The sequence below is a fragment of the Halovibrio variabilis genome, assembly GCF_007991175.1.
GTDB lineage: Bacteria > Pseudomonadota > Gammaproteobacteria > Pseudomonadales > Halomonadaceae > Vreelandella > Vreelandella variabilis.
Genome location: NZ_BJXV01000001.1, coordinates 287,600 through 344,446 on the forward strand (window position 1 = coordinate 287,600; position 56,847 = coordinate 344,446).

A 56,847-nucleotide genomic window follows, 5' to 3' on the forward strand; every position below is an offset into this window, starting at 1 on the left:
TCGATTACCGCACGCCCGAAGGCACCGATATCCTTGAGACCCAGCGCCGCGTTAGCGAGCTGGAAGACAGCGTGATGGCGATGGACGGCGTGCGTCACCTGACTACCACGGTGGGCGGCGGCGCGCAGCGCTTTACCCTCACTTATTCGCCGGAAGACCGCTACGCCAGCTACGCGCAGCTAATTGTCGAAACCGACGATAAAGCCACCCAGCAAGCGCGCATGGCCGACGTTGAAGCCGAACTTAAGCGCAACCACAGCGATATCGACTATAAAATTGCCCCCTTGGAAGTCGGCCCTTCACCCAAGGCCAAACTGGAGGCACGCTTTTACGGCAGCGACCCGGAAGTGCTGCGTCAGCTGGGCGATCAGGCCGAAGCCATGTTCCGCGATACACCGCATATGACCAGCGTGCGCACCAGCTGGCGTAACCGCGTGCACGCGATTGAACCGGTCTTTATGGAAGATACTGCCCGGCGGCTGGGGGTTACCCGTGAAGATCTAGCCAGTACCCTGGCGCTGAGTACCAGCGGTAGCCAAGTGGGTATTTATCGCGACGGTAGCGACCTGATTCCCATGGTGGCACGGGCGATTCCCAGCCAGCGCCACGATGTGGATAACCTGGGTTCGCTCAACGTATGGAGCGCAGAGCAAGGCCGCTATATCACCGCCGATCAGGTGATTAGCGATATCACCACACGCGTCGCGGACCCGCTGATAATGCGCCGCAACCGGGAGCGCATGCTGGCGGTTTACGGCGAGCCGGACCCGCTAAGCGGGGTAACCGCGGCCAGCGTACTAGCCAATGTTCGCCCCCAGGTGGCGGCGCTGGAATTGCCATCTGGCTATCGTCTCGAGTGGGGCGGCGAGTACGAAACGGCCGGTGAGGCGCAAAGCGGGCTGTTTTCCTCACTGCCCCTGGGGCTGGTGATGATGTTTATTATCACCGTGGTGCTGTTTAACAACTTCCGCCAGCCGCTGGCCATTTGGTCGCTGGTGCCGCTGACGATTATCGGCGTAGTGGGCGCGCTGCTGCTCACCGGCATGCCGTTTTCGTTTATGGCGCTGCTGGGTACGCTCAGCCTGATCGGTATGGTAATTAAAAACGCCATTGTGCTGGTGGAGGAAATCAACGTACAGCTGCCGCTGCATCAGGACCGCTACCACGCGGTCGTCCGGGCGGCCGTTAGCCGCGTTAGGCCGGTGGCGATGGCCGCGCTGACCACCATGTTGGGGATGATTCCGCTGATTAGCGATGCCTTCTTCGCCAGCATGGCGGTGGCGCTAATCGGTGGCCTTGGGGTTGCCACCTTGCTAACCCTGGTGGTACTGCCGGTGGTTTATTGTGTGCTGTACCGGATTCGTATTCACGCTGATCAATAATCCCTGATACTGGGATATTCCCTTTTCATCACACCGCCGTGGCTACGTTTGGATTTGCCAAGCCACGGCGGTGTGATGACTGAACGTAAATTTTAAATCACTCTCTATGGCGCGCTATTTTTAACAATAACCTATGTTAAATTTGAGCGGTTTTTGTGTACTGTATTTGTAGTTTTTTACCCGCTTGCTGTTTCGTTATGGTGCTTTCTCTCGTTTTTCAAGATAAAAATAAATTATAATTAATTTATATGCGTTAGACTAAAGTAATGGGTCTCTAAGCCGATATCTGTTTTCCCTGAAAGAATATTGGTTGATCTAATGGTTTGTTGCTGATTTTTACTAGCTAAATTAGATAATAAAAATGCCAATAGTTAACGGAACTAACCTAAAGGTACTTTGCATTATGAACCGTGTACTTAGTAACATCTCCATAAAAATGAGCTTGACGCTTGTTTTAGCTATCTTTTCGTTGTTGATTGTGGTTATTGCATTGCTTGGCTACCAGGCAGGTGAAGAGGGCAGTACTTCGTTGAAAGAGCTTGACTTGTCAGGTGATCGCACCCTGGCGCTCAGCCGTAGTCAACGATCTTTAGCTTATGCACAGCTTTTTTACATGAATAGTTTTGATGCGGTTGAAAAGGGTGATGATCGTTCAGCCCGTGATTACCTGGAACGGGCGAAAAACTCTCGGCAGGTTGCACAAGATTATTATGCTGAATTTGAAGCCACCGACCCTGAATCAGCGCTTGCTGGCTCAGTGATGACTGCTTACGACCGCCTAATGCAGCAGGGGCTTACTCCGTTAGAGGAGTCGTTAGAGGTGGGTAATGAAGCCGAAGTTAGCGATTTAAGAGAGACGGTTAGTGATTTAAACCAGCAATTAATAGAATCAATTAGCGCCTACAATGATCTTCGGGCTGAGCAAAACAAGCTAATGATTGCTGATTACGAAAGCGATATGCAGCTCCTCACCTATATTGATATCGCCGTTCTCTTCGTTGCTGCGTTAATCGTTCTGTTTGTGCGCATTGCCATGGTGGGGTCGATTGTAAAACCGCTGAATGAAGCGGTGGCGCACTTTGAGCGCATTGCCCAAAACGACTTATCGGGCAAGGTAAGTGACCGAGGCCGTAATGAGATCGGTAAGCTATTTAGCGCCATGCAGCATATGCAGAGCGGTTTAGCTAAAACCGTGTCTGATGTACGCAACAGCAGTGGCTCGATCCATGTTGGTGCAAGGGAAATTGCTAGCGGCAATGCGGACCTGTCCTCGCGTACTGAGCAGCAGGCCGCTTCGCTGCAAGAAACTGCCGCTAGCATGGAGCAGTTAACCGCTACCGTTAAACAGAATGCCGATAATGCCCGTCAGGCGAGCCAGTTGGCAAACGATGCCTCTAGCACTGCCAGCAACGGTGGCGAAGTAGTTGAGCAGGTGATTACCACCATGCACGGTATTTCCAGCAGTTCGCAAAAAGTGTCGGATATTATTACTGTTATCGATTCTATTGCGTTTCAAACCAATATTCTGGCGCTTAATGCCTCGGTGGAGGCTGCGCGCGCCGGCGAACAGGGGCGTGGTTTTGCGGTTGTGGCCAGCGAAGTGCGTAATTTAGCGGGTCGCAGTGCCGATGCAGCCAAAGAGATCAAGGTGTTGATCGAAGCGTCGTCTACCCAGGTGAAAGAGGGCTCTGTACTAGTCGAAAGCGCCGGGGAAACCATGCGTGAGGTAGTGTCGTCGGTGCGCCGCGTGACCGATATTATGGATGAAATTTCGGCGGCGTCTCAGGAACAGAGTTCTGGCATTGAGCAAGTTAACCAGGCGGTTGCCCAGATGGATGAGGTGACTCAGCAGAACGCGGCGCTGGTTCAACAGGCATCGTCAGCGGCAAGCTCGTTGGAAGAGCAGGCGGCCCGGCTGGAAAGCGTAGTGTCTTCATTTCGTTTAGCGGAAGGTGAGAGCCGCACGCAGCATGCCCCGCTAACCTCACCGCAGCACTCGCAACGACACTCATCTCAGCAACAGGTAGCGCTTGTGCGGCCCGCGGCGCGTAGCCAAACCAGCCATAGCGTCGATCAAGAGTGGGAAGAATTCTAACCCACCGTATCGATTAGCAAAAACGGCACCCCATTGCGATGGGGTGCCGTTTTTTTGGGTAGTGGCCCGGCGCTTGGTTCAACGACTTAGAACACATACTCTGCGCTAATACCAACGTTACGTCCTGGCTGGGTATAACGATCAATACCGGCACTACTTGCCGAAACGCCTCGGACGTCATCCCACACCCAATATTGCTTGTCCAGCAGGTTGAAAACGCCGCCGCGCACGGTCAGGTGGTCGCCTAAGGTCATGTGTCCGGTCAGGTCGTAGAGCTGATAGGCGGAGGGGGCATACGCATCCTCTGCGTCGTAGGCGCTGACATGGTTGACGAAGGTGCCCGCAAGCTCGCTGCCCCAGCGGTGGTCAGGTGCTTCGTAGCCGAGCGCCGCGACGGCCTGGATGGGGGGTATGGATTCAATGGTGCCGCCATCGTCGAGATTTTTGCCTTCAATATAGGCCGCCGCGGTACGGGCGTACCAGCCGTCATTGACGCCGAAGGCTTGGTGCAAGTTCAGCTGACCTTTGAATTCGGCGCCCCGAATGATGGCGCGGTCAACATTATCGGTGGTGAATTCCCCGATGGGGTAGTTAGTGGGATCGATACTTACCGAAACCGAGCTTTCGATAAAATCACGGTAGTCGGTATAGAAACCGGTGAATTCGGCGCTGCCGAGGGCGCCCTGTTTACGTATCCCGAACTCGGCGAAGTGACTGTGTTCATCATCGAGGTCTGGGTTGGCGACGATGCGATAGCCTCTTCCCGCGTTGTGGTCGTAGTAAAGCTCTTCATAGGAGGGGGCACGGAAGCCGATGCCGGTTTTGCCGAATAGCTCGGTGCCCGACGTAATATTCCAAGTGCCTCCAACCTGGCCGGTCAATGCCTGGCCTTCGGCGCCATCATAGGGTTGCGAGGTAAGGTTATCGTTGTCGAGATCGTATTCATAATGGTCGAATCGCAGGGCGGGTGTCAGGCTGCCGCGTTCGTCGGCCAGTGAAAGCCGGTCCTGCAGATAAAGCCCAAAGCGTGTTGCGGTGCCTGGCGGCGAAAAGCGTGATTCATCCAGCGTGTTGGCGTCCAGGTTGTAATCTTGGCTCAGGCTCGTGTAATCATCGCGTTTGAGGGTCAGCCCATAGGCCACCTGCTGGGGCATACCGGTATCGATCTGGTTGCTGAAGTCGGTTTTAAGTTGCCAGGTTGTCTGGTCAAAATCACGCTCGACCACGCGGTTGTAGCCGTTGTAGACCATTGATGTGGCGTTGACCGTCTCGCTGCGTTGCCAGTCAATCTGCCAGTGAAAGGCGTCAAACAAGGCGCTCTGGTATTCACCATCCTGATAGAGCCCCAACCGAGCGCGCGTTAGCGTATCATCGCTACTATAGTCGCCGTATCGGGCGTTTTCTAACGAGAAAAGCCTCAGTTCAGACGACGAACGGTACTTCTGGGCCACTATGCCGACCTGGCCCAGGTCGTTGAGTTTTTGAATTTTAACCAACACGTCATAGCTATCCACATCACCCGGGTCGGGGGTGGTGCGCCCATCGCCACTGGTTGAATCGCTCTCACCGCTGCCATGATAGTTCTCGGTCGCGTTGCCATCGCGGTGGGTAGCAACTAATAAGGACTCATAATCGCCCTGGCGGGCGGCGAGTTTTATGTTTTGGAAGAAACCTTCGCTGTCGCTCCGGTAGCCCCCCTGAACACTGGCATAGGTATCGTCACCGCTTGGGTTGAGGAAGTCTTGCGGCGCGTGTAAGCGCAATGCTACCGAACTGAAGCCTGACCCTTGCTGGGCATTTCCCCCTTTGACCACCGACGCGCTGGAGAGCGAGGCAATATCGGCGCTTAAGCGCCCAGCGTCGAGATAGCTTGAGGACGGGCCATAATTTTCGGCCATCTCGACACCGTCGAGCTGAATCGAGATCCGGTTGTCGTCGAGCCCGCGAACGTTAAAACCGGCGAGGCCAAAACGCCCATTGCTGGTCGTCAATATGCTGGGATCGTAGCGAAAAAGATCTTTGGCCGAATAAGCCACGGTGTTGTTTAGCTGCTGAGCGTCAACCACGCTGACCGAGCCTGTTTCTTTAGCGGTCTTTTCGGTGGCAGACACGAACGGCTCTGCCGTCACCTGAACATTGGGGAGGCTAAACGCTGCCTTATCGTCGGCCTGTGCCGGCGATATCACGAAGAGCGAGGCGATGGTTAAGGGAAGCAGCGCGTAACCGGGTCGCTTGGTGGAAGTCGGGAGGTGCGGTTGCATATAATATTCGCCAATAATATTGATTTTGATTAGTATAAGCGAATGATAACAATTTACAACAGTACCCTTGTGTCAATACCCGGTTTTGCAATATAAAAGGGCAAGCTGGCACAGACAGGGTGATGGGAAGCCGGAGGTGGGTCTTTGCGGGGTAGGCCACCATGGGGGAAATACGCTGCTAAAAGCGTTATTGGCCCGCATGGTGGCCCTAATGCTGCTTATTGAGCGGCTTGTGACCGGTAACGAGTTACTTGACGACTAGTTACCTGACGAGCGCCGCAGCCACTTCTTTAATCTGTAGCGCCAAGCTTTGCAAGCCGCCGCCGGAGAGGTACCACAGCGCAGGCGTTAGCATCACCACCTGGGCGTTGTCGGCACCGGCGTCATTTAGGGTTTTGCGCAAGCTATCGGCATCGGCAGGCTCATCGCCAATCGCGGCGCTGCGGTCCATCACCAACACAACGTCTGGATTAATCTCGGCGATGGCATCGGCGGACAGCGGGGTAAAGGTACGTGTGCCGCGGGTTTCGCTGGTCACGCTAGCGGGCATTTCGAGTGCGTCTACGCCCAGCACATCGTGGACGACGGGGTGTTGATTGAGCATCAGGTGGCCGCCGTTATGGGTCACTACCAGCGTGCTGGGAGCATCACTCAGGGCTTCGCGCTGGGATTCAATCTCGGCGTGCAGGATTTCAAGCGCTTCTTCTGCTTGGGCTTCGGCATCCAGACGGCTGGCCAGCTCGCGCACGTTGGCATCAAAAGCGGCGAGATAGTCGTCACCCCGCAGGCTGGTGTTGAGCAGCGGCGCAATGTCGCCCAGCTCGTCTTCCCAATCGCCCTGGCGACCGGTGTAAAGAATCAGGCTAGGCTCACTTGCGCTGATGGCGTCCATGTCCGGCGAGCGCAGGCCGCCGATATCGGTGTAGGCCTCTTCTGTGTACTGCTCAAGGTAGGCGGGCAGGCTCTGTTTCGGGACGCCCACCACCTGCTCGCTTAACCCCAGCGCGTCCAGGGTATCCAAACTGCCTAAATCGAAGCTGGCGATACGCTGGTCAGCCGCAGCGCTGACGGCCGAAAACAGTAAGGTAACAGCGGCGGTAGTGGCAACAGTGGCAGCGATTGTCTTAGACGTCATTGGGCTTCCTTTTATGAGAAAAAATTTTATATGCGACAGTTTCTCATTCTGTCAATAAAGTGGTCTCTTGTCGCTGCTCGGTGAAGGAACGGCTTGTTGCAGGAAATGCGACCGCCCTCAACCTGAGAGGGCGGTGGGTTAAAAAAGGCGGTTAAATTAAGACGCCACGCGAAAAGGGTTGCGCGGGTCGTTATCCCAGGCCAGGAAAGGTTGGCCGGTTTCCTGCGGCACCATGGTGATGCAGTTTTCCACCGGGCAGGTGATCTGGCAAAGATTACAGCCCACGCACTCCTCTTCGATCACTTCGTAGCGCCGCGCGCCGTCCTGCTCGGTGAGCTTGGCAATCGACTGGTGAGACGTGTCCTCGCAGGCAATGTAGCAGCGGCCGCACTCGATGCACAGGTCCTGATCGATCTTGGCGATGGTCTTGAAGTTGATATCCAGATGTTTCCAGTCGGTGGTCTGGGGTATCGCCTTACGCGAAAACGCCTCTATCGAGTCGTAGCCTTTTTCCGCCATCCAGCGCGAAAGGCCGTCTTTCATCTCCTCCACAATCCGAAAACCGTTGAGCATCGCGGCGGTGCATACCTGCACGCTGCCCGCGCCGAGAGCGATAAATTCCGCCGCATCGCGCCAGGTGGAAATACCGCCAATACCGGAAATGGGCAGCGTTGGCGTGGCCGGGTCGCGGGCGATTTCCGCCACCATATTCATCGCAATGGGCTTAACGGCGCTGCCGCAGTAGCCGCCGTGGGTGCTCTGGTGGCCGACTGTGGGTTTGGCGACCATATTGTCCAAGTCGATGCTGGTGATCGAGTTGATAGTGTTGATCAGCGATACCGCATCGGCCCCGCCGCGCAACGCTGCCTGTGCGCCCACGCGAATATCGGTGATGTTGGGGGTGAGTTTGACAATCACCGGCTTCGAGTAGTGTTTCTTGCACCAGTAGGTAACTTTCTCGATCAGGTCCGGGTTTTGGCCCACCGCCGCACCCATGCCGCGTTCGGGCATGCCGTGGGGGCAGCCCAGGTTGAGCTCGATGCCGTCCGCGCCGGTGGCTTCCACCAGCGGCAGAATATACGCCCAGGCTTCCTCGTTGCAGGGCACCATGATGGAGACGATCAGCGCCCGGTCGGGCCAATCCTTCTTCACCTGGGTGATTTCTTTCAGGTTGATCTCCAGCGAGCGGTCGGTAATCAGCTCGATATTGTTAAAGCCGATCACCTCGCGGTTCTTGCCGTAGTGGGCCGAATACCGCGAGGAGACGTTCACCGCTGGGGGTTCTTCGCCGAGGGTTTTCCACACCACGCCGCCCCAGCCCGCTTCATAGGCGCGCACCACGTTATAGGCTTTGTCGGTGGGCGGTGCGGAGGCCAGCCAGAACGGGTTGGGAGCCTTGATGCCGGCAAAATTCACCGACAGATCAACGCCATTGACCACGCTGGCACCCCTATCTTTTTTGCCCGGGGGTGTAAAAGAAAGCGGAGTAACGTTGAGGGTATTCATGCGGCCTCCTGCTTGGCGGTCAGCGCTTGATGAATGGCGTGGGCGGCCAGTTTGCCGTGCTGCACGGCTTGTACGGTAAGATCCTGGCCGGGCTTGATGCAGTCACCGCCGGCGTAAACGTTAGGTAGCGACGTTTGGAGCATCTCATTAACGTGAATGCGCTCACCATCGCGAGCGAGTTCAGCGGCAGTGGCGTCGCTGAGGCTTGCGCTGTCAAAGCCCTGGCCAATTGCCTTGAAGATGGCGTCGGCGGCAATCTCGAAGGTTTCCCCGGTGGCTGTTAATTGGCCCGCTTGTTCATGGGTCTTGGCAAAACGCATGCCAGCCACCCGGCCTTGGCTGTCCAGCAGAATGTCGTCGGGCTGCGCCCAGGTGATCATGCGCACGCCGTTGGCTTTGGCGATCTTTTGCTCATGATCGGTGGCCGACATGGCTTCCACGCCGCGGCGATAAACCAGCGTCACTTCGATGGCGCCCAGGCGGGCCATTTGGGTGGCCATATCGATGGCGGTATTACCCGCGCCGATGACAATGCAGCGTTTGGCCACCGTTAGGCTTCCCAGGTCGTCGGTTTGGCGCAGGGTTTTGATATAGTCCACGGCAGGCATCAAACCGGGGGCATCTTCCCCAGTGAGTCCCAAGGCGCGGCTGGCACCCAGGCCTAAACCGAGAAACACGCTGTCGTACTGTTGATGCAGGGTGGCCAGTTCCAGGTTGTCGCCTAACCGCTTCCCGTACTGAATGTCGATGCCACCGATTTCGAGCAGAAACTCGACTTCCTTGCAGGCAAAGTCGTCGGTCATCTTGTAGCGGGCAATACCGTATTCGTTCAGCCCGCCGGGCTTCTGTTCGGCTTCAAAAAGGGTCACCTGATGGCCCAGCATCGCCAGGCGATGCGCGCAGGAGAGCCCCGCTGGCCCGGCACCTACCACCGCAATATGACGGCCGGTGGAAGCGGCGCGTTTAAACGGGTGGCCTTCAAACTGCATGTTGTCGGTGGCGTGGCGCTGCAACAGGCCGATCAGCACCGGCTGGCACTCAGCGTCGTGGTTACGCACGCAGCTGCGCTCGCAGAGAATTTCCGTCGGGCATACCCGAGCGCAGCTACCGCCGAGGATATTGGCTTCCAGAATGGTTTCCGCCGCACCGTTGATGTTGTCTTCGCTGATCTGACGAATAAAGCTCGGGATGTCGATCTCTGACGGGCAGGCCTCCACGCAGGGCGCGTCATAACAGTAGAGACAGCGCTGGCTTTCGATCATCGCCTGACGGTGGGTCAGCGGTGGGTGCAGATCGCTAAAGTTGTTTGCCAGCGTTGGCGGGTCGTAGGTGCCGACCTCTTTTGCGCTGGGTAGGTGATTCAGTGAATGGGTCACGGTCATTTCTCCCTCGAATGGTGTTAGCGCTTCACCGCCACGGGCGCGTTGAGCTCGGCGCGCTTGGCCAGCAGCTCAAACATGCCGGGGTAGGCGGGGCGTTCCAAATACCGGCCTGCGCCGCGCTCGGCGCGCAGATCACCGTCGCGCCATACCCACTTACCCTGGCTGATGGTGTGGCGGGGGATGCCGCGCACCGTCTTGCCTTCGAAGATGTTGAAGTCGACGTTCTGATGGTGCGTCTTGGCGGAAATCGTCCGTGTACCGTTGGGGTCCCAGACCACGATATCGGCATCGGCACCCACCTGAATCGCGCCTTTGCGGGGGTAAAGGTTGAAAATCTTGGCGGTGTTGGTCGACGTCAGGGCGACAAACTCCTGGGGCGATAGCTTGCCGGTGTTGACGCCTTCGTCCCACAGCACGGCCAAGCGGTCTTCGACCCCGGCGGTACCGTTGGGAATCTTGGTGAAGTCGTCTTTGCCCGCGGCTTTTTGATCGGCGCAGAAGCAGCAGTGGTCGGTAGCGGTGGTCTGCAAGTTGCCTGACTGAAGGCCGTGCCAGAGGGCTTCCTGATGGCCCTTGGGACGGAAGGGCGGGCTCATTACATGAGCGGCGGCGCGGCCCCAGTCGGTGTCCTGGTAGACGCTGTCGTCAATCATTAGATGGCCAGCGAGGCACTCGCCATAAACTTGGTGGCCCTGGTCGCGGGCGTAGGCAATCTCATCCACCGCGTCCTTGGTCGAAACGTGCACCAAATAGATCGGTGCGCCCAGGGTGCTGGCGATACGAATCGCCCGGCTGGCGGCTTCGCCTTCCACCTGGGGCGGGCGTGAAAGCGGGTGGGCTTCCGGGCCGGTAATACCCTGGGCGAGCAGTTTCTGCTGCATGTGGTAGACCAGCTCGCCATTTTCCGCGTGGACGGTAGGCACCGCGCCCAGCTCCAGGCAGCGCGAAAAGCTTTCTACCAGGATGTCGTCGGTGGCCATGATGGCACCCTTGTAGGCCATAAAGTGCTTGAAGCTGTTAACCCCGTGCTCGCGCACCAGCGTGCCCATTTCCTCCCGTACGCTGTCGTCCCACCAAGTGATGGCAACGTGGAAGGCGAAGTCGGTGGCGGCTTTTTCGGCCCAGCCCTGCCAGGTCTCGAAAGCCTCCAGCAGCGATTGCCCCGGCTGGGGAATGACGAAGTCGATAATCGAGGTGGTGCCCCCTGCCAGCGCAGCGGCGGTGCCGGTGTAGAAATCCTCGCTGGCCACGGTGCCCATAAACGGCAGCTGCATATGGGTATGGGGGTCGATGCCGCCCGGCATGACCAGCTGGTCGCTGGCATCGACAACCTCGCAATCAGCGGGAATGTCTAAATCGGTGCCGATGGCATGGATTTTACCCTCCACACACAGCACGTCGGCTCGGTAGGTATCGGTATTGGTGACGACAGTGCCGCCCTTGATCAATAGGCTCATGGTTTGCTCCTTGTATTATCCGCTAGCCGGGTTATTCGCCGTCGGTCAGGCGGGTGTAGGTTTCCGGGCGGCGGTCGCGGAAGAACTGCCAGTTGTTGCGTACCTCGCGCACCATGTCCAAATCGATCTCGTGCACCAGCAGTTCGTCTTCGGTTTCGCTGGCTTGGGCCTCGATCTTGCCCCGGGGGTTAACGATATAGCTGGAGCCATAAAAATCGCCGATGTTCCACGGTGCTTCCGTACCCACCCGGTTGATGGCGGCGATAAAGCAGCCGTTGGCGGCGGCAGAGGCGGGCTGCTCTAGCTCCCACAAGTACTGGGAAAGCCCGGCGACGGTAGCGGAAGGGTTGAAGATCACCTCGGCGCCGTTGAGTGCCAGTGCTCGCCAGCCTTCGGGGAAGTGGCGGTCGTAGCAGATATACACGCCGATTTTGCCGTAGGCGGTATCGAATACCGGCCAGTTGGATTGGCCCGGTTTGAAGAAGAATTTCTCCCAAAATCCGGCCACTTGGGGAATATGCGTTTTGTGGTACTTGCCCAGGTAGCTGCCGTCGGCGTCGAACACGGCGGCGGTGTTGTAGTAAACGCCGGTGTCAGTTTCTTCAAAGACGGGAACGATGATCACCATCTGGTGCTCGGCGGCGAGTTTTTGCATCATTTGGCAGGTGGGGCCTTCCGGCACCCGCTCGGCGGCGGCGTACCATTTGCCGTCCTGGCTGGGGCAAAAGTAGGGTTGATTAAACACTTCCTGGAAACACAGCACCTGCACGCCTTGCTCGGCTGCCTGCTTGATCATCGGCAGGTGGGCTTCGTTCATAACATCGCGGATGGCCGCTGGTTCCTGGTCGGTGGTGGTCTTCAAGGCCATTTGAATTAAACCGATTTTCATCTTCTGCATGAACGTTTCTCCCTCTGATGATTGGTTCTGATGCTTGGTTCTGATGATTGGTTCTGATGATTGGTGTAGGCGCATTGTTGTAAGGCGTGGAGTATGAGTTTTGTAAAGCTGACAAAAGAGACAGCTTTTATTCAAAGTATCGCTGGGTGGGTGGTTTTAGCAAGTTGTGAGAAGGCGTTTTTGCAATTATCTTTAACTCTTTGAGTTCATTTGGTTTTATTCTCTGGCTAAGCGTTATTCACTGTTTTGGTGAGTGGGTGCACTGTTTTGGATATTTGATTTAACTTTTTTAAATCAATAACTTGTTATTGTTATGCCAGTTATTTTTTAACGGATGCCGTTTAAAATTGGTGCAAATATATTTTTGATCTAGATTTGTTTAATTGATTTGGGTTTGGATGAGGTCAACTGCAAAGATTAAAGGAAAATATTAATATTGTTGTCGAGCAAGGCAGCTTTTTAATCAATGGGTTAATAGGCGCACTTTGAAGGTTAGGCACGCTTATTGCTTTGCTTCTAAGAACGAGGGTTAAGAACGACGGTTTAAGAGCGATAATTTAAGAGCAATAGCCGCTAACAGCCATGATTTCTAAGCGATTTAATTAAGCACTCCCGAGACCGTGGGGAAACGCAATGCAGAGGAGACGCAACATGACCGAGACAACCTCTCAGATGGTCGACCGAGACGGACTAATAGAGCTTGATAAAGGCGACGATGTCCGCAATAGTCCGCGCTTTAACCAGGATATTGCGCCGACTCAGGCCAGCGAGCGTACCTGGAGTAAGTGGAACATTGCGGCGCTATGGGTAGGCATGTCGATCTGCGTGCCCACCTATACCCTGGGCGGTGTGTTAACCGCCTACTTTGGTTTAAGCGTGGGGGAAGCGCTGTTTGCAATTTTATTGGCGAACGTGATTGTACTGATCCCGCTCACCCTAAACGCCTTTCCAGGCACAAAATTTGGCATTCCCTTTCCGGTGGTGCTGCGCTCGTCTTTCGGTATTTTAGGCTCTAACGTGCCCTGCTTGGTGCGCGCTTTGGTGGGCTGCGGCTGGTTTGGGATCCAAACCATGTTCGGTGGGCTGGCGATTCACCTGCTGCTTTCAGAGCTGGTGCCTGCTTGGGCAGCCCTTGGCGGCGTGGGCGAAGTGATCGGCTTTTTTGTCTTCGCCGCGATGAACCTTTACGTGGTGATTCGTGGCGCCGAATCGATCAAGTGGCTGGAAACCTTGGCAGCACCGCTGCTGTTAGCCGTCGGCGTTGGCTTGATGGTGTGGGCATGGCCGCATATGTCGATGACCGAACTACTGGCACAGCCGCCTTCGCGCCCTGAAGGCGCTTCGGTGTATGGCTACTTCTTTGCCGGGTTAACCGCTATGGTGGGCTTTTGGGCAACGCTATCGCTAAATATTCCCGACTTCAGCCGCTTTGCCAAAAGTCAGAAGGATCAAATTGTTGGTCAGGTGATTGGCTTGCCGCTAACGATGTTCTTCTTTGCCGCCCTCGGCGTGGTGTTAACCGCTGCTTCCGAGTCGCTGGTAGGGCAAACGATTGCCGATCCGGTCAATCTGATTGGCATGATCGATAGCCCGTTTTGGGTAGTATTGGCGATGTTGTTGATTATCGTCGCAACCCTGTCGACTAATACGGCGGCGAACATTGTTTCACCCACCAACGACTTCCAGAACATTGCGCCCAAGTTGATCAACCAGACCCGAGGGGTTCTTCTCACCGGCGCGGTAGGCGTGCTGCTGATGGGCTACGATCTGCTACAAAAAGCAGGGATCATTCCACCAGGGGTTTCCCTTGAGCAGATGTACTCCAACTGGCTGTTGGGCTATTCGAGCCTGCTGGGCCCCATCGCGGGCATTATGGCGGTGGATTACTTCCTGATTAAAAAGCAGCGCCTGGATGTGCCCAGCCTGTATATGGATAACCATGCGTATCCTGCCGTGAATATTGCCGGTTTTATCGCCTTTGGCGTGCCGGTGGGGCTCACTCTGATTTCGCTGTTAACCGGCACCATGAACTGGTTCTATGACTACGGCTGGTTCACCGGCTCGGCGCTGGGGGCAATTGTTTACTTTGGGGCTAGCCTAGTATTGGTATCGTCGCCTCAAGTGGGGCCTGCGCCCATTATGGCCAGCGAGATAGCAGAACAGCCCTAGGCCGAGCACCGGCGCTGTTTGGCTCAGTCACTCAGCGCTTTTAACAAAGCTTAAAAACGCATCGACTACCCGGTTGGGGCGACGGTCGTGGCGGGTAATCAGTACAAACGGAATGCGGTAGTGCTGTGTGGCAACATGCAGGGCTCGCATCTTACCCGCCGCGACCCATTGCGCGGCGACGTGTTCAGGCAAAAAGCCGATAAAGCGTCCGGTCAGGATCAAAAAGGCGGCGCCTTCGCGGTCAGACGCCGAGGCCCGCAGGCTTAGCGCATCGTGGGCTTGGCGTGCCTCAACGGGTAGCGGATAGCGCGGCGAAATAGCCGCGTGTTGGGCGATATCCGCAACGCTAAGTGTGTCATCTTCCTCACTAAAAAGCGGATGGCCTGCCGCGCAATAAAGGTAAGAGGGCTCATCGTAGAGGTGGCGGGTGTCTAAGCTGGTGGGTAGGTTCACCGCGGGTACAACGCCAACGTGTAAATGGCCATCCATCACGCCGCGGATGACGGCGTCGGAAGGTTCCATATGAATATGCAGTGTCACGTCATGTTCAGGCGCGCTAAGTTCGGCCAGTGCATTGGTTACGTGCATGGCGGGTAGCGTGACCAGATTGTCGGTAATGCCGATATTCAGCTCGCCTTTAATCGTCTGATGCAGGGCGTTAACGTCACTTTTGAAAGTTTCAAGTGCGGTTAGCAGCGTCATGCCAGCCTGATAAATCTCTTTACCTTCTTCGGTTAAACTAAACCCACCACGCCCGCGCTGGCAGAGTGAAAAGCCCAGCCGTCCCTCCAAATCGTTCATGTGCTGGCTAATCGCCGAGCGACTAATACCCAGCATCGTTTCCGCTGCAGTAAAGCCACCACACTCAACCACGGTCTTAAATATACGGATAAGGCGTATTTCGTAGTCGCTCATTTGGCCCAGCGATGCCATAACAACTCCTTGGTATCTAGACGCTCAATACAAAGCGTCACGCTTTTTTGCGCCTTAGCGGTGATAAAACCTGATATACATCACCAATGTACTCCGGCACTATCTAGTACATCCATATTTTCAGGTAAATCCATATTTTCCTGATAAATCTATATTTCCTGGTAAATCTAAGTTTCTTGGTAGATCGTAAGTTTCGGCCAGACAAATCCATGTTGCGGCGTTTGTGGTGTAGCGTTTCTGGCCCCTTTTATACACTGTGCCAGGCCTCTTGTTAGGCACCTAAATAAGGCCTCTGTGCGATGCCGCTCACTCCTGTTGATGTCAACGATGCTGCGTTAAAAGCAACTCATCATTACCGCCAGCAGCGGCGCAATGTCGTTACGCTCTACACGCTAGCGCTATTGGCTATGGTGGTGCTGTTCGGTTGGCAGCTCCATGAACAGTACCAACAAGAAATACAGGCCGCCGAATCGCGTACCACGGCGCGTGCCAATGTGGTCACTGAATGGGCTAAAGGGGTGTTTGCCCAAAGTGGCCAAGCCTTGTTTGGGCTGAGTGAACTGATGGCAATAGACGCGATGGCCGAGGTGCGTAACCCTCTACTACTGCCGCAAGCGTTAAACAACCTGATTGCTTACGTGCCCATGATCAATGAGATCGGCGTATTGGATCGCGAAGGGCGTGTGCTGGCAAGCGGTAGCGGTCAGTGGATGGCCCAGGGTGATGTCAGTGATACCCCGTTTTTTAACGCCTTTCAACACAGTGACGAGCAAGAGCTGGTCACTCCCTTATATGGGTCTGAAAGCGAGCAAACGTATTATCTTTACCATGGTCGGCGATTACATGTGCCGACAGACGAGTTGGCAGAGTGGGTAGTCGCCCGCATTGCACCCACCGTATTTATCGACTCGCTTGAAGAAATAAACGGTTATGACGGTGAGAGCATTGCGTTGGTCGATGCTAATTTAAAATTGATTGCGCGGCACCCGAGTGTCAGCGAGTCATTTAGCATTGGTAGGCAAATTGACAGCCCTGAAACCGATGAGTGGCTGGCGCGTGGTGAACCGATGTGGTCTACCACGATGCGTTCGCCCATTGATGGCCGCGAGCGGTTGTTTCGTGTTCAGCGAGTGGGTGAATACCCGATGCTGGCGGTGGTGGGCATCGACCTGCATGGATTGCTGGCGGGTTGGCGACAGCGCGCCCTGATCTTATTGGCGGTGATGGTAGTTATTGCGCTACTAGGTGCCTGGGGCACGCGGCACTACCTCAGCCGCTTGGCGTTAACCGATCAGTTACGCCAGCGGATCGAAGAGCGCGAACAGGCACGTGCCGAAGCGCAAATTGCTGCAGCGGCCTTTCAAACCCATTTGGGTATTTTGATTACCGATGCCCATGGGGAAATTCTCAAAGCCAATCAAACTTTTACCCGTATTACCGGCTATAGCGAAGCCGAGGTGGTGGGCAAGAACCCCCGCCTGTTTAGTGCTGGCCACCACAACGCCGCGTTTTATCGCCAGCTATGGAAAAGTCTCGTTAAGACAGGGAACTGGGAAGGCGAGATATGGAATCAACGCAAGAACGGCGAACTGTTTCCTGAGTGGTTAACGGTTAGCGCGATACATAGTTCTTCAGGCGAGCTGACCCACTATGTAGCCACCATGAATGATATTAGCGAGCGCAAAGCCGCTGAGCAGGAAATACATCAACTGGCGTTTTATGACCCGTTAACGGGGCTGGCTAACCGGCAACTATTCATGGATCGCATGGAAGCCGCGCTCAAAGAGCTTAGGCGCCATCAGCGGTGCGGCGCGCTACTGTTGATCGACATCGATAACTTCAAACAAATCAATGACACCTTAGGCCACGTCAGCGGTGACCGGCTATTACAAACCATCGCACGGCGGCTTGGCCAAATGCTACGCGATACAGACACCTTGGCGCGTTTAGGCAGCGATGAGTTTGCGATATTAATTGAAGGGGAGGCTAGCAGCCCGATGCAAACTTCTCAGCTGGCCGAGCGTGTTGCGCATAAATTACAGGCGACGTTATGCACGCCTATCATGCTGGGCGAGGAAAGTGTCACGGTGACTGGCAGTGTCGGTATTGCCCTGATGACGAACAGCGAGTACGGCGCGGATGACTACTTACAGCAAGTCGATATGGCGCTCTTTCAGGCTAAAAGAAGCGGTCGCCATCATGTGTGCTTTTTTGACCCTGCCATGCAGGCCTCGCTGTTAGCCCATGTGAAACTAGAGACGGACTTATACCAAGCGCAGGCAAAGCAGCAGTGGCTGCTCTATTACCAGCCCCAAGTCGACCACCACGGCAAGGTTTTCGGTGTGGAAGCGCTGTTACGTTGGGAGCATCCCGAGCGTGGCCTGGTGTCGCCCGATGCGTTTATTCCATTGCTGGAAAGCACCGGGCTGATAAACGCTGTGGGCGAGTGGGTATTGGAGACGGCTTGCCATCAATTAGTGCATTGGGCGCAGCACCCTCAGTTTCGCGAATTGACCTTATCGGTCAATATAAGCCCGGCTCAGTTCCGCGATGAGGGGTTTTTGCGTCGTGTCGAGGCAGTGTTTGCGCGCACCCAGGTGCCGCTTCAACGGTTAAAGTTGGAAGTGACGGAGTCGCTGTTTGTCGAAGCCCGTGATGATGCCCGCGATAAAATGCTCGCCTTAAAAGCGCAAGGGGTGCGCTTTTCGCTGGATGATTTTGGAACCGGTTACTCGTCGCTTGCCTATTTAGCCCAGCTGCCGCTGGATCAACTGAAAATCGACCAGTCGTTTGTCCAGCAAATACTCGTCAGCCAAGCCAATGCCGCGATTGTCGAAAGTACCATCGCGCTGGCGGAGAGTCTGGATCTCGAGGTCATTGCTGAAGGCGTAGAAACCCAAGCGCAGCAGGCGTGGCTATTAGCGCACGACTGTCGCGCTTACCAAGGCTTTCTGTATGGACGCCCGGTGGCAGCCAGCGTCTTTGAAACCCAGCTATTGGGCGGGATCGCTAGCTGACATGAGCTTAGCTTCAAGGTCCGCGCCGGGGCTTGCGACTGAATCGGGGAGGATAATTTCCAAGCGGGAGTCCTGCCGCCATGCGCTGCTTTCGATGCTCAGCGTGCCGTCAGCGCGGTTAAGGCGCTTCCAGCCGCTGTGGGTATGGAACACGCCTTTAATGCGCGCTTCCCGGGGCAGTTCTGCCAAGTGGGCCGCAAGGCGATCCAGGTCGAAGCGCTCGCTAGGATGCCAACGTAACCCGGTGCTGGTGTAGCCCAGCGCGGTGCCGGTTTCTCGCTGCGGTTTGCCGGGTGCGGGAGGGAAGTCAAAAAACGAGCCTTCCAGGCTGGGCGCTGCGTTCAGCTGTTGGTGGCTGGCGGGCATCTCTTTGTCAGCCCCATTGGCGTTGCCGCTGTGCAGCAGCAACGCCAGCGGCAACTCACCGTCAGGGCTTTCTTGGACCCATTTGCGCGGCGGCCAGCGCTGCGCCACAAAGGCATGAGCGGCGCTGAGCTGCTCGGGGGTGCTCTGGTCGAGCATGGTCAGCGCGACGGCATCGGCCATGTCCAGCTGGTCGCGAAAGGTGTCGTGCTCCCGCGCTCGCGGGTCATCCAAGCGGCGGGGATCAAGGGTGGAAATAATATCGCGCACGTCAAGCACCTCATGGAAGGCTTCCCCGCGGAGTAGGTCCAGCAGGCCCGCCGGGTGGCCAAGGCCGGAAGGCTCGATAATGACTCGGTCAGGCTTGCTGCGCGCGAGCAGGTTAACCAGCGCCGCCTGTAGTACAAAGGCAAGCTGGCAGCATAGGCACCCGCCGGGCAGCCCCTTCACCACAACGTCATCGCGGGCGTCGAACATGGTTTGGTCGATACCGATCTGCCCAAACTCGTTGACCAGAATGGCCCATTTCTCATCCACAGGCTTTTGTTCAATCAGGCTGTGGATAAGCGTGGTTTTACCGCTGCCTAAAAAGCCGGTGACGATATGCACGGGTACCTGGGTCAACGCTGCCAAGGTCTAGCCCCCCGTCATATTCATAAAGCGCACCACTTGGACATCGCCATCGGTGGTGAAGTGGTGGCGTTCCGGCTTGAGCGGCAGGGCGTTAATAATCGTTTCTTTGAGTACCTGCATATCGCCGGGGTGGCGGCGCAGCACGTCGCGCAGATCCACCGAGTGTTCGTTGCCTAAACATAGCAGCAGGCGGCCTTCGACCGTCACGCGCACCCGGTTGCAGGTATCGCAGAAGTTGTGGCTATGGGGCGAGATAAACCCCACGCGGCTGTCACTATCGGCCATTTTGAAGTAGCGCGACGGCCCCGGCGTTGTTTCGCTGGTGGGTATTAACGGATAGCGGGTTTCGATCAGTGCCTGTACGTCGTCACTGGAATAGAAAGTTTCCGCCCGTGAGTGATCGGAGACATCGCCCAGCGGCATCTCCTCGATAAAACTGATATCGATGCCTTCCTGGCGGGCAAAATCCACCAGGTCGATGACTTCATCATCGTTGCGGCCTTTTAAGATCACCGCGTTAAGCTTGATGCGCGTAAAGCCCGCTTCTTTTGCGGCGTGTATTCCGTCGATCACTTTGGCTAAATCGCCGGTGCGGGTGAGTTGCTTGAAACGCTCGGGGTCCAGCGAATCCAGGCTGATATTAAGCCTGCGCATGCCCCCCGCGTAGAGCTGCTTGGCGTGCTTGCGCAGGCTGGCACCGTTGGTGGTCATGGTGAAGTCGTCAAGCCCGGGCATGGCGCCGATTTCATCGACCAGTTGGTCAATGCCGCGGCGTACCAGCGGCTCGCCGCCGGTGAGGCGAATTTTCTCTACCCCCAGCTCGGTAAAGGCGCGCGCCACCATGGCGATCTCTTCCAGAGAGAGCACCTGGGCGCGGGGCAGAAACGTCATCTCTTCGCTCATGCAGTACACGCAGCGGAAATCGCAGCGGTCGGTCACCGAAATACGCACGTAGCTGATACGCCGGCCAAAGTCGTCAATCAGTTGCTGGTCCTGTTCTGGGTAGGCCGCTGGTGACTGGACAGGTTTTTGCTGGACAGGTCTTTGCTGAACAGACGCTTGTTGGGAAGTTGGTTGCTCGGTCATAGCCATCCCGTTAGTGGTTGTATGCTAACTGCCTCGCCTGGTTGGGCGCCGTCTTGGTCGTCGGCAAGCTCAATCAAGCAGTTGGCCGTCACCATCGAGGTTAAAATACCCGACCCCTGGGCGCCGGTGCTATGTACGTGTAACTGTCCTTTAGCATCAGTATGGTAGACGCCGCGAATAAAGTCAGTGCGCTTAAAGCGGCTCTTCAGGGCAGTGTCGGTGATCGCATAAAGGCGGTGGGGCGAGGTAACCGGCTGCCCGTGAAGTCGGTCCAGCAGCGGCCTGACAAACTGCAGAAAGGTTACCATGACCGCCACCGGATTGCCGGGCAAGCCGACGAAAGGCGTATGGGTGTCGCCCAGCCAGCCACAGGCCATGGGGCGACCTGGGCGCAGCGCCACGCGCCAGAAGGCCAAGCGGCCCAGCTGCTCCAGTGCGTCGCGGGTAAAATCGGCTTGACCGACGGAAACGCCGCCGCTGGTGATCACCAGGTCGCTCTGCTTGGCGGCCTGTTCAAGCGCCGTTTTGGTTGCCGTTAAGTCATCCGGCAGAATGCCCAGGTCAACGACATCTGCGCCATACTCGGTGAGCAAGCCGGTCAGCGTAAAGCGATTGGCGTCGTAAATCCCCGCCTTGGCCAGTGGCTCGCCGGGGTTGGTGACCTCGTTGCCGGTAGAAAAAATGGCCACTTTGGGGCGCTGATACACCATGACGTCGGCGCAGCCTAACGAAGCTAACAGCCCCAGCGAAGCGGCATCAAGCCGCGCGCCGGCCGGCAGCGCTGTCTCGCCAAGGGCAATATCCTCTCCGGCCTGACGAACATGTTGGCCGTGTTTGAGCAGCTCAGGAGACTCAATGATCACATGCTCAGGCTGCTCACCGATTGGTTCGCGTAGTTGTTCACTCATTACCACCGTATCGGTGCCCGGTGGCAATGGGGCGCCGGTGGTGATGCGCACACAGTGACCGGCAGGCACCAATTCGCTGCGATACTGCCCTGCCAGCACCTCACCGGCCAGCGGCCAATTGGTTTGCTTGGCCCCAACACCTTCTCTAGCCAAGGCTAGCGCTACGCCATCCATGGCTGCATTGGTGTTTTGCGGCACGTTAATCGGCGCCTGCACGGCTGCCGCCAAGCGGCGGCCATGTGCCTGGTTCAGCGGGATCGATTCACTGCCCAGTGAGCGTTCAACCAGAGTGGCGAGCGCTTGGCGCGCTTCGTCGACGCTGAGCATTTTCTCGCCAAGATCAAAGCAGGAGAGCGTCATTTCGCCACCTTTTCTGAAGCGGCGGCCAACACGCTTTCCAGGCGCAGCTTCTCTTCTTCGGTATTAAGGTTGGCAAAAGCGTCGGGGCAGTCCGACATATCGACCTTGCACCAGTCGTGGCGGGCGTACCAGCGGTCGATTTTGCGCTCGCCCTCGGCAAGCGTCGCGGCTAAATCATCGGCCAGTGAGGTGCGCAGCAGTGCCACCACGGGGTGCAGCCGTTCACCGTCATAGGCCACGGCGATATCATGGTTGCCGTTGTCTGAGGCGATACCTGCCACCATTCGCGCTACTAAATCAGCGGGCAACGCGGGGGAGTCGCAGGGAGCGACCAGTAACCACGGCGTGTTTGCCGCGCGTAGGCCGCTATAGATCCCCATCAGCGGACCTTTAAAGCCGTCTTCAGCATCAGCAATTACCCGGTCAGCGAAAAAGCCATAGGCGTCGGCATTGCGATTGGCGTTAATGAGTAGCTCGGCCACCTGGCCCTCAAGGCGTTTCACCACGTGGCCGACTAACGGCAGGCCCGCGAAAGGCTCAAGGCCTTTGTCGCGACCGCCCATCCGGCGTCCTTCACCGCCCGCGAGAATCATGCCGGTGAGTTCGTCAGTAGGAATCATGCGCTTGCCTCTTTGGATGAACGGGCATGAGACGGCCGCGTCGGGATAGCATCCAACGCTAGGCGACCATGGGTATTAATGGCTTGGAAATGACGTCCTTTGGCGCGGGCGATCAGCATGACACCGAAGCGCTCGGCCAATTCGACACCTTTTTGGGTCACGCCGGAGCGCGATACCAGCACGCTAATGCCCATCTGCGCCACTTTGAGTACCATTTCAGACGTTAGCCGCCCGGTGGTGTAAAAAATATCTGCATTGGCGCTGTTTGCCTGCTGAAGCCACTGGTGCCCCGCCAAGGTGTCTACCGCGTTGTGCCGCCCGACGTCTTCAACAAAATCAAGCACCTCGGTTTGATGGCACAGCGCGCAGCCATGCACCGCGCCGGCGCTGCGGTAGGTTTCGTTGTAGGCATTGAGGTTTTGCAGCAGTTGATAAAGGGTTGACTGGGCTAACGGCGTTTCGGGCAGCGCCGTGAGCGCGGTTTGATCGAGCAACTTACCAAATACCGTGCCCTGGCCGCAGCCGGTAGTGACCGTGCGGGTACTCAAGCGGGCTTCCAGATCTTCGGGCAGGTGGCGGGTAACGATGACCGCGGCTTCTACTTCCCAGTCTACCTGCACGACCTGGAGATCGGCGGCCGCGCGCAGTAACCCTTGATTACGCAAATAGCCAACCACCAGCGCTTCGGGATCGTCCCCTAAGGTCATTAAGGTGACGATCTCGCGTTTGTTTAGGTACACGGTCAATGCGCGCTCAGCGGCAATCGCCTGCTGGCGCGTATCACCATACTCATCGACAATGCTGATTTCGGTGGTGGCCGGTAAGCGGGCTCGGCTTAGCTGAAGGGCAGCCATTTGCGATCCTCATAAGACTGAAGTAAACACACAACCACTTAATATACGCGAGTAAATACCTGAGTAAAAAAGTCGGAGTTGACGATGATGGCGCTGTGAGGGCTTACTTGTCTACCCATTCAAGCAGGGGCTAACGTGATGAATGATAATCTACGCGCCATTAGTATTACCTTGGTCGCCGAAACCAAGCAGGTGAACCGTTTTAGCCTGACCCAATGGCGCATTGCGGAACTTGCCCTGGGTGAGCAGGGACCCGTGGTGCTTCAACTGCAGCTTTCGATGACTGAGCGTGCTGCCTATCGTTTCAATCTAACCGCCACGACGCCGCGGTTATTTGTGCGCGCGGGCTTTAGCAGCCAGACGCCAAAGCCGGATGCCATCACCGCTAGCCAGGATGTCGCGGCGGGCTGGATGGATGGCGAACAGCAGGTACTCGAAGCACCGATGCCCATGGCCCTTCAGGTCTGGATTGAGAGTTACCTGGCGCGCCACGGCGAAGCGCCGATGGAAATGCGCAAAAAGAAACGCAAAGGGGCCGGGCGCGCTAAAGACACGCCCACCAAGGAGCAGCCGCAATGAGTCGCTTAGAGCGCTGGTCACGTCGTAAACGCAATGTTCAGAGTGAAGAAGAGACGCCGCCAACCGCTGTGGCTAACGCAGCCGTTGAGGAAACGTCAGCGGCGCCGTCGGCGCTGCAAAACGAAGCCGAGCAGCCCGGCCAGCCGGAAGGCGCAGCAGGTGCCACGGACGCCGCACCGGTCCAGGCGCCCGAGCCGGGCAGCCTTGACCACACCTTGCCGGACCCCGATCACCTCGCGGCGGGCAGCGACTTCAGTGCCTTTATGGCGCCAGGTGTCAGTGGCGCACTGCGGCGGCGTGCTTTAAAACGGCTATGGGCCACCGGCAACTACAACGTGCGCGATGGTTTGGATGACTATGATGCCGACTATCACCAGCAGCTAAAGCCTATGGCGTCGGAACTCGCCAGCAAGCTGCGCCGCTGGACTCACAAAGTGGAAGAGGCGGTGGATAAGCAGCTGGATGACACTCAGGACAATCCTCAGCCTGAGATAGCGTCCCAGCAAGAAGCACCGTCAAGCGAACAGATAAACGAACCAGCGTCATCATTAACACAAGAAACCACCGGGTCTGAGACAACCGCCGATAACGCAGACCACAAGCGCGGATAGACGACCAGTCTGATTTTATAAGCCTCTAAGACGAAAATATGAAGCCGCTATTAATGCTTTTAAAAACAAAGTGTTGTGATGAAAGTGGTGGCTAGCGTTGGTAGCGCAATTGGCAAAAAAAACGCCCACGCCGTAGTCTGAATGTAGTACCAATGAAACGTTATGCCCTATAGTAGTTAGACAGCCGTTATAAAATATAACTCAAAAATATAATAAGAATTATTCACCTGACCGTGAGAGCGCATGAACCAACGAATCCAACTGGCGTCGCTAGACGACCAGCGCAATGCCGACGCTCGGGAGGCGGTACGCCAGCGTATCTCCTGGCCGGCTAACTTAACGCCCGCCAATGTGACCTATCACAGCCGCGGTCATGCGCTGTTGATAGGCACTCAGGCCGATATTCACCCCGCCGCGCGTGCCTTGCAGGGGCGTGGCTTGGCGTCGCTCACGCTGCTGGTGATTGATCCTGACGCTAACAGCCTGGATAGTGACCCTGTTGATCCACACGGCGCGAATGAGCCGTTAATTATCCAAACGCTGAGCCGCGAACAGCTCGGCCAGCTGCGTATTAACGGCTATCTGGGCGCGTTTAGCGTCCAGCTTGACGACGGCGAGGCTCCGCTGGAGCTGGCCCGCGCGTTGATTGAGCGTGACGGATTTGACCTCATCCTTGATCTTGCCGCGACTACCCACACCCAGCGCTGGGAATTGCCGCCTCCCGGCTATGTCGTCATGCAGTGGCAGAACGTTGAGCAACGCAGCGACACCCTCGACGATTTTGTGGGGCTAGTGGGCGAATTTGATAAGCCGCGTTACTTTCAAGTTAATAGCGACATATGCGCCCACTCCACTAGTGGCAACATCGGCTGCACCCGCTGTTTGGACGTTTGCCCCGCGGATGCCATCTCCAGCATTCAAGGGCGCATAGAATCCCATATAGAGATTGACCCCTTCCTGTGCCAAGGCGTGGGCAGCTGCACCAGCGCCTGCCCAACGGGCGCTATCGAATTTCGGCTACCCGAAACGCGCCGCCAGCAGGATACGCTCTCTGCTTGGCTGGGTGCCTACCGCGAAGCCGGTGGTCAGGTGCCGGTGCTGCGCTTTATTACTCACGATTCGCAAGACGCCGAGCGCGCTACCGGTAGGGTGCCTGCAGGGCATGTCATCGATGTGCCGTTAGAGGAGCTAGGGGCGGCGGGGCACGATCAGTGGCTCACCGCACTCGCCGCCGGTGCCGCCGAAGTGCGTATCCAGCTACATCCCGATATGCCTGCCCGCTTAAGCGCTTTTTTGACCGATCAAGTTGCTCAGGCGCAAACCCTGCTGGATGCCCTAGGCCTTGATCGCGCGCGGGTAACGCTGATTGATGTTGCCGACACGGCTGCCCGCGACGCGCTACCGGCGCTAACCCCGTTGACGGATGCCCCGCTTAACCTGCCGGAGCCAGAAAAACGCGCGCGCTTGAATCGCGTATTGGCGCGGCTGGCAGAGCTGGGCGTGCCTAGCGGTGAACGGGTTGCGATGCCTGCAGGCGCCGCCTACGGCGCGATTGAGGTGGATCGCGATGCCTGCACGCTATGCCACGCCTGTGTCAGCAACTGTCCGACACCGGCGTTGAAATCAGGCAGCGACCAGCCAGCGTTGAGCTTTTTGGAAGCGGACTGTGTGCAGTGCGGCCTGTGTGAGCAAGCTTGCCCTGAAAATGCGATTACCCTGGTGCCCGGCTTTCTGGCCGAGGGCGCTCGGGAAACGCGCCATATCTGTCACGAAGAGGCGGCTTTTGAGTGCGTCAACTGCGGTAAGCCGTTTGCCACCGTCAGCACAGTAGCGACTATCAAAGAAAAGCTGGCCAACCACCCCTACTTTGCCGGTGAAGCGATGATCCGCCTGGAAATGTGTGAAGACTGCCGGGTGAAAGACGTTTGGAAAACCATGATTCGCGACCCCGACGCGCAACTAAAGGTATAAGCCGATGACGGATGCCCTGCCCACGCTAAACGAAGCGGATGCGCTACGCGCCGATATCTACCGGCTGTTTGCGACGCTGTTGCGCCAAGCGCCGGACGCCGAGCTGCTTAACTGGCTGGCTGACCTGTCCATTGAGCAGGACGGCAGCCGCCTGGCGGAATGCTGGCAATCGCTGGCAGGCGCCGCTCAAAGCGGTAATGCAGAACAACTGCAGCGGGCTCACTTTCGCCATTTAGTCGGCGTTATTCAGGGCGATGTGGTGCCGTATGCCTCCTGGTACCGCAACGGCGAATTGATGGAAGCCGCGCTGGTGGCGCTGCGCCGTGACCTGAAAGTGCTCGGTTTCGAACGCAGCGAGCACACCCGGGACCCTGAAGATCACCTTGCCGCGCTGTGCGAAGTCATGGTGATGATGATTGAGTCGGCGAGTTTTGAGCAGGCTTACTTCTTTAGCCAACATTTAGCGCCCTGGGCGGCCAGCTGTTTTGCCGACCTGGGGCAGGTAGACACCGCTTTCTATGCAGCGCTGGGGCAGTTGGGTAGCGCTTTTATGGAGAGTGAGCAGGCCCGCTTGAGTATTGATGCGAGCCATAAACCGGTACGTATCGTAGAGCATTAACCGGATAAAAAAAGCCGAAGCTTTGAACAACAAAGCCGGTATAAAAAGACCCTGCATAAAAAGCATGCTAGAGGAGAAAACCATGCAACCGTCTCAACAGCTGTCATCAAATTCAGCAGCACACAATCCTGAGCGCCGCCGGTTTATGAAAACCGTTGGGTTGGGAACCGCCGCCGCTGGCGCCGCGGCGGCCGTCGGTCATGTCACTCTGGCCCAGGCTGACACTGCCCCGGTGAAAAACGAAAAAACCACGGTTAACTACCGTGAGACTGATCACGTCCGTGCTTATTACGCCTCGCTGCGTGACTGACGGCGGAATGCCAGGAGATTTGCCATGCGTTTAACTCGCAAAACAGACACCCCTAAGGCCGCCGGGCTGGGTATTTCCCGCCGCCAGTTTCTCAAGCGCAGCGGTGCAGCCACCGGCGGTGTGGCCGCCGTTGGCTTCATGGGCGCGCCGATGATGCGCCGCGCCGAGTCGGCTGATAAAACCCCCGTGCTTGATTCGCCGGTAGAGACCAAACGCACTATCTGTTCGCACTGTTCTGTAGGTTGTGGCGTTTATGCCGAAGTTCAAGAGGGCATTTGGACTAAGCAAGAACCGGCTTTCGATCACCCTATTAACCGTGGTGCGCACTGCGCCAAAGGCGCTTCGCTGCGCCAGCACGGCCACTCCACGCGTCGCCTTAAGTACCCGATGAAGCTTGTGGCGGGCGAATGGGAGCGCATGAGCTGGGATGACGCCATTAATGAAATTGGCGACAAGCTGCTTGAGCTGCGCGAAGAGCACGGCCCGGACAGTGTTTACTGGCTAGGGTCGGCGAAGTTCAACAACGAGCAGGCGTATTTAATGCGCAAGCTGGCGTCGCTATGGGGCACCAATAATACCGACCACCAGGCGCGTATCTGCCACTCGACTACCGTGGCGGGCGTGGCAAATACCTGGGGTTATGGGGCGATGACCAACTCGCTCAACGACATGCACAACAGCAAGTCGATGCTGTTTATTGGCTCTAACCCCAGTGAAGCGCACCCGGTGGCGATGCAGCATTTCTTGATCGCCAAAGAGCGCAACAATTGCGACATTATCGTGGTTGACCCGCGTTTTACCCGCACCGCTGCTAAGGCCAACAAATACGTACGCCTGCGCCCCGGTTCAGACGTCGCTTATATTTGGGGCCTGCTGTGGCACATCTTCGAGAACGGCTGGGAAGATAGCGAGTATATCAACCAGCGTGTTTACGGCATGGATGACGTGCGTGCAGAAGTGGCTAACTTCCCGCCCAGCGTTGTAGAAGAAGTGACCGGTGTTCCTGAAGCCGAAATGTTTGATGTCGCCAAGCGCCTCTCCGATAATCGCCCAGGCTGTGTAGTCTGGTGCATGGGTGGCACTCAGCACACTACCGGCAACAACAACACCCGCGCTTACTGCATCCTCGAACTGGCGCTGGGTAACATTGGCAAGTCCGGCGGCGGCGCCAATATCCTGCGCGGTCACGATAACGTGCAGGGGGCGACTGACCTGGGCTTGGGTTCTGACTCATTGCCGGGTTACTACGGCTTGGCGGAAGGCGCCTGGCAGCACTGGGCGCAAGTATGGGATCTCGACTACGAGTGGATGAAAGGCCGCTTTGACGATACCGAATACGCCGATGGAAAACCGATGTACAGCGCTGGCATCACGGTGTCGCGTTGGGTCGATGGCGTGCTCGAAGAGGACGAGAACATCTCTCAGCGTAGCGCGCTAAAAGCTATGTTTTACTGGGGGCATGCGGTTAACTCGCAAACTCGCGGCGTCGAAATGCAGCAAGCGATGCGCAAGCTTGAGATGATGGTCATCGTTGACCCCTATCCCACCGTTGCCGCCGTCATGCACGACCGTAGCGACGGCGTTTACTTGCTACCGGCGGCCACCCAGTTTGAAACCACCGGCAGTGTCACGGCGACTAACCGCTCGATTCAGTGGCGTGACCGGGTCATTGAACCGCTGTTTGAATCCAAGCCCGACCACGAAATCATGTACCTGTTTGCCCGCAAGCTGGGCTTTGGTAATGAGTTGGTGAAGAACTATCAGATGAACGGTGACGAACCGCTGATCGACGATATTCTGCGCGAAATCAACCGCGGTATGTGGACGGTAGGCTACACCGGGCAAAGCCCTGAGCGCCTCAAAGAGCACCAGAAAAACTGGCACACCTTTAGCTTTGAACACTTACGCGCAGAGGGTGGCCCCGCCGATGGTGATTACTACGGCCTGCCATGGCCCTGCTGGGGCACGCCTGAGTTTAAGCACCCCGGCTCGCCTAATCTTTACGATACCAGCATTCCGGTGATGGAAGGCGGGATGGGCTTCCGTGCCCGCTTTGGTATCGAGCGTGACGGCGTCAACCTGCTGGCGGAAGGTTCAGCGCCAGTGGGTGGCGATATCGACGACGGCTATCCGGAGTTCAACGACCAGCTGCTTAAAGATTTAGGCTGGTGGGACGAACTTACCGCAGCAGAGAAGCAGGCGGCGGAAGGCAAAAACTGGAAAACCGATCTCTCCGGCGGTATCCAGCGGGTCACCATCGAGCATGGCTGTGCTCCCTACGGCAACGCCAAAGCGCGCGCCGTAGTGTGGACCTTCCCCGACCAGGTGCCGAAGCACCGCGAACCGCTCTACACCACGCGCCGTGACTTAGTCGAACGTTTCCCCACCTGGGACGATTTCGAATCCATCATGCGCCTGCCGACGATGTACAAAACCATTCAGGATCGCGACAACAGCGGCGAATACCCGATGATTCTCACCTCGGGACGCTTGGTTGAGTACGAGGGCGGCGGTGAAGAGACGCGTTCCATGTCGTGGCTGGCCGAGCTGCAGCAGGAAATGTTTGTCGAGATCAACCCGGCGGATGCCAACGACCTTAGCATCAAAGATGGCGATCAGGTTTGGGTTGAAGGGGCAGAAGGGGGCCGGGTGAAAGTCAAAGCCCTGGTCACGCCGCGGGTCGACCGTAACGTCGCGTTTATGCCGTTCCACTTTGGCGGCATGTTCCAAGGCGAAAGTCTGCGTGACCGTTACCCGGAAGGCTCCGATCCGTACATCATTGGCGAAGCGGCCAATACCGCGACGACCTACGGCTACGACCCGGTGACACTGATGCAAGAGACCAAGTGCACCATTTGCCGCATTGAGCGGGCTTAAGCTTAGAAAAAAAGCCCCTACCGACCTGACAGCACGACGGTGCGGGAGCCATCCCGCACCGGTATAAGGAGAACACCATGGCTCAAATGAAATTTATGTGTGACGCCGAACGCTGCATTGAATGCAACGGCTGCGTCACCGCGTGTAAAAATGCCAACGACGTCGAGTGGGGCATTCAGCGCCGCCGCGTGGTCACGCTCAACGACGGTGAAGCGGACGAAATGTCCATTTCCGTTGCCTGCATGCACTGCGACGACGCCCCGTGCATGGCAGTGTGCCCAACCGACTGCTTCTACAAAACCGATGATGGCATCGTCCTGCACGACAAAGACCTGTGCATCGGCTGCGGTTACTGCCTCTACGCCTGCCCGTTTGGCGCCCCGCAGTTTCCCCAGCAGGATGCCTTTGGCGAGCGCGGCAAGATGGACAAATGCACCTTCTGCGCGGGCGGCCCCGCCGAAAGCAAAGAAGAGGAGTACGAGAAGTACGGCTCCAACCGCATTGCCGAAGGCAAGCTGCCGCTATGCGCGGAAATGTGCTCCACCAAGGCGCTGCTCGCCGGTGATGCCCAAGACGTTGCCGACATCTTCCGTCAGCGTGTGGTGCACCGCGGCCACAAAGATGGCGGCTGGTCCAATAACCCTCAGGCCAGTGCCGACAACCTAGCCTATGATGCTGCCCATAAAGGGTAAGGAGGCGTGCCATGAACCTGTTGACTGCACAGGCACCCGGTGGGGTGCCACGCTCAGGTAAAGGGCTCGCCCTGGGCATTTGGCGCTTTATGTTGGTGGCGCTTGCTCTGGTGCTAAGCCTTGGTTTTACACAGCTGGCGGTGGCCCAGGCGGACCCCAACCGCGAAATGACCACGGCTGCTCCCGGCATTACCGCCGACCAGTGGCGTCAGGTCCGCAGCGGTGAGACCGGGCCTAACTACCGCGACTCGCGCTATGCGAGTGACTACAACCTGATCAACTCAAGCGGTGAAACCTGGCGGCAGATTCGCAACCGTTGGGTATCGCCATTTGGTTTGATTGCGGTATTTGGGATGGCAGGGTTGATCGCGCTGTTCTATTTCATTGTCGGGCGTAAGTACCTGGATGAGCCGCGCACCGAACGTAAGCTACTGCGTTGGACATTGGTGAAACGCGCCTTGCATTGGACGGTGGCATCGCTATTTATCGTTCTGGCGCTGACCGGAATGACGCTGTTGTTTGGTAAGTTTGTGTTCCGTCCTCTGTTTGGCGATGGGGTATGGGCATGGATGATTGCCGCCACGAAAGTGCTGCATAACTACCTGGGGCCGATCTTTGGCGTTCTGCTGGTGATTCTGCTGGTCAGTTTGATCAAAGAGAATCTGCCCAAAAAACACGACCTCGTCTGGTTTAAGAAGGGCGGCGGTATGATTGGCAAACAGCATGTGGATGCAGGCTTTGCCAACGGGGGCGAAAAAGCCTGGTACTGGCTGTTAGCCACGGTGGGCATCCTGGTGATCGCCAGTGGCTTTGTGCTCGACTTCCCCAATTTCGATCAGGGCCGCGACACCATGCAGTGGGCGAATATTATTCACGCGGTGGGTGCATTGGGTCTTACCGCGGTTTCCCTTGGGCATATCTATATCGGCACGCTGGGTACCGAAGGCGCGCTAGAAGGTATGACCACGGGTTACGTGGACGAGACCTGGGCCAAAGAGCACCACAATCTGTGGTACGAAGAGGTCAAAGACCAAACGCTATCCGAAGAAGAGGTGGCGGCTCGTAAGTCAGGTGGTGATAGCAGCGCACCATCGGCGACGCGAACCAGCTAATAAGCATTAAGCATTTGCTAAGACCTGAGACACCGCCGAATTTGGCGGTGTCTTTTGTTATGCTTGGCCTGAAGGCACTTAATAATTAGCAGTTAGTTAATCACCAGACATCATTTTATGAGAGGAGCGGTTATGTCAGCGTTTGATGAGTTTGACCCTACCACGCGCACCGAACTTGAAGCCGCCGCGTTTCGGCGCTTGTTACAACACCTGGACGATAACAAAGATGTCCAGAATATCGACCTGATGATTCTGGCCGATTTCTGTCGCAACTGCCTTTCCAAATGGCTGGTGACGGCGGCTGACGAACGTGGCGAAACGCTCGATTATGAAGCTGCGCGTGAGTACGTTTACGGGATGCCTTACAGCGAGTGGAAGGCGCTTTACCAAGGCAAAGCGACCCCCGAGCAGTTGGCGGCGTTAGACGCTCGCCAAGCACAGAAAAAGGCCAAAGGGTAATCCTATGGAACCAATGTTGCCCCTCAATATCGCCGTACTCACGGTCTCGGATACCCGAACGGAAGAGACAGATCGCAGCGGCCAAGCGCTCGTAGAGCGGTTAACCGCTGCGGGTCACACGCTGTCCGAAAAGCGCATCGTGCCTGACGACGTCTACCTTATTCGCGCGGTGGTAGCCAACTGGATCGCCAATGCGGATGTGCAGGTCGTCATCACCACCGGCGGCACTGGTTTTACCGGCCGCGACTCAACGCCGGAAGCCATCTCGGTGCTACTCGATAAGCGTATCGAAGGCTTTGGTGAGCGCTTTCGCCAGCTCAGCGGTGAGGAGATCGGCAGTTCAACGATTCAAAGCCGTTGCCTTGGCGGCTTGGCCAACGCCACGGTTGTGTTCTGCCTACCGGGCTCGACCGGCGCCTGCCGCACCGGGTGGGACGGCATTCTGGCGGAGCAGTTAGATAGCCGCCACAAACCCTGCAACTTCGCCAACCTGGTCATCCCAGGCCGGGGGCAGCATGGCTGATTTACAGCCGATTTCGGCAGCGCTTGAGGCGCTACTCGCAGACGTAAGCGCACTGGATGTAGAGAGTATTCCTCTGGAAGCCGCTGCCGGGCGTGTGCTCGCTGAGGCAGTCACCGCGCAATTAGACGTACCGCCGTTCGATAACAGTGCGATGGACGGTTACGCGTTGCGCGCTGTGGATGCCGGGCAGTGGTTGCCAGTGAGTCAGCGCATTGCGGCGGGCACACAGGCCCAAACACTTGCCCCTGGCAGCTGCGCACGGATTTTTACCGGCGGTGAGATCCCTCCCGGCGCCGACTGTGTGGTGATGCAGGAGCGCGTGGAGCAGGACGGTGAACGTGCGCTGATACCTGCGGATATTCCCGCGGGAGACAATGTCCGCCGTCAGGGGCGCGACGTGAAAAGTGGTGCTGTATTGCTGAGTGCCGGTGAGCGGCTCGAAGCGGCTGCGCTGGGTCACTTGGCAGGCCAGGGCATTACGCAAGTCAGTGTGCGCCGTCGGCCTCGGGTGGCGCTGCTATCCACCGGCGATGAGATTATCGATCCAGGCACCCCGCTGAAGCCGGGTCAGCTCTACAACTCGAACCGGCCGATGCTTAAGCGCCTGTTAGAGAACTTTGGCGCCGACGTGGTGAGCACGATCAGCGTGCCGGATGATTACGCCCGCACGGTGGCGCTTTTGACCGCCGCCGCTGAGGCAGACCTGGTGGTCACCACCGGTGGCGTGAGCGTCGGCGAAGAGGACCACGTCAAAGCGGCGCTGGAAGCGATTGGCCAACTGGATATGTGGAAACTGGCGATTCGCCCCGGCAAGCCGTTAGCGCTCGGCCGCTTGCCCCGGGATGATGGCAGTCAGGCGCGGTTTGTCGGTTTGCCGGGTAACCCGGTCTCGGGGTTCGTCGGCGCCTGGCTATTTTTACGCCCTTTGCTGGGCGCCATGCTGGGCTGCGCGGCGCTAAAATCACTGCCAACGGTAACCGCGAACGCTGGGTTTGCGACCTCCACCGGTCCCCGTGAGCACTATATGCGCGTGACGCTTCAGTTCTCGCCCAAGGGGGTGACGGCGGCCGCCTTTGATGACCAGAATTCTGGCGTGCTCTCGTCCTGTATTAACGCGGATGCCTTTGCGGTCATTCCGCCCCATAGCGACATAGCCGAGGGCGATAAAATCAGCTGCTTATGGCTGGCCAGTTGAAACAGCGACGTTAAATAATCGCGTAGGGGCACAAAGCAGGAAGAGTCTTTGGTTAAACCAACTGCCGCCAATGTTGCCGGTGGCCGCTTGTGCCTGCTCTTCGGCAGTACAAGCGCCTTCGCCATGTATCGCATGATGGGGCACATTGCGTGTTACCACACTTTCGGTGGCCATGGCCTGCTCTTCAAAAACCACCGGCAGTGACCACAGGCTGTCTTCATCGCCCCCCAGGTGCGGGGGCAAAGCTGTGAGGACATAACGTTGCCAACAAAGAGGGAAACGCTAAGCGCTGCTAAAGGTGTCGTTAAACCGCTTACGCAGTTCGTTTTTCTGCACCTTTCCCATGGTATTGCGCGGTAGCTCATCAATAAAGAACACACGCTTGGGCTGCTTGTACTTGGCAAGCTTCCCCTGCAGGTGGTCAAGAATTGTGGCCTCGTCGAGATTGGCTCCTGGCTGAGGTACCACCGCAGCGGCCACACCCTCGCCGAAATCCGGGTGGGGCAGGCCAATAACGGCGGATTCTGACACACCTTCCAACTCGTCAATCACCTGCTCTATCTCCTTGGGATAGACGTTATAGCCGCCCGAGATGACCAGGTCTTTATCCCGCCCAACGATATGCACATAGCCCTGCTCATCGACCAGGGCGAGATCGCCGGTAATGAAAAAGCCGTCGTCCAGTAACTCTTCGCGGGTTTTTTCCGGCATGCGCCAGTAGCCGATAAACACATTGGGGCCACGAATCTGCAGCATGCCAATCTCGCCAGGGGCGACTTCATCGCCGGTTTCCCTGTCGGTGATGCGCATCTCCACGCCGGGCAGTGGCATGCCCACCGTGCCTGCTCGACGTGCGCCTTCATAAGGGTTGGAGAGGTTCATGTTGGTTTCTGTCATGCCATAGCGTTCTAGAATGGCATGCCCGGTTTTGGCCTCAAAAGCCTCGTGGGTTTCGGCGGTCAGCGGGGCGGAGCCCGATATAAAGAGGCGCATGTTGGCGGTGGCTTCTGGCGTCAGGCGCTCGTCTTGAACCAAACGCGTATAGAAGGTGGGTACGCCCATCATCACGTTGCCGTGGGGCAGTTCGTCAAATATTACATCGACATCAAACTTGGGCAAAAACAGCATGCTGGCACCGGCCATCAGCGTGACGTTGCACGCTACAAACAGCCCGTGAGTGTGGAAAATGGGTAGCGCATGGATCAGTCTATCATCTGCACTGAAGTGCCAGGCATCGACCAGGGTTTCGGCGTTTGAGGCCAGATTCTGGTGGGTTAGCATGGCTCCCTTGGAGCGACCGGTGGTGCCTGAGGTATATAAAATCGCCGCCAGGTTACGATCATTCAGTTCGGCGATATCATCATGAGGGTCGGCGCTTTCAGCCTCGTCCATCAGGCTGCCGTCGGCTGCGCTGCCCAAGGTGACAACGGCGGGGCAGCCGGTATCGGCGGCGATTCGGCGGGCCTCGTCGGCCACGGCAGGGCGGCAGACAAACAGCGCCGGTTCGGCATCGCTCAGAAAATAGCGAATTTCATCGCCGGTATAGCCGGTGTTGAGGGGTAAATAGACCCCGCCCATGCGCAAGCAGGCAAGGTAGAGCAGAATGGCTTCGGGGCTTTTATCCACCTGGACCGCCACGCGGTCGCCCTGACGCACGCCGAGAGCGGTCAGCGCGCCAGCAAGCCTGGCGCTTTGGGTCAGCGCATCCGTGTAGGAGTAGCGGCGACCTTCGCGGGTGGTGATAAAGTCGGCGTTCCCGCGCTTGTGCATTTGCGTGGCAAAGGTGGCAAACAGATTGTGGTTCATTTGGCAGGTTCTCCCTTGGCCAGCTTGCGCGCCCGCTTGGCGAGATCGCGCACATCGCTCGAGCAGGCAATGGTGCCATTGGCGGTATAGTTTTCGTGGTTACGTTCAATGTCATCCAGCACGTACAGGTAGTTGACCATCAGCCCCGCCGCCTGTTTTATGCCCTTGCCAGACGTATCGCCGAGCCAGTTGATACGCTGAAGTTTGGCGCCATTGCCCAGGTGAAAGCGGGCAACGGGGTTGAGCGGTAAACCGCGACGGTTTTTTTCGTCGATCAGATAGCGGGCGGCGAGCGGTTGCAGCGTTGCCTTGAGCCGTTCCTGACGCTGTTTATCCTGGTGCCAATCCGGCGTGTCCAGCTCTGCCAGAGTGTCGCGGACGCTGGCTGGCCAATGGTCATTCTGGCGCTGTTCGCTGAGCCATTGGGCAAACCCGGGGACTGGCGAAAGCGTCACGAAGTACTTCAATTGGGGAAGTTCCTGGGACAGCTCCTGTACCACCTGCTTGATCAGGAAATTGCCAAACGAAATACCTCGCAAGCCGGTTTGGCAGTTGCTGATGCCGAAGAAGGCAGCGCTATCGGCGTCTTCGGGGTCGTCAATGCCGCCTTCCTCGCCCGAGAGAATCGGCTGGATACGGCTCGGCAGGCCCTTATGCAGCGCGACTTCCACAAAGATCAGCGGTTCATCGCCGATGGCGGGGTGGAAGAAGGCGAAGCAGCGCCGGTCGCGGGCGTCCAAACGTCGACGTAGGTCGTCCCAATCCTGAATTTCATGCACCGCTTCGTAACGGATGATCTTCTCCAGAATCGACGCGGGCGTGTTCCAGTCGATGCGCTTGAGCATCAGAAAACCGCGGTTGAACCAAGAGCCGAAAAGATGCGCAAAGTCGTCATCGATAGGCGCAAGGTCGGGCTGATCGCGCAGCAGGCTGAGCAGGTCCTGGCGCATGTTGACCAGTTCATAGGTGCCGTCGCTGGCAAAGTTCAAGCGCCGGAACAGTTCCTGGCGAAGTGGCTCGCAGGCTTCAAAAAGCTGTTGCAGCGTACGGTTATCCCGCGCGTCGCGGTAGGCCGCGTAAGCGCTGTCAATGTGCTCGGGCTCAGCGGCGAAGTCCTCGGCGAGACGTTTGAAAAAACGCAGTTTCTCACTCTGCGAGAGGCGCTGGTAAATCGCCAGAGCGCGGCTAGCCAGGGCAATGCTTGACGCTTCGCCGTCGCTTTCGAGTAGCGCCTGGCAGGCCTTGACCAGGTGAGTATGGTCCACCGCTGACGCCACAGACTGACGTCGCCGCAGCAGGGCGTCGCGCTGGGTAATGTTGTTGAATAGCTCCTGAAGAAAGGTCATGTTCATGATTATCCTCCTTTTAGCCCATGATTAGGTTGGGCAGCCACAGGGCAATACCGGGAAACAGGCACAGCAACAGGATGGCCAGCACCATGCACAGCGCATACGGTAGGCTGCCCAGCAAGATGTCTCGCAACGAAATATCCGGCGCAATGCCTTTGATAATGAACAGGTTGAGACCGACCGGTGGGGTGATAAGGCCGATTTCCAGGTTGATGGTGAGAATCACCGCAAACCAGTAAGGGTCAAAGTTTGCCGCCAGGATGATCGGCAGCAAAATCGGCGCGGTCATCACAATCACAGCCACCGGCGGCAGGAAGAAACCGGCGACCAGCAGAAAGACGTTAATAACCCCCATTAACACCCAGCGATTAACGTCCATGTCGGCGATTGCCGCGGCGACGGTCTGGGTAATGAACATCGACGATAGCGCGTAGGCGAAAACCTCGGCGCAGGCGATAACCAGCATGATCATCACGCTCTCGCGTAGCGAGTCACGCATGATCAATTTGATTGGCCCAATCTGCCACATGCGGTAAATCAGGATAGCCAGCATCAGGCATAAAAATGCCCCGACGCCCGCCGCTTCTGATGGTGTGGCGACGCCGCCGTATAGCGCGAACAGAATGCCCGCCACCACCCCGAGGAAGGGCAGGACGCGCACTACGGCTTTCAGGTTGCTGTCGACATTCTGCTGGACCGTGTTCTTGAGCTTTTCCGCGGAGACCGCCAGGGGATTGGCGTAGCCACCTGCCAGTTTGCAGGCGATGATCGTCCATACCATGAATAGCCCCGCCAGCATAAAGCCGGGCACCACACCGGCAATGAACAGACGGCCGATGGAGGTTTCGGTCGAAATGCCGTAAATGATCATCGTCACGGAAGGCGGAATCAATATGCCCAGTGTGCCGCCCGCTGCAATACAGCCAGCGGCCACACCATCCGGATAGCCACGCGTGCGCATTTCGGGAATGCCCATTTTGCCGATCGCCGCACAGGTTGCCGGGGAAGAACCTGACAGCGCGGCGAAAATCGAGCAGGCGCCAATGTTGGACACCGCAAGGCCTGCCGGTAACCTGCCCATCCATAAGTCCAGCGAACGATACAGGTCACGCCCGGTAGGCGAGGAGGCAACCGCGGCGCCCATTAGAATGAACATGGGGATGGCAACAAAGCCAAAGTCGGCAATCCGGTCAAAAAACGTTTCACCAAAGTAGGTCAGCTCCGTTAACCCACGGTCGTACAGTAGCGCGAGCAGTGAGACACCGCCTAGCGCGAACGCAATAGGCGTGCCGATGGCCATCATGACGACCAGGCCAACAGCGACGATAATGCCCAGTGTAATCGGATCCATGGTCAGCCCTCCCCGCGCAGCATGTCGGCGACGTACTGGAAAGCCAGCAAGGTCGTGCCGACTGCCATGGGCAGCAGCGCGGGCCAAAGCGGCGGGTTCCAGACTGAGCCGGTTGTCCACTCACCATGAAGGGCTTCAAACACATAGACCCAGCTGCATAGGCAAGTGCAGCGCAAAAGGCGAAGCCAAACAGCGAGGCAATGGTCAGCATCACCTTGCGGCCAAGACCACCGATAGCGTCGGGCAGAATAGTGATCGCCACATGGCCGCCGGTCATCAGTACGTAAGGGCTGCCCATCAACATGGCGCCGGTGACGGAGAAAACCGTGAACTCGGTTTGCCAACTGGTGCTCCAGCCGAGCACATAGCGAGTGAATACCATCTGACAGATGACCAGCACCCCGGCAATGAACATGACACAGGCGATGTAGGCCGAAAAGCGTGATAGTCGATCCATTGCCCGGATGTAACCACCCATCAGGCCGCTGCGTATTGCCGAGGTGTGTGTTGTTGTCGACATAAGTCCCTCATCAGCTAGGTTCATCAAGCGGATTCATCAGATCGGGTAAGCAGCGAATCATGTCGGCTGCCAGGAGGACAGCCGACATGATTATCGAGGCAGTGACTTACTCGACGGCGAGCGCCGCATCAATGATGGCTTGGCCGTTAGGGACATTCTCGGCGAAGTTTTTATAGGAGGTTTCGCGGGCGATCTCGAGCCAGGCGTTGTAGTCCTCTTCGGTCATTTTGACGACCTCGACACCGTTTTCCTCATAGACATCGACCATCTGCTGGTCAATGGCGGCCGCTTCTTCCGCAAAGAACGCCTCAGCTTTTTCGCCCGCCTCCATGAGGGCTGTTTGCTGCTCTTCGTTGAGACCCTGCCAGACCTGTTCCGAGATCAGGATCGGTTCATACATGAACCACAGCGCAAAGTCGCCGGGCTCGGTCAGGCAGTCGACCTGTTCGTAAAGGCGGTAGGAAACGAATGACATCGACGAGGTATTGGCAGCGTCGAGTACGCCGGTTTGCATGGCGGTGTAGATGTCCGATGACGGCATGGAAGCGATAGACGCCCCGGCGGCCTCAAGCATTTCTTCGAATGCTGGGCCCGCGGCACGAAATACCTGACCGTCAACGGTGTCTGGTGAGGTAATACACTGCTCGCTGGACGCAAAACCGCCCGACAGCCAGGCATCGGCCAGCACGCGCGCGCCGCCTTCCTGGATGACGTCTTTGATCATGTCCATGTATTCAGAGTCATTGAGGCGCTGAGCATGCTCGTGATTGCGCACCAGCCCAGGCATCAAGGTGGCGGAAAACTCCGGGTGGCGGCCGCTGGCGTAGTCGAGCGGCAGCGAGGTGATATCCAGGCGTCCCCGCGCCAGCGCGCCCCATTGTTCCCGCGCCTTGAACAGCGATTGGCCGGGGTAGACTTCGATTTCCAGGCCAACATCAGCGCTGGCCACTTCTTTGGCCATCATCTGGACCATTTCATCGCGCACGTCGCCCTGGCTGCCAGGAAACTGGTGGGAAGCGCGCAGTACGGTATTTGCCGAGGCGTGCGAAGCGGCGATAGCCAGTCCTAAAGCGGCGGCAGTGACTAGGTGGTTACGTTGCATGTGGCGTCTCCAACGATTGTTGTTGTGTTTGGATGGTGTTATGTATTTATCAGTCGTGCTGATATATACATCAATAGGCGTTGCGTATGCTAATGTCAACTTTATGACATATTCTTTGTGTAAGATATTGCGCTGCCCAAAAGGAGGTGACGTATGCCAGGCTCGAAACGCTCCAATGCCCAGCGGCTCAAGGATTCATTGGAAGACGACATCATTAACGGGCGCCGTTCGCCCGGCGAGCGGCTCGACCCTGAAACGTTAGGGCAGCAGTACAGCGTGTCGCGCACGCCGGTGCGCGAGGCGATCCAGCAGCTGGTAGCCAGCGGCCTAGTCACGGTATCGCCTAAAAAGGGTACCTTCGTTGCCAAGGTAGGGATCGACCAACTGATTGAAATGTTCGAAGTCATGGCTGAACTGGAGGGCATGTGTGGGCGACTCGCGGCCCGACGGATTACCGAACAGGAGTTGGCCATGCTGCGCGATGCGCATCAGCGTTGCGAGGCGGCGGCCCAGGCAGGCGATACCGACGAGTATTATTACGAGAACGAAGGGTTTCACGACTGTATTTATACGGCGAGTCACAATACCTTTCTGGCCAGCGAGGCGCGCCAGCTCAAACAGCGCTTGAAGCCCTACCGGCGGCTTCAACTGCAGGTCCGCCAGCGTATGCACAGCTCGCTCAGCGAGCACCAGACGATCTTTGACGCCATTAACCGCGGCGATGCGCCGGGTGCACAGCAGGCGCTTCGCGACCATGTGCTTATCCAGGGCGAGCGGTTCAGCGACTTTGTTTCCAGCGTAAGAAGGATGGAAGCCCCTGCCTCGCAAACGGGCTGAGGTGTCAATGTCTTTATCGGTGGGGTAATGGTCCTTGCCGACATGGGGCGTAGCGCCGACACTCTCACTATGCCACTAGCGGAGAGAGGCAGTGACGCGCCATGTTGCCCTACTTGCCTCCCCCCGACTGCCAACGCTTTGCTTCTTCCAGCGCCGATTCCTCAATGGAGCATCTCTCATGCCTTTAACCGTCACGCTACTATCGCTTTGCCAAGCGCTGCTGATCACCGGCAATGTGTTGTTGATTGCCGTCTCACCGCTGATCGGCGCTTCATTGGCGCCTAGCGCTACCTGGTCAACCGCGCCGGTGGCCACCCAATGGTTGGGGCTGATGTGCGCGACCATTCCTGCCTCGTTAATCATGGCCAGGCTGGGCCGTAAACGCGGGTTTATACTAGGCAATATCATTGGCTTGGTGGGCGCGCTGGTCGCCTTGCAGGCGCTGATGAGCGAGCGCTTTGGGTTGTTTCTGCTGGCAACCTGGTTAATCGGTATCGGCATTGGCTTTGGCCAGTTGTACCGCTTTGCTGCAGTGGAGGCCGCTCCCGCGGCGCTGCGCGATCGGGCAATTGGATTGGTGATGGGCGGTGGCGTGCTGGCTGCCTTTGCCGGGCCGTGGCTGGCTAGAGTAAGCCGTGAGCTGGGCGAAGTGCCGTTTCTAGGTAGCTTTGTTGGCTTGGCCGCGCTGTACGCACTGGCGTTGGTGGTGCTGATGCTGACGCGGCTGCCACCTGCCTCGCGCACCCACGGCGAGGGCACTGCACTGCCGTTGGGTAAGATACTCCGCCAGCCTGGATTTATTGTGGCAGTGAGTGCGGCGATGGTTGGTTACGGCGTAATGAACCTGGCCATGACCGCCACGCCGCTGGCCATGGCAGGGGCAGGGCACCACTTTAATCACGTTTCAATGACCATTCAGTGGCACGTAGTAGCGATGTTCTTACCGTCTTTCTTTACGGGCCATTTGGCTACCCGCTTCGGCGCCAAGCAGATCATTGTGGCAGGCTGCCTGCTGCTGGTGGCAAGCGGCCTGGTCGCCCAGTGGGGTGTCGGTTTGGCAGGTTTCAACGTCGCGCTGATTTTACTCGGCTTAGGCTGGAACTTTACCTTTCTGCCTGCTACCGGGCTGCTCACCGAGAGCTACCGCCCGGTGGATAAAGCGCGCACCCAGGCCGCCAACGAGTTTTTAGTGTTTGGTACCGCCGCCACGACTGCGTTGATCGCCGGGCCCTTGGTCAGCGGATTGGGCTGGGCGACCCTTAACCTGGTATTGGTTCCTATCGCGCTGGTGCCGATCCTTGCTATCGCCTGGCAGCGGCACAAACAGCAAGATGATAGCCTGGGGGCTCAACCTCGCCCCTAGGAGCCTAGCCGTTATGCTTGAGTCGTTCAGCCATAGTGCCCTGGCAGGCCAGTTGTTTGGCTTGGTCGCGCTGGTGCTTTGTCTCGTGGCGTTTTCAAGCAAGCACGACGATCGCCTGCTCGTGATACTGATCTCCGCCAATGTCGCCTTCGCGCTGCAGTTTGTCTTTTTTGAGAGCTGGACCGCCGCCGCGCTAACCGTACTGGTGATTGTGCGTATCGTGTTGGCCCGCCGCTACTTGGGCAGCCAGCGGGTGATGGCAGGCGTGCTAGTGGCGAGCGGTATCGCGGCGGCGCTTACCTGGCAGAGTTGGGTCGATGTACTGCCCTTGACTGCCATGGTGTTGGGTACCGTGGGCATGTTTTTGTTACGTGGCATCAGTATGCGGGTCTTTCTGGGGCTGGCTGCGCTTGCGTGGATGCTCAACAATTTATTGATCGGCACCATAGGCGGGACGCTGGCAGAGGGGTTGATTGTGATCACCAACATTATCACCATCATCCGTTTGCTACGGGCAAAGCGTAAATATCCCGAGGCGTATCAAGCGCCTGACGTGCTTGAACGCTCTGCGAAACACGAGGATGCCCACTGACGACTGGGTTTTGCGACAGAGGTTTGTCCTCCGGTCTATGGCAAGCGAAGTGGCTGCTATACTGAAAGAGGTGATCAACCCAACCAAGGAGAACCGCCATGGCCGGTGGATGGGCAAAAGACGGCGCCGAACAAGAGCAAATGGAGAGCACGCTGGAAGACGCCGTGCAGCGTGCCCGTAGCCAGTTGCCCCGTGGCGAAAGTCTTGAAGCGTGCGAGGAGTGTGGCGACCCCATTCCTGAAGCGCGTCGTAAAGCGATTCCAGGTGTTCGCCTGTGTGTGGTTTGTCAGACTGAGTTAGACAAAAAGCAGTCGAGCTTTAGTGGCTATAACCGTCGCGGTAGTAAAGATAGCCAGCTGCGTTAAGGCTGGCGACCCTGGCGCTAGCTTGGTTGATTTATCAGACGCCGCTGACGCTGTTGATGGCTTAAGTAGATCAAACCAATAGCGCCTATTAACAGCGCCATGGCGAGATAGCGTGAGCCATCCAGCGGGCGTACGGCGTTGGCTAGCCAACCAAAGTGGTCAATTAAAAGGCTCATGAGTAGCTGGCCTGAAATGACCGCAACGGTCGCCGCAGCGGTGCCTACCCGCGGTACCGCAAAGACAATCGTCAGCATATACACCACGCCAAATAGCGCACCGGTCAATTGCCACTTGGGGACGCTGAACAGCGTTGCCTGATGCGTGGGTTCAAAAAAGAACACCAGCAAGAAGATCAGCACTGCCCCCATCACAAAGGTGAGCCAAGCGCTTTCGATGACGCCGGTTTTAGCCCCCAAACGCCCGTTGATAGAAGATTGAGCCGCCAGCACCGCGCCGCCGACCAGTAAAAGTACAAAGATAAATGGAAGTAGCATGTTTGAGCTCCTTGATAACCTTAATCGTTACATTAGCCACAGGGCGGCAAGAATCATCACCAAGGCGCCCACTCGGTAGCCATCGACTTTACGTCGTTCGCTGCCTAGCCAGCCGAAGTGGTCGATGACCAGACTGGCACCGACCTGGCCGCATAAAATGCCCACCATGGTCATGCCGATACCCACCAGTGGCGCGGCAAGCGTCAGAACAATGACGTAAATCGGGCCTAGAATGCCGCCGATCAGCAGCCACCGTGGCTGACGAAACAGGGTGGCGAGCTTGGGGCTGGGCGAAAACACTAACGCCAGGGAGAGTAGCAGCGCCCCCACCAAAAAAATCGACAGGGTGGCGGATAAATGCCCCACCTGCTCGCCGAGTGGCCCCAGCAAGCCCGCTTCAACCGATAATCCCATGCCGGCAACAAGCACGCCGAGCAGGATAAGTGCGTGTTTCATACGTGACTCCGCAGAGAAGAAAAAAAGACAAATAGGAGCCAGCACTGTAGTGAGTTCGTGTTGTTGCTACAATGCGTTAAAAAGACAAAGGACTATTGCATTTTGGACAACTCGATTCGTTTGATGGCGCTTCGCCTGTTCGTGCGTGTCGCCTCAAGCGGAAGCTTCGCCGAGGCAGCGCGCCACTTTGATTTACCGGCGTCTTCCGTTTCAAGGCACATTGCGGGGCTGGAACGTTCGCTCGGCCAGCGGTTGCTCTACCGCCATACACGAGCGGTACGGCTGACCGATGCCGGTGAGCGCTACTATCAGGATATTCGCCAGGTATTAGAGAGTTTGGACTTAGCTACCGAGCAGGTCATTGGCGGGGCAAAGCACCCACAGGGCGTATTGCGCATTAACGCGCCGGTGGCGTTTGGGCGGCGCCACATCGCGCCTTTATTAGCCCGCTTTCAGGACGAAAACCCAGCTGTCGAGGTAGAGCTCACGCTGAGCGATGCGTTTATCGATCCGGTGCACGAGGGGGCGGATGTGGTAATTCGGGTCGGCGCCCTTGATGATTCGAGCCTAGTCGCCCGTCAATTAGCCATGCAGCGCTTTGTGGCCTGCGCCGCACCGGCTTATCTTGCCCGGCACGGCCAGCCACGTCATCCAGAGGCATTGAGTGAGCATAATTGCCTGATCTACAAAGGCACCCGAGGCGAGCAGCCATGGTATTTCTACACCCAGGAAAACACCCAAGCGCAGCGTTACCCGGTAACAGGCAACTTAAATAGCAACAACGCAGAAAGCCTGGTAGAAGCTGCCTTGCAGGGGCAGGGGATAGTGCTCTTTCCCACTTGGCTGCTGTTCGACGCGCTGCGCGACGGAGCCTTGGTGCCGATACTTGAGGACTACCACCCCATGGGGGAAGCGAGCCGCGAGGGTATCCACGCCATTTACCCTGAAAACCGCCTGCGTTCACAAAAAGTGGCCACATTTTTAACGTATTTGACCGCACAGATTGGCGACCCGCCGTATTGGGATCGTTAGCGTAATACCGTTAATTCATAAGCATGGCGGATACGCTGACCATCCCCGTCATACCCGATATATCGTCCTTACCGCGTTGCGGAAAGCACCGGCGGGCGTGGCACAGCGGCGCACTCGTTCATCGCGGACGAGGTGAATGGTTCCCGCTTTTTCATGCAGCCTTGCGGTGGTTTCACCCCTAGTTGGTTTGCTCGGTTGCCTGATGCGTCAGAATAACGTCGAGAAAGCCCTCGCCGTAATCTGCCAGTTTGCGCGCACCGATGCCGGAGATGGCGCCCAATGCCTCCAGGCTCTGGGGGTTCTGCTCGACCAGTTCGGCTAGGGTGGCGTCGTGGAAGATCACATAGGCAGGCACGCCCTGTGCCTCGGCCAGTTCACGGCGGTGCTGGCGCAGCGCTTCCCACAGCGGGCCGTGGCTGTGCGTGGCAGAGGCTCCTTTGCTTCCCCGTCGGGCGGCTTTGGCCTTACTGGGTTTGTGGCTTGGTTTACGCAGAGTGAGGGGATGTTCGCCGCGCAACACTGGCTTTGCGTTGGCAGTGAGCTTTATCCCTCCGTGGCCCTCCATGTCGACACTTAAATAGCCGCTGGCAATCAGCTGGCGAAACAGCGCTTTCCAATCGTTAGCGGTGAGCTCTTTACCAATACCGAAGGTGCTTATGCGGTCGTGGCCAAAACGGGTGATTCGTTCGTTGCTTTTGCCCAGCAGTACATCCACCAAATAGGTCACGCCGAAGCGCTGCTCAGTACGGTAGACGCACGACAGCGCCTTCTGCGCCGCTACGGTGGCCTCCCAGGTCTCGGGCGGGGTTAGGCAGTTATCGCAGTTGCCACAGGGCGCATCCAGGTGGTCGCCAAAGTAGTGGAGCAGCGCCTGGCGGCGGCAGCTGATGATTTCACACAGCCCCAGCATGGCGTCGAGCTTCTGCTGCTCGATACGCTTTTGCTGGTCGGCGGCGCTGGAGTCCTGCTGCATTTGGCGCAGCGTGATTACGTCCTGGAGTCCGTAGGCCATCCAGGCGTTGGCGGGCAGACCGTCACGCCCGGCGCGGCCGGTCTCCTGGTAGTAGGCTTCGATGCTTTTAGGCAAATTGAGGTGAGCGACAAAGCGCACGTCCGGTTTGTCGATGCCCATGCCGAACGCGATGGTGGCGACCACGACCACGCCATCTTCGCGCAGAAAGCGGGTCTGGTGCTGCTGGCGCTGCTCGGCAGGAAGCCCGGCGTGGTAGGGCAGTGCGGTCAGCCCCTGGCGTTCGAGCCAGATGGCGGTCTCCTCCACCTTGCGCCGGGAAAGGCAGTAGACGATGCCCGCCTCGCCGTCGTGATGCTCGCGGATAAAACGCAGCAGCTGTTCTTTGGCGTTGCCCTGATTCTCGGCGATATGGTAACGGATGTTGGGCCGGTCAAAGCCGCTGTTGTAAAGTGCCGCCTCTTGGAGCTGCAAATGCTCCATGATATCGCCCCGGGTGGGCACATCGGCGGTGGCGGTAAGCGCGATGCGCGGCACCTGGGGAAAGCGCTGGTGCAGCTGGGAGAGCTGGCGATACTCGGGTCGAAAGTCGTGACCCCACTGGGAAACGCAGTGGGCTTCATCAATGGCGAACAGGGCAATCCGGGTCTGTTCCAGCAGCATCTGCATACGCGCCGTGGCCAGCCGTTCGGGGGCAACATACAAAAGATCCAGATCGCCCGCGCGCAGTTGGTTCTCTACCTCAACCGCTTCGTGATAATCAAGGCTGGAGTTGAGGTAGGCCGCCTTGATCCCGTTCTGCTTAAGTGCCGCTACCTGATCCTGCATCAGCGCGATTAGCGGCGATACCACAATCGCGGTGCCTTCGCGCAGCAGCGCCGGAATCTGATAGCACAGCGACTTGCCGCCGCCGGTGGGCATCAGCACCAGCGCATCACCACCGGCCATCACATGCTCGATAATGGCCTGCTGCGGGCCGCGAAAACTGTCGTAGCCAAATACCGCCTGCAGCACCTTCAGGGCTGTTGGGTGGGTGTCGCCGTGCATCAATGCTCTCCCGTGTCTCGTACTTAAGAGAGAATTGTGCACGAAAAATGTGAGGGGCGTCAGCCTAGCGAATCCCGGCCCTTAAAAATGACTGCACGAACTGGCGCTGGAAAAGCAAAAAAGCGATGAGCAGTGGCGCGATACTTAGCAGTGTCGCGGCACTCACGGTGGCCCAGTTAACCCCCGTTTCTGGCGCAGAGAAAACGCCCAATCCCACCGTTAGCGGGCGGCTCTCTACCGAGTTGGTGACCACTAGTGGCCAGATAAAGTTATTCCAGTGGTGGCTGATCGAGACCAGGCCATACGCCAGATAAGTGGGCTTAGCCAGCGGGACGTAAACCTTCCACAAAATTTCCAGCCAGTTGCAGCCTTCGATGCGGGCGGCGTCTTCAAGCTCACGGGGGATAGTTTTAAACGTTTGGCGCAGCAGAAAAATACCCAGGGCGCTGGCGACATAAGGCAGGCCAATACCGGTGATGGTGTTGATCAACCCGAGCTCGCTGGCAATGCGGTAGTTCTCCACAATCAGCACTTCGGGGAACACAAACAGCTGAATCAGCACCAGCATAAACAGCACGTTTTTGCCGGGAATCGGAAAGCGGGCAAAGGCAAAGGCCGCCAGGGTGCAGACGATAAACTGGCCGATCACAACGCCCGTTACCAGCGCAAAGGTGTTCAGGTAGTAGCGGGCAAAGGGCGCCTGTGACCAGGCATCGGTGAAGTTCTCCAGCGTCAGCGGGGCGAAGAGCTCAAAGTTCACCATAAACTCGCTGGGGTGGAAGGCGGCCCAAAAGGCATACAGCAGCGGAAAAATCCAAATAATCGCCAGCAGCCATGCGGCCACTGTTTCCAGCGAGGGTATTGAGAAAGAATGGGACGCGACCATTTTTGAAGGTGACGAGGTTAAGTTCATTGGTAGTGCGTCCTACGGTCGAGAATCGTGAACTTCAGCGTCGCCACTACCGCGAGCACGAACAGAATCACCACCGTAATGGTCGCCGCCGTGGTGCGGTCAAAGAACGAGAAGGCATTCTCGTAGACGTAATAAAGCAGCAAGTTAGTGGCGTTGTTGGGACCGCCCTTGGTCAAGATAAACAGGTGGTCCACTACCCGCATCGAATTAATCAGCGCATTGATCAACACAAACAACGTGGTAGGCATCAGTAGCGGGAAGGTAACCCGCCAAAAGAAGCTCCAGCGGCTGGTGCCTTCTAGGTCAGACGCTTCTTTTAGTTCCGGGGGAAGCCCTTGTAGTGCTGCCAGGTAGAAAATCATAAAAAAGCCGGCTTCTTTCCACACCGACATGACGATTACCGAGCCGAGTGCGACGCTTGGATCGCCCAGCCAGTTAACGCCAGGGATTCCCAGCGTGCCAAGCAGGCTATTGAACAGGCCAATTTGCGGCGCGTAGAAAAACATCCAGATATTGGCGGCGGCGATCATGGGTAAAATCGTCGGCGTGAAGTACGCCATACGCACAAAGCCGCGACCGGGCAACTTGCCGTTGACGAACAGCGCCATGCCCAAGGCCAGCGCGATAGACGTGGGAATGGTGCCCAGTGCGTAGAGCAAGTTGTTGCGGGCTACCTGCCAAAACGTGGGGTCATCGAACAGCACCTGATAGTTCTCGATGCCCACAAACTCGGTTGGCGCGCCGCGAAAGCCGGGCAAGAACAGGCTGTTGAAAACCGTGGTGATGGTCGGTAGATAGGCGAACGTTGCCAAGAGCACAGCGGCTGGCAGTAACAGCAGCGCGCCATACAATTGCATGCGACGGTGCGAGGTCATTTCGGCCATAGGAACTCGTGATCACTGCTTTAAAAAAGAGCCGCACGAAGCAGTTTCCTCGCGCGGCATGGCGACTTGTTTAGCGAGCGTAGCGACGCAGCACGCTATCGGCCTCTTGCTGTGCTTGGCTAAGCGCTTCTTGCGGCGTCATTTGCCCCGTCAACGCGGCTTGCACGGCGTTATCCAAGGCGCGGCGAATGCGTCCACCCTGGTAGGTGGAAAGTTCTGCCGTGGCGTGCTCCAACTGGTCGCGGGCGACCGCGGCGGGCGGGAATTCTTCCACATAGCGTTGCAATGCGTCGGTTTCATAGGCGGCGGGGCTAACGCCCATATAGCCGGTTTCGATCGACCAGGCAGCGGCCCGCTCGGGCGCGGTCATCCAGCGAATAAAGGTCATCGCCGCGCGCTGCTCTTCTTCAGTGGCGTCTTCAAAAATGTAGAAGTTGCCGCCGCCGGTGGGGCTGCCGCGCTGGGTTTTCATCGGCAGCATGGCAACGCCAAAATCAAAATCGGCGTCGCTGCGCACGGCGGTTAGGTTACCCGTGGTGTGCCACATCATCGCGGTGGATTCTTCAAGGAAGTTCTGGCGCAGCGTGCCCCACTCAATGGTGCCGTCGGGCATGGCATCGTGCTCAGCGGCCAGCGATACCCAGTATTCCAGAGCTTCAACGGCGGCGGGGTCGTCAAAATAGACCTCGGTGCCGTCTTCGCTCATTAGACGGTGACCGTTCTGAAAGGCGAAGGCCTGGAACATCCAGTAGGGATAGCCGGTAGAGGGCACCATCACGCCCCACTGCTCACCGTTGGAGGCTTCGCGCACGGTGGCGGCCATCTCGGCCATCTGCTCCCAGTTTTCGGGAGGCGTCTCAGGGTCGAGTCCGGCGGCTTCAAAGGCGTCCTTGTTCCAGTAAAGCACAATGGTGGAGCGCTGGAAGGGGATGCCGTAGGTCTTGCCATCCAGCTGACCGTTTTCCATCAGGGCGGGGTAGAAGCTGTCGAGCCATTTGCGCTCTTCGTCGGTGTCGACCAGATCGTCAAAGGCGACGATAGCATCCTGTTCAATTAATTCGTACAGGTCGATGGAGAACATCACCGACAGCTGGGGCGTGTCGCCAGCTTCCATCGCCGACATTGCCCGCACGCGGGTGTCGTCGTAGTTGCCAGCGTAGATGGCTTCCACATTGATATCGGGATGTTCACTCTCAAACTCGTCAACCAGATCGTCAACCACCTCGGTGAGTGCTCCGCCGACGGCGACCGGGTAGTACATAGTGAGATCGATGCTATCAGCGTTTACCTGGGCGGCGCTTAATAAGCCCGCTGCCAGGGCTGTCATTGCAAAAGGGGTAAGCAAACGCATAGGAGACTCCGCAAGTGTCAGTATTGGAAAGAGCCCACCGCCGGTGGACGAGGAACAGCGTGAGGGGCGCTGGGTAACGTGTTGGGCGTTAAATCGTCCCGCCGTAAGCTACTAGCATCAAAGAGATGGGCATTTTCGCGTGCCCAGCTAAGGCAGCAGGGCTGGCCGGCAAGCGCATGCTTACCGCTCATACGAACCCTTACGGTATGGCCACCTACAGTGACATGGGCAATCGTATCCGCCCCCAGGTACTCATCGCTTAGCACAGTGGCAGGTACGCCAGCGGCTGAAGCGGGGTGTAGCTCAATATCTTCAGGGCGGATACCCAGCTGCCCGCCAGCGGCTTCCAGAGGTGCCACTGAAACGCTGGTTTCGCCTTCAACCGTCGCTCCTTGTTCGCCTGCCACCAGCGGCAGCAGGTTCATGGCGGGGCTGCCGATAAAGCTGGCGGCAAAGGCGCTGGCCGGGCGGTTATAAAGCTCATCGGGCGAGCCATCCTGAACGATCTGGCCGTGCTGCATCAGAATCACACGATCACCCATGCTCATCGCCTCGACCTGATCATGGGTGACGTAGATCACGGTCATGCTCAGGCGGCTCTGTAGAGCTTTGATTTCCCGGCGCATATCGCTGCGCAGCCGCGCGTCCAGGTTGGAAAGCGGCTCGTCCATCAGGCAGATCGGGTGTTCGGAGATCACTGAGCGCGCCAGTGCCACGCGCTGGCGCTGACCGCCGGAAAGCTGGGCCGGTTTACGGTTCAGGTAGTCGGTGAGGTCCACCAGCTCGGCGACCTTGGCCAGCCGCTCGCGCTGCTCGGCTTTGGGCACCTTGCGGCTGCGCAGGCCAAACACGATGTTGTTGGCCACACTCAAGTGTGGAAATAGCGCGTAGGACTGAAACACCATGCTCAGCCCGCGATCCCCCGGCGGGAGGCGCGTGACGTCGCGGTCGCCGATGTGAATACGTCCGTCGCTGGCCTCTTCCAGGCCTGCGATCATGCGCAGCGTGGTCGATTTACCGCAGCCCGAGGGGCCGAGCAGAATGACAAATTGCCCGGGCGTGACATCGAAGGAGATACCGTCGACTGCGGCCGTCTCGCCCCAACGTTTGGTGACGCTTTCCAGGCGGATACGCGATTGATCTGACATGGCACACTCATCACCGGCTGTTGGGTGGTATTGGTCAAGCTTGTGATGAAAGTGTTGCTGTTGTGTGACGCTTATGTATCAATTTCGTGTCAGGCGAAGATTAAACGATCCAGTGCTTATTCAGCTGAGCTCGCCGCGTTTTGGTTGTTCAATATAAAAGGCATACCGAGCTATTAATGCCCAAGGAGTCGATATGAAGATGCCGCATAACGCCTTTAAGCAGCAACTGCTGGCGGGCCAGCCCCAAACGGGGATTTGGCTTGGGCTGGCGAGCGCCTACTCGGCGGAGATCGCTGCCACGGCGGGCTTTGACTGGTTATTGCTGGATGCCGAGCACGCCCCCAATGACGTGTCGAGCCTACTTGCCTAGCTGCAGGCGCTGGCACCCTATGGCAGCCACCCAGTGGTGCGGCCACCCACGGGTGATGCGGTGCTGATCAAACGCTACTTGGATATTGGCGTTCAGAACCTGCTGATCCCCATGGTCGAAACGGCCGAACAAGCCGCCGAGCTGGTGGCGGCCACGCGCTACCCGCCCCGCGGCACTCGCGGGGTGGGGCATGTGTTGGCGCGGGCCTCGCGCTGGGGGCAGCTAGACGATTATCTCTCCCGCGCCGATGACGAGATTTGCCTGATGCTGCAGGTGGAAAGCCCCCAGGCGCTTGCCAACCTAGGGGCAATCGCGGCAGTTGACGGGGTGGACGGTGTATTTATCGGCCCAGCGGATTTGTCGGCGTCGATGGGCCATCTAGGCAACGCCAGCCACTCTGATGTGACGTCGGCGATTAGTGACGCCATCACCACAATCCGCTCTGCGGGCAAGGCTGCAGGTATCGTCACAGTAGACGAACAGGCGGCCCGCGACTATTTAGCCGCAGGCTGCACCTTTGTTGGCGTTGGTATTGATACGCTGCTGTATGCAAACGCTCTACGTGAGCTGGCTGAGCGTTTCAGGTCCTAATGGCTGAGCGTCTACTTCTCAGCAGGCAGGATCCTTCCTGGGTTCATCAGCCCCTTGGGGTCAAACAGTGCTTTAACACCGCTGACCAGTTCCCGTTCGATAGGCGATAGCCGCGACAGGTAAGGCGCTTGCTTGGTACGACCAATGCCGTGTTCGGCGCTGATGCTGCCGTGGAAGGCGTCGAGCACGTCAAATAGCTGCTCCTCCAGGTCGTGGAGGTGAGCTTTTTTATCGCTGTTCGCCATTGCCATGGGCGGCAGGATATTGAAGTGAAGATTGCCGTCGCCGACATGCCCGTAGGCAATAATCTCGCATTCGGGGGAGGCGGCCATCACCACCTCACTCGCTTGGCGAACAAAGTCTGGAATCGCCGAGATTGGCACCGAAATGTCGGTGCGCAGATGTTCGCCGCGCCGCCGCTGGCCTTCCAGCATGCTCTCACGGAATTGCCACAGCTGGGCAGCTTGGGTATCGCTGGACGCCAGCGCGCCATCCAGCACTAGCTCGCGCTCCATGCCGGTTTCCAGCAGTTGCTCCAGCATCGAACCCAGATCCACCGGGCCCGTGGCGGCCACTTCCATCAACACATACCAGGGGTAGACGCTATCCAGTGGATCGCGCAGCTCAGGCGTCGCTTCGATAGCCAGCTCAATGCAGCGGCGGGGGATCAGTTCGAAGGCGGTCAGCAAATCGCAGCAGTCGCGGCGCGCCAAACCGTACAGGTCAGTCACCGCTTGAACGGAAGGCATGCCAAGCAGCGCGGTACGGTTCTGGTTCGGGCGCGGCGAGAGTTTGAGCACTGCGCCGGTGACGATGCCCAGGGTGCCTTCGCTGCCTAGAAACAGCTGCTGAAGATCATAACCGCGGTTGTCCTTATGCAGGGCGTTAAGGCTCTCCCAAACACGCCCATCGGGGAGAACCACTTCAAGCCCCAGCACCAGTTCGCGCATCATGCCGTAGCGCAGCACGTTAAGCCCGCCTGCATTAGTAGCAATATTGCCGCCGATCTGGCAGCTGCCCTGGGCGCCTAACGAAAGCGGGAAGTCGCAGTCATGATCAAAGGCGGCAAGCTTGACGTTTTCAAGGATGCAGCCTGCGTCCACCGTGATGGTGAAATTGACCGGATCAATGGCGCGCACATTATTCAAACGTTCCAGGCTGATCACCAGTTCCTGGCCGTTGGCGGCGGGCAAGGCGCCTGCCACCAGGCCGCTGTGGCCACCCTGGGGCGTCATCGCGACGCCTTGCGCATAGCAGCACTTTACGACCTCGGCGACTTCGGCCGTGTTCCCCGGGCGTGCCACGGCCAGCGGCATGCCCAACGTATCGCCCGCCCAGTCGCTGACGTAGCGCGCCATGGCGTCTGGCTCGCGGATTAAACCCCGCTCGCCAAGCAGGGCGGTTAGCTCATTGATAAAGGGAGTGATGTCTGTCATTAGGCATCTTCCTGCCAGGCTGCACCTTCTGGAAAACGGTGCTGCGCCTGGGATTCAGCGTGCATGGCAATGCTGTAACCCGGTGCCTCAGGTACTTGGTAGCGGCCACGGTTGATGACCACCGGGTCGATAAAGTGCTCGTGGAGGTGATCCACGTACTCAAGTACACGATCTTCAAGGCTGCCGGATACCGCAATATAGTCGAATAATGAAATGTGTTGGGTGTATTCGCATAGCCCAACGCCGCCGCCGTGGGGGCAGATCGGTACGCCAAACTTGGCGGCCATTAGCACGACCAGGATGACTTCGTTGAGCCCGCCCAGACGCGCCGCATCGAGCTGACAGTAGTCGATGGCGTCCGCCTGGAAGAACTGCTTGAACATCACTTTGTTGTGGCAGTGTTCGCCGGTGGCGACGCCGATAGGCGCAACGCGGTGGCGGATCTCGGCGTGACCGAGAATATCGTCAGGGCTGGTGGGCTCTTCGATCCACAGCGGGTCAAACTCGGCTAAACGGCGCATTTTGGTGACCGTCTCGTCGACTTCCCACACCTGGTTGGCGTCCATCATTAACACATTGTCCCAGCCGATTTCCTCGCGTAGCAGCGCCGCACGGCGGGCATCCTCGTCGATATCGCCGCCAATCTTCTGTTTGAAATGGGTCCAGCCTTCAGCCAGCGCCTCCCGAGCAAGCCCACGCACTTTTTCGTCGCTGTAGCCCAGCCAGCCCGCGGAGGTGGTGTAGCCGGGGTAGCCGTCGCTGCGCATTTCGGCTTCACGGGCCGCTTTGCCAGCGGACTGGCGGCGCAGCAGGCAGATGGCCTCTTCCGGTGTTAGCGCATCGGTCACAAAGCGGAAATCCAGGCAGCGCACCAGCTGCTCCGGCGTCATATCGACCAGCAGTTTCCACACCGGCTTGCCTTCGTTTTTTGCCCACATATCCCACACGGCGTTGACGATGGCGGCGGTGGCGAGGTGAATGGCGCCTTTATCGGGACCGATCCAGCGTAGCTGGCTGTCGCCGGTGATTTCGCGCCAGAAGTTGCCCATATTGTCGGTCATTGAGGCAAGCGAGCGCCCCTCAATCAGCGGCGCAAGGGAGTGCAAAGCGGTGACGACAATCTCGTTGCCGCGGCCAATGGTAAAGGTTAAGCCGTGCCCCTCGGGGCTGCCGTCATCGGTGTGCAGGATGACGTAAGCGGCGGAGTAGTCCGGCGCGGCGTTCATGGCATCCGAGCCATCCAGGGAACGAGACGTAGGAAAGCGGATATCCTGGATCTCGACGCGGGTTATGGTTGTCATTGTTTTCTCCTAGGCGTTGAAGTGGGCGGCGTATTGATTGACAGGAACAGTATTACCGGCGCGCTAAGTGGCGCATCAGTTCGCGAATGCCATACGTCCAGGGCGGCAGCTGATCACTTCTGCCTACCGAATTGACTAAGGCGCCGAGCGCCGGGGTGGCGATGGTGACGCGATCACCGAGATGGTGGGTGAAGCCCTGGCCCTCGCCATCGCGATCCTGAATCGGTGAGAACATGGTGCCGAGAAACAGCATAAAGCCATCCGGGTATTGATGGTGGTCGCCGATGGTTTGGCTGACCAAGTCCAGCGGATCGCGGCTGATCTCGCGCATATCGCTTTCGCCCTGAAGCAGGAAGTCGTCGTCCTCGCCTTCAATACGCAGCGATACCTGGCAGTTACGCACGCTATCGATATCAAAGTGGTCATCAAAGAGGCGAATAAAGGGACCTATTGAGCAAGAGGCATTGTTGTCTTTCGCCTTGCCTAACAGCAGGGCGCTGCGCCCCTCAACGTCGCGCAGGTTAACGTCGTTACCCAGCGTGGCGCCGCGCACCTGGCCGCGGCTGTCCACCGCCAGGACGATTTCCGGCTCGGGGTTATTCCACTTTGAAGACGGGTGTAAACCTACCGGGGTGCCAAAGCCTACCGATGACAGCGGCTGGGCCTTGGTAAACACCTCTGCGTCCGGGCCGATACCGACCTCCATGTATTGTGACCAGCCGCCGCGAGATTGGAGGGCTTTTTTAAGCGACATCGCCTCCTCAGAGCCCGGCTTGATCTTAGAAAGATCTTTGCCGATCAGCGCCTGCAAGTTATCACGCAGCTCGGCCGCCCTGGCCGAATCGCCGCCTGCCTGCTCCTCAATGACGCGCTCCAACAGGCTAACGGCAAAGGTGACGCCGCAGGCTTTAACGGCCTGAACATCGCAGGGGGCAAGTAAGTAGGGCGCTTGCGGTGGGGACATTTGCGAGTTTGCCAGCAGCGTCTCCAAACGACCCAGAGACACACCTTCGGCGCGCTTTACCACGTCTAGAAGGTCATCGCGTTCGAGCAGATCGGCCATGGTCGGGCCAAATTCAGTGATATCGATAACCTGGCCGTTTTGCACTGTGGCCAGTACAGGGCCGGGGTGCTGGCCGTCTAACCAGACGCGGCCAACGAGCAAAGCGTTTTCGACGTCAGCGGGTAGAACATCAGGCAGTGAGAGTGGTTGCATGGGCGCCTCCTGTAGCGATGCGCAATAAGAATAGGGTCAATGGCTGGCGGTTGGTGCGCTATCGCCTATCATGTTACGGATGTCGTGTTGTATGACAGGTATGCCAGTTCATTGCTCACTCTAGCGTACCGTTGTATTGCGGGTCGATAGGCAAATCTATCTAGATGACGGCAGTTTCCCCAAGCAGGGATCCCTTAAAAACAAAAAGCGTTGAGGAGAATGTCATGTTAGAGGAGTGCGTCGGCGCCTATGTCTTCCTTGGCACTGATGCACTGAGTGGCTATGTTACTGGCCAAATCATTGAGGTTAACGGCGGGCAGCTAATGCCGTGTCGGCTGCCCACACT

General features: G+C 57.7%; 49 protein-coding genes and 1 pseudogene (2 of these 50 only partly in view). 22 read left to right on the forward strand and 28 right to left on the reverse strand.

All coding sequences use genetic code 11. From position 1 onward, the window contains the following. On the forward strand, window positions 1–1,382 hold the 3' end of the coding sequence (locus HVA01_RS01240; RefSeq protein ID WP_146872682.1) for an efflux RND transporter permease subunit. The gene continues 1,666 nt to the left of window position 1, outside the view; only the last 1,382 of its 3,048 coding nucleotides appear in the window; its start codon lies beyond the left edge, outside the window; it ends in the stop codon at window positions 1,380–1,382. A gap of 403 nt (window positions 1,383–1,785) precedes the next feature. Further along, window positions 1,786–3,477, forward strand: a complete 1,692-nt coding sequence (locus tag HVA01_RS01245) for a methyl-accepting chemotaxis protein (protein ID WP_146872684.1) — start codon at window positions 1,786–1,788, stop codon at window positions 3,475–3,477. Between the two features lie 86 nt (window positions 3,478–3,563). Here the strand turns inward: HVA01_RS01245 and HVA01_RS01250 are convergent, their stop codons facing one another. The 6 genes from HVA01_RS01250 to HVA01_RS01275 form a co-directional block, all read right to left on the reverse strand. Then, window positions 3,564–5,738, reverse strand: coding sequence for a TonB-dependent hemoglobin/transferrin/lactoferrin family receptor (locus tag HVA01_RS01250; RefSeq protein WP_146872686.1), 2,175 nt, complete (start codon window positions 5,736–5,738; stop codon window positions 3,564–3,566). A 262-nt stretch (window positions 5,739–6,000) separates the two neighbouring features. Continuing rightward, window positions 6,001–6,873 carry an ABC transporter substrate-binding protein gene (locus HVA01_RS01255; RefSeq protein WP_146872687.1) on the reverse strand — a complete coding sequence of 291 codons (873 nt, stop codon included), beginning with the start codon at window positions 6,871–6,873 and terminating at the stop codon, window positions 6,001–6,003. 156 nt (window positions 6,874–7,029) lie between these two features. Further along, window positions 7,030–8,379 (reverse strand): NAD-dependent dihydropyrimidine dehydrogenase subunit PreA, encoded by a 1,350-nt coding sequence (gene preA / locus HVA01_RS01260; protein ID WP_146872688.1) that lies wholly within the window; start codon window positions 8,377–8,379, stop codon window positions 7,030–7,032. After that, window positions 8,376–9,755 (reverse strand): NAD(P)-dependent oxidoreductase, encoded by a 1,380-nt coding sequence (locus HVA01_RS01265; RefSeq protein ID WP_146872690.1) that lies wholly within the window; start codon window positions 9,753–9,755, stop codon window positions 8,376–8,378. The genes preA and HVA01_RS01265 overlap by 4 nt, the downstream gene beginning before the upstream one ends. A 23-nt stretch (window positions 9,756–9,778) precedes the next feature. Continuing rightward, the gene (gene hydA / locus HVA01_RS01270) at window positions 9,779–11,218 is read right to left on the reverse strand and encodes a dihydropyrimidinase (protein WP_146872692.1); all 1,440 of its coding nucleotides are present in this window, start codon (window positions 11,216–11,218) and stop codon (window positions 9,779–9,781) included. A gap of 31 nt (window positions 11,219–11,249) precedes the next feature. Further along, window positions 11,250–12,116: a nitrilase-related carbon-nitrogen hydrolase gene (locus HVA01_RS01275; RefSeq protein ID WP_146872694.1), complete on the reverse strand. Its 867-nt coding sequence runs from the start codon at window positions 12,114–12,116 to the stop codon at window positions 11,250–11,252. A gap of 651 nt (window positions 12,117–12,767) precedes the next feature. Between HVA01_RS01275 and HVA01_RS01280 the strand changes: the two genes are divergently transcribed. Then, window positions 12,768–14,285 (forward strand): NCS1 family nucleobase:cation symporter-1, encoded by a 1,518-nt coding sequence (locus tag HVA01_RS01280; RefSeq protein WP_146872695.1) that lies wholly within the window; start codon window positions 12,768–12,770, stop codon window positions 14,283–14,285. 27 nt (window positions 14,286–14,312) lie between these two features. On the opposite strand, the gene HVA01_RS01285 is transcribed toward HVA01_RS01280, so the two are convergent. Continuing rightward, complete coding sequence (locus tag HVA01_RS01285) at window positions 14,313–15,218, reverse strand: LysR family transcriptional regulator (RefSeq protein WP_146872697.1); 906 nt, start codon at window positions 15,216–15,218, stop codon at window positions 14,313–14,315. Window positions 15,219–15,517: 299 nt separating this feature from the next. Between HVA01_RS01285 and HVA01_RS01290 the strand changes: the two genes are divergently transcribed. Next, entirely contained in the window at window positions 15,518–18,235 is a 2,718-nt protein-coding gene (locus HVA01_RS01290; RefSeq protein ID WP_146872699.1) for a bifunctional diguanylate cyclase/phosphodiesterase, read from the forward strand. Here the strand turns inward: HVA01_RS01290 and HVA01_RS01295 are convergent. The 5 genes from HVA01_RS01295 to HVA01_RS01315 are packed head-to-tail and all read right to left on the reverse strand — an operon-like array spanning window position 18,212 to window position 23,059. Then, a complete protein-coding gene (locus HVA01_RS01295; RefSeq protein WP_146872701.1) occupies window positions 18,212–19,231 on the reverse strand; it encodes a CobW family GTP-binding protein in 1,020 nt (339 codons plus the stop codon). The two genes, HVA01_RS01290 and HVA01_RS01295, sit on opposite strands and share 24 nt — an antisense overlap. Window positions 19,232–19,234: 3 nt before the next feature. Further along, a complete protein-coding gene (gene moaA, locus HVA01_RS01300; protein ID WP_246129374.1) occupies window positions 19,235–20,323 on the reverse strand; it encodes a GTP 3',8-cyclase MoaA in 1,089 nt (362 codons plus the stop codon). Then, a complete protein-coding gene (moeA, locus tag HVA01_RS01305; RefSeq protein ID WP_146872703.1) occupies window positions 20,314–21,585 on the reverse strand; it encodes a molybdopterin molybdotransferase MoeA in 1,272 nt (423 codons plus the stop codon). Before moeA ends, moaA begins: the two co-directional genes overlap by 10 nt. Then, window positions 21,582–22,205, reverse strand: coding sequence for a molybdenum cofactor guanylyltransferase MobA (gene mobA / locus HVA01_RS01310; RefSeq protein ID WP_146872705.1), 624 nt, complete (start codon window positions 22,203–22,205; stop codon window positions 21,582–21,584). The genes moeA and mobA overlap by 4 nt, the downstream gene beginning before the upstream one ends. Continuing rightward, window positions 22,202–23,059, reverse strand: coding sequence for a formate dehydrogenase accessory sulfurtransferase FdhD (locus HVA01_RS01315; protein WP_146872706.1), 858 nt, complete (start codon window positions 23,057–23,059; stop codon window positions 22,202–22,204). The genes mobA and HVA01_RS01315 overlap by 4 nt, the downstream gene beginning before the upstream one ends. Window positions 23,060–23,197: 138 nt before the next feature. Between HVA01_RS01315 and HVA01_RS01320 the strand changes: the two genes are divergently transcribed. The 11 genes from HVA01_RS01320 (at window position 23,198) to HVA01_RS01370 (ending at window position 34,007) form a co-directional block, all read left to right on the forward strand. Beyond that, window positions 23,198–23,638 carry a DUF3305 domain-containing protein gene (locus tag HVA01_RS01320; protein WP_146872708.1) on the forward strand — a complete coding sequence of 147 codons (441 nt, stop codon included), beginning with the start codon at window positions 23,198–23,200 and terminating at the stop codon, window positions 23,636–23,638. Further along, the gene (locus tag HVA01_RS01325; protein ID WP_146872710.1) at window positions 23,635–24,249 is read left to right on the forward strand and encodes a DUF3306 domain-containing protein; all 615 of its coding nucleotides are present in this window, start codon (window positions 23,635–23,637) and stop codon (window positions 24,247–24,249) included. The genes HVA01_RS01320 and HVA01_RS01325 overlap by 4 nt, the downstream gene beginning before the upstream one ends. A gap of 243 nt (window positions 24,250–24,492) precedes the next feature. Beyond that, a complete protein-coding gene (locus HVA01_RS01330) occupies window positions 24,493–26,220 on the forward strand; it encodes a 4Fe-4S dicluster domain-containing protein (RefSeq protein WP_146872712.1) in 1,728 nt (575 codons plus the stop codon). Between the two features lie 4 nt (window positions 26,221–26,224). Then, window positions 26,225–26,839: a TorD/DmsD family molecular chaperone gene (locus HVA01_RS01335; RefSeq protein WP_146872714.1), complete on the forward strand. Its 615-nt coding sequence runs from the start codon at window positions 26,225–26,227 to the stop codon at window positions 26,837–26,839. A gap of 82 nt (window positions 26,840–26,921) precedes the next feature. Then, complete coding sequence (locus HVA01_RS01340; RefSeq protein ID WP_146872715.1) at window positions 26,922–27,149, forward strand: twin-arginine translocation signal domain-containing protein; 228 nt, start codon at window positions 26,922–26,924, stop codon at window positions 27,147–27,149. Between the two features lie 24 nt (window positions 27,150–27,173). Next, a complete protein-coding gene (locus HVA01_RS01345) occupies window positions 27,174–30,026 on the forward strand; it encodes a molybdopterin-dependent oxidoreductase (protein ID WP_146872717.1) in 2,853 nt (950 codons plus the stop codon). Window positions 30,027–30,103: 77 nt separating this feature from the next. Continuing rightward, a complete protein-coding gene (gene fdh3B, locus HVA01_RS01350) occupies window positions 30,104–30,718 on the forward strand; it encodes a formate dehydrogenase FDH3 subunit beta (protein WP_008959355.1) in 615 nt (204 codons plus the stop codon). Window positions 30,719–30,729: 11 nt separating this feature from the next. Continuing rightward, window positions 30,730–31,830, forward strand: coding sequence for a formate dehydrogenase subunit gamma (locus HVA01_RS01355; RefSeq protein ID WP_146872718.1), 1,101 nt, complete (start codon window positions 30,730–30,732; stop codon window positions 31,828–31,830). A gap of 132 nt (window positions 31,831–31,962) precedes the next feature. Beyond that, on the forward strand, window positions 31,963–32,289 hold the full coding sequence (locus HVA01_RS01360; RefSeq protein WP_146872719.1) for a DUF1244 domain-containing protein: 327 nt from the start codon (window positions 31,963–31,965) through the stop codon (window positions 32,287–32,289). A gap of 4 nt (window positions 32,290–32,293) precedes the next feature. Continuing rightward, the gene (moaB, locus tag HVA01_RS01365) at window positions 32,294–32,812 is read left to right on the forward strand and encodes a molybdenum cofactor biosynthesis protein B (protein ID WP_146872721.1); all 519 of its coding nucleotides are present in this window, start codon (window positions 32,294–32,296) and stop codon (window positions 32,810–32,812) included. Next, window positions 32,805–34,007, forward strand: a complete 1,203-nt coding sequence (locus tag HVA01_RS01370) for a molybdopterin molybdotransferase MoeA (RefSeq protein WP_146872723.1) — start codon at window positions 32,805–32,807, stop codon at window positions 34,005–34,007. The genes moaB and HVA01_RS01370 overlap by 8 nt, the downstream gene beginning before the upstream one ends. Here HVA01_RS01370 and HVA01_RS17580 read toward each other — a convergent pair. The 6 genes from HVA01_RS17580 to dctP all read right to left on the reverse strand — a co-directional run bounded on the left by HVA01_RS17580 (window position 33,990) and on the right by dctP (window position 40,135). Further along, entirely contained in the window at window positions 33,990–34,250 is a 261-nt protein-coding gene (locus tag HVA01_RS17580; RefSeq protein WP_246129375.1) for a hypothetical protein, read from the reverse strand. The two genes, HVA01_RS01370 and HVA01_RS17580, sit on opposite strands and share 18 nt — an antisense overlap. Before the next feature lie 39 nt (window positions 34,251–34,289). Further along, entirely contained in the window at window positions 34,290–35,813 is a 1,524-nt protein-coding gene (locus tag HVA01_RS01380) for a malonate--CoA ligase (RefSeq protein WP_146872725.1), read from the reverse strand. Then, window positions 35,810–37,165, reverse strand: a complete 1,356-nt coding sequence (locus tag HVA01_RS01385) for a malonyl-CoA decarboxylase (RefSeq protein WP_146872726.1) — start codon at window positions 37,163–37,165, stop codon at window positions 35,810–35,812. Before HVA01_RS01385 ends, HVA01_RS01380 begins: the two co-directional genes overlap by 4 nt. A 13-nt stretch (window positions 37,166–37,178) precedes the next feature. Beyond that, window positions 37,179–38,465: a TRAP transporter large permease gene (locus HVA01_RS01390; protein ID WP_307725355.1), complete on the reverse strand. Its 1,287-nt coding sequence runs from the start codon at window positions 38,463–38,465 to the stop codon at window positions 37,179–37,181. Beyond that, window positions 38,365–39,033, reverse strand: coding sequence for a TRAP transporter small permease (locus tag HVA01_RS01395; protein WP_307725354.1), 669 nt, complete (start codon window positions 39,031–39,033; stop codon window positions 38,365–38,367). The genes HVA01_RS01390 and HVA01_RS01395 overlap by 101 nt, the downstream gene beginning before the upstream one ends. 106 nt (window positions 39,034–39,139) lie before the next feature. Beyond that, window positions 39,140–40,135: a TRAP transporter substrate-binding protein DctP gene (gene dctP / locus HVA01_RS01400; protein ID WP_146872729.1), complete on the reverse strand. Its 996-nt coding sequence runs from the start codon at window positions 40,133–40,135 to the stop codon at window positions 39,140–39,142. A gap of 153 nt (window positions 40,136–40,288) precedes the next feature. On the opposite strand from dctP, the gene HVA01_RS01405 reads away from it, so the two are divergent. The 4 genes from HVA01_RS01405 to HVA01_RS01420 all read left to right on the forward strand — a co-directional run bounded on the left by HVA01_RS01405 (window position 40,289) and on the right by HVA01_RS01420 (window position 43,292). Further along, entirely contained in the window at window positions 40,289–40,972 is a 684-nt protein-coding gene (locus HVA01_RS01405) for a GntR family transcriptional regulator (protein ID WP_146872731.1), read from the forward strand. A gap of 178 nt (window positions 40,973–41,150) precedes the next feature. After that, window positions 41,151–42,335, forward strand: a complete 1,185-nt coding sequence (locus HVA01_RS01410) for an MFS transporter (protein ID WP_146872733.1) — start codon at window positions 41,151–41,153, stop codon at window positions 42,333–42,335. Between the two features lie 13 nt (window positions 42,336–42,348). Then, entirely contained in the window at window positions 42,349–42,927 is a 579-nt protein-coding gene (locus HVA01_RS01415) for a YgjV family protein (RefSeq protein ID WP_146872734.1), read from the forward strand. A gap of 98 nt (window positions 42,928–43,025) precedes the next feature. Further along, window positions 43,026–43,292: a DksA/TraR family C4-type zinc finger protein gene (locus HVA01_RS01420; RefSeq protein WP_146872736.1), complete on the forward strand. Its 267-nt coding sequence runs from the start codon at window positions 43,026–43,028 to the stop codon at window positions 43,290–43,292. Between the two features lie 17 nt (window positions 43,293–43,309). Here the strand turns inward: HVA01_RS01420 and HVA01_RS01425 are convergent, their stop codons facing one another. Next, window positions 43,310–43,786 carry a DMT family transporter gene (locus HVA01_RS01425; protein ID WP_146872737.1) on the reverse strand — a complete coding sequence of 159 codons (477 nt, stop codon included), beginning with the start codon at window positions 43,784–43,786 and terminating at the stop codon, window positions 43,310–43,312. A 27-nt stretch (window positions 43,787–43,813) separates the two neighbouring features. Further along, entirely contained in the window at window positions 43,814–44,242 is a 429-nt protein-coding gene (locus tag HVA01_RS01430) for a DMT family transporter (protein WP_146872738.1), read from the reverse strand. Between the two features lie 102 nt (window positions 44,243–44,344). Between HVA01_RS01430 and HVA01_RS01435 the strand changes: the two genes are divergently transcribed. Next, window positions 44,345–45,274, forward strand: a complete 930-nt coding sequence (locus HVA01_RS01435; protein ID WP_146872740.1) for a LysR family transcriptional regulator — start codon at window positions 44,345–44,347, stop codon at window positions 45,272–45,274. A gap of 178 nt (window positions 45,275–45,452) precedes the next feature. Here HVA01_RS01435 and recQ read toward each other — a convergent pair whose 3' ends face one another. The 5 genes from recQ to HVA01_RS01465 all read right to left on the reverse strand — a co-directional run bounded on the left by recQ (window position 45,453) and on the right by HVA01_RS01465 (window position 51,587). Further along, entirely contained in the window at window positions 45,453–47,291 is a 1,839-nt protein-coding gene (gene recQ / locus HVA01_RS01445) for a DNA helicase RecQ (RefSeq protein WP_146872742.1), read from the reverse strand. A gap of 64 nt (window positions 47,292–47,355) precedes the next feature. Then, window positions 47,356–48,204 (reverse strand): carbohydrate ABC transporter permease, encoded by an 849-nt coding sequence (locus tag HVA01_RS01450; protein WP_174787746.1) that lies wholly within the window; start codon window positions 48,202–48,204, stop codon window positions 47,356–47,358. Continuing rightward, complete coding sequence (locus tag HVA01_RS01455; RefSeq protein WP_246129376.1) at window positions 48,201–49,088, reverse strand: carbohydrate ABC transporter permease; 888 nt, start codon at window positions 49,086–49,088, stop codon at window positions 48,201–48,203. Before HVA01_RS01455 ends, HVA01_RS01450 begins: the two co-directional genes overlap by 4 nt. Window positions 49,089–49,158: 70 nt before the next feature. Continuing rightward, a complete protein-coding gene (locus HVA01_RS01460) occupies window positions 49,159–50,439 on the reverse strand; it encodes an ABC transporter substrate-binding protein (protein ID WP_146872743.1) in 1,281 nt (426 codons plus the stop codon). A gap of 17 nt (window positions 50,440–50,456) precedes the next feature. Then, window positions 50,457–51,587, reverse strand: a complete 1,131-nt coding sequence (locus tag HVA01_RS01465) for an ABC transporter ATP-binding protein (protein ID WP_146872744.1) — start codon at window positions 51,585–51,587, stop codon at window positions 50,457–50,459. 193 nt (window positions 51,588–51,780) lie between these two features. Between HVA01_RS01465 and hpaI the strand changes: the two are divergent. Beyond that, window positions 51,781–52,548, forward strand: a pseudogene (hpaI, locus tag HVA01_RS01470) (4-hydroxy-2-oxoheptanedioate aldolase). Between the two features lie 11 nt (window positions 52,549–52,559). Here hpaI and HVA01_RS01475 read toward each other — a convergent pair. From HVA01_RS01475 to HVA01_RS01485, 3 genes are read right to left on the reverse strand one after another with little or no spacing between them, the layout of a single operon-like run. Further along, complete coding sequence (locus HVA01_RS01475) at window positions 52,560–53,984, reverse strand: FAD-binding oxidoreductase (RefSeq protein WP_146872746.1); 1,425 nt, start codon at window positions 53,982–53,984, stop codon at window positions 52,560–52,562. Next, window positions 53,984–55,285 (reverse strand): L-fuconate dehydratase, encoded by a 1,302-nt coding sequence (locus tag HVA01_RS01480; RefSeq protein ID WP_146872748.1) that lies wholly within the window; start codon window positions 55,283–55,285, stop codon window positions 53,984–53,986. The genes HVA01_RS01475 and HVA01_RS01480 overlap by 1 nt, the downstream gene beginning before the upstream one ends. A gap of 52 nt (window positions 55,286–55,337) precedes the next feature. Continuing rightward, complete coding sequence (locus HVA01_RS01485; protein ID WP_146872750.1) at window positions 55,338–56,501, reverse strand: fumarylacetoacetate hydrolase family protein; 1,164 nt, start codon at window positions 56,499–56,501, stop codon at window positions 55,338–55,340. A 224-nt stretch (window positions 56,502–56,725) separates the two neighbouring features. Here HVA01_RS01485 and HVA01_RS17735 point away from each other — a divergent pair, with 224 nt between their 5' ends. Continuing rightward, on the forward strand, window positions 56,726–56,847 hold the 5' portion of the coding sequence (locus HVA01_RS17735; RefSeq protein WP_281288454.1) for a hypothetical protein. 13 nt of this gene lie beyond the right edge of the window; the window shows 122 of its 135 coding nt (coding positions 1–122); its start codon is at window positions 56,726–56,728; its stop codon lies beyond the right edge, outside the window.

What these genes read in the sequence shown, in the direction of transcription:
- HVA01_RS01355 (WP_146872718.1), top strand. Translation starts at nt 30,730, where the DNA reads ATGAACCTGTTGACTGCACAGGCACCCGGTGGGGTGCCACGCTCAGGT.
- moaA (WP_246129374.1), bottom strand. Translation starts at nt 20,323, where the DNA reads ATGGCTATGACCGAGCAACCAACTTCCCAACAAGCGTCTGTTCAGCAA.
- mobA (WP_146872705.1), bottom strand. Translation starts at nt 22,205, where the DNA reads ATGATTCCTACTGACGAACTCACCGGCATGATTCTCGCGGGCGGTGAA.
- recQ (WP_146872742.1), bottom strand. Translation starts at nt 47,291, where the DNA reads ATGCACGGCGACACCCACCCAACAGCCCTGAAGGTGCTGCAGGCGGTA.
- HVA01_RS01425 (WP_146872737.1), bottom strand. Translation starts at nt 43,786, where the DNA reads ATGCTACTTCCATTTATCTTTGTACTTTTACTGGTCGGCGGCGCGGTG.
- dctP (WP_146872729.1), bottom strand. Translation starts at nt 40,135, where the DNA reads ATGCAACGTAACCACCTAGTCACTGCCGCCGCTTTAGGACTGGCTATC.
- HVA01_RS01340 (WP_146872715.1), top strand. Translation starts at nt 26,922, where the DNA reads ATGCAACCGTCTCAACAGCTGTCATCAAATTCAGCAGCACACAATCCT.
- HVA01_RS01280 (WP_146872695.1), top strand. Translation starts at nt 12,768, where the DNA reads ATGACCGAGACAACCTCTCAGATGGTCGACCGAGACGGACTAATAGAG.
- HVA01_RS01380 (WP_146872725.1), bottom strand. Translation starts at nt 35,813, where the DNA reads ATGAACCACAATCTGTTTGCCACCTTTGCCACGCAAATGCACAAGCGC.
- moeA (WP_146872703.1), bottom strand. Translation starts at nt 21,585, where the DNA reads ATGACGCTCTCCTGCTTTGATCTTGGCGAGAAAATGCTCAGCGTCGAC.
- HVA01_RS01415 (WP_146872734.1), top strand. Translation starts at nt 42,349, where the DNA reads ATGCTTGAGTCGTTCAGCCATAGTGCCCTGGCAGGCCAGTTGTTTGGC.
- HVA01_RS01250 (WP_146872686.1), bottom strand. Translation starts at nt 5,738, where the DNA reads ATGCAACCGCACCTCCCGACTTCCACCAAGCGACCCGGTTACGCGCTG.
- HVA01_RS01430 (WP_146872738.1), bottom strand. Translation starts at nt 44,242, where the DNA reads ATGAAACACGCACTTATCCTGCTCGGCGTGCTTGTTGCCGGCATGGGA.
- HVA01_RS01390 (WP_307725355.1), bottom strand. Translation starts at nt 38,465, where the DNA reads ATGATGGCCATCGGCACGCCTATTGCGTTCGCGCTAGGCGGTGTCTCA.
- preA (WP_146872688.1), bottom strand. Translation starts at nt 8,379, where the DNA reads ATGAATACCCTCAACGTTACTCCGCTTTCTTTTACACCCCCGGGCAAA.
- HVA01_RS01420 (WP_146872736.1), top strand. Translation starts at nt 43,026, where the DNA reads ATGGCCGGTGGATGGGCAAAAGACGGCGCCGAACAAGAGCAAATGGAG.
- HVA01_RS01405 (WP_146872731.1), top strand. Translation starts at nt 40,289, where the DNA reads ATGCCAGGCTCGAAACGCTCCAATGCCCAGCGGCTCAAGGATTCATTG.
- HVA01_RS01450 (WP_174787746.1), bottom strand. Translation starts at nt 48,204, where the DNA reads ATGAACTTAACCTCGTCACCTTCAAAAATGGTCGCGTCCCATTCTTTC.
- HVA01_RS01245 (WP_146872684.1), top strand. Translation starts at nt 1,786, where the DNA reads ATGAACCGTGTACTTAGTAACATCTCCATAAAAATGAGCTTGACGCTT.
- HVA01_RS01325 (WP_146872710.1), top strand. Translation starts at nt 23,635, where the DNA reads ATGAGTCGCTTAGAGCGCTGGTCACGTCGTAAACGCAATGTTCAGAGT.
- HVA01_RS01480 (WP_146872748.1), bottom strand. Translation starts at nt 55,285, where the DNA reads ATGACAACCATAACCCGCGTCGAGATCCAGGATATCCGCTTTCCTACG.
- HVA01_RS01320 (WP_146872708.1), top strand. Translation starts at nt 23,198, where the DNA reads ATGAATGATAATCTACGCGCCATTAGTATTACCTTGGTCGCCGAAACC.
- HVA01_RS01330 (WP_146872712.1), top strand. Translation starts at nt 24,493, where the DNA reads ATGAACCAACGAATCCAACTGGCGTCGCTAGACGACCAGCGCAATGCC.
- HVA01_RS01475 (WP_146872746.1), bottom strand. Translation starts at nt 53,984, where the DNA reads ATGACAGACATCACTCCCTTTATCAATGAGCTAACCGCCCTGCTTGGC.
- HVA01_RS01410 (WP_146872733.1), top strand. Translation starts at nt 41,151, where the DNA reads ATGCCTTTAACCGTCACGCTACTATCGCTTTGCCAAGCGCTGCTGATC.
- HVA01_RS01465 (WP_146872744.1), bottom strand. Translation starts at nt 51,587, where the DNA reads ATGTCAGATCAATCGCGTATCCGCCTGGAAAGCGTCACCAAACGTTGG.
- HVA01_RS01370 (WP_146872723.1), top strand. Translation starts at nt 32,805, where the DNA reads ATGGCTGATTTACAGCCGATTTCGGCAGCGCTTGAGGCGCTACTCGCA.
- HVA01_RS01315 (WP_146872706.1), bottom strand. Translation starts at nt 23,059, where the DNA reads ATGGCTGCCCTTCAGCTAAGCCGAGCCCGCTTACCGGCCACCACCGAA.
- HVA01_RS01285 (WP_146872697.1), bottom strand. Translation starts at nt 15,218, where the DNA reads ATGGCATCGCTGGGCCAAATGAGCGACTACGAAATACGCCTTATCCGT.
- HVA01_RS01275 (WP_146872694.1), bottom strand. Translation starts at nt 12,116, where the DNA reads ATGCAGAAGATGAAAATCGGTTTAATTCAAATGGCCTTGAAGACCACC.
- HVA01_RS01455 (WP_246129376.1), bottom strand. Translation starts at nt 49,088, where the DNA reads ATGGCCGAAATGACCTCGCACCGTCGCATGCAATTGTATGGCGCGCTG.
- HVA01_RS01290 (WP_146872699.1), top strand. Translation starts at nt 15,518, where the DNA reads ATGCCGCTCACTCCTGTTGATGTCAACGATGCTGCGTTAAAAGCAACT.
- HVA01_RS01385 (WP_146872726.1), bottom strand. Translation starts at nt 37,165, where the DNA reads ATGAACATGACCTTTCTTCAGGAGCTATTCAACAACATTACCCAGCGC.
- HVA01_RS01360 (WP_146872719.1), top strand. Translation starts at nt 31,963, where the DNA reads ATGTCAGCGTTTGATGAGTTTGACCCTACCACGCGCACCGAACTTGAA.
- HVA01_RS01460 (WP_146872743.1), bottom strand. Translation starts at nt 50,439, where the DNA reads ATGCGTTTGCTTACCCCTTTTGCAATGACAGCCCTGGCAGCGGGCTTA.
- HVA01_RS01485 (WP_146872750.1), bottom strand. Translation starts at nt 56,501, where the DNA reads ATGCAACCACTCTCACTGCCTGATGTTCTACCCGCTGACGTCGAAAAC.
- HVA01_RS01395 (WP_307725354.1), bottom strand. Translation starts at nt 39,033, where the DNA reads ATGTCGACAACAACACACACCTCGGCAATACGCAGCGGCCTGATGGGT.
- fdh3B (WP_008959355.1), top strand. Translation starts at nt 30,104, where the DNA reads ATGGCTCAAATGAAATTTATGTGTGACGCCGAACGCTGCATTGAATGC.
- HVA01_RS01335 (WP_146872714.1), top strand. Translation starts at nt 26,225, where the DNA reads ATGACGGATGCCCTGCCCACGCTAAACGAAGCGGATGCGCTACGCGCC.
- HVA01_RS01345 (WP_146872717.1), top strand. Translation starts at nt 27,174, where the DNA reads ATGCGTTTAACTCGCAAAACAGACACCCCTAAGGCCGCCGGGCTGGGT.
- moaB (WP_146872721.1), top strand. Translation starts at nt 32,294, where the DNA reads ATGGAACCAATGTTGCCCCTCAATATCGCCGTACTCACGGTCTCGGAT.
- hydA (WP_146872692.1), bottom strand. Translation starts at nt 11,218, where the DNA reads ATGAGCCTATTGATCAAGGGCGGCACTGTCGTCACCAATACCGATACC.
- HVA01_RS01255 (WP_146872687.1), bottom strand. Translation starts at nt 6,873, where the DNA reads ATGACGTCTAAGACAATCGCTGCCACTGTTGCCACTACCGCCGCTGTT.